The 56,460-nt window shown below is 59.8% G+C and carries 53 protein-coding genes and 1 pseudogene (2 of these 54 cut by a window edge); 29 read left to right on the forward strand and 25 right to left on the reverse strand.

All coding sequences use genetic code 11. From position 1 onward, the window contains the following. Window positions 1-549, forward strand: the 3' portion of a protein-coding gene (locus MGMAQ_RS11460; RefSeq protein WP_046021643.1) for an alpha/beta fold hydrolase. 225 nt of this gene lie to the left of the window's left edge; 549 of the gene's 774 nt are visible here — the last part of the coding sequence; its start codon lies off the left edge, out of view; its stop codon occupies window positions 547-549. A gap of 4 nt (window positions 550-553) precedes the next feature. Then, window positions 554-2,596, forward strand: coding sequence for a YgiQ family radical SAM protein (locus tag MGMAQ_RS11465; RefSeq protein WP_046021644.1), 2,043 nt, complete (start codon window positions 554-556; stop codon window positions 2,594-2,596). Between the two features lie 4 nt (window positions 2,597-2,600). On the opposite strand, the gene MGMAQ_RS11470 is transcribed toward MGMAQ_RS11465, so the two are convergent. Genes MGMAQ_RS11470 through MGMAQ_RS11480 form a run of 3 tightly spaced genes read right to left on the reverse strand, consistent with a single transcriptional unit; the run spans window position 2,601 to window position 4,664 of the window. After that, window positions 2,601-3,386, reverse strand: coding sequence for a metal ABC transporter permease (locus MGMAQ_RS11470; RefSeq protein WP_198409116.1), 786 nt, complete (start codon window positions 3,384-3,386; stop codon window positions 2,601-2,603). Continuing rightward, window positions 3,379-4,161 carry a zinc ABC transporter ATP-binding protein ZnuC gene (znuC, locus tag MGMAQ_RS11475; protein ID WP_046021646.1) on the reverse strand — a complete coding sequence of 261 codons (783 nt, stop codon included), beginning with the start codon at window positions 4,159-4,161 and terminating at the stop codon, window positions 3,379-3,381. The genes MGMAQ_RS11470 and znuC overlap by 8 nt, the downstream gene beginning before the upstream one ends. Beyond that, a complete protein-coding gene (locus MGMAQ_RS11480) occupies window positions 4,137-4,664 on the reverse strand; it encodes a transcriptional repressor (RefSeq protein ID WP_252508624.1) in 528 nt (175 codons plus the stop codon). Before MGMAQ_RS11480 ends, znuC begins: the two co-directional genes overlap by 25 nt. Before the next feature lie 238 nt (window positions 4,665-4,902). Here MGMAQ_RS11480 and hisI point away from each other — a divergent pair, with 238 nt between their 5' ends. From hisI to MGMAQ_RS21085, 3 genes are all read left to right on the forward strand, one after another. Continuing rightward, complete coding sequence (gene hisI / locus MGMAQ_RS11485) at window positions 4,903-5,298, forward strand: phosphoribosyl-AMP cyclohydrolase (protein ID WP_046021647.1); 396 nt, start codon at window positions 4,903-4,905, stop codon at window positions 5,296-5,298. 4 nt (window positions 5,299-5,302) lie between these two features. Beyond that, window positions 5,303-6,367, forward strand: a complete 1,065-nt coding sequence (locus MGMAQ_RS11490; protein ID WP_173427174.1) for a GTP-binding protein — start codon at window positions 5,303-5,305, stop codon at window positions 6,365-6,367. A gap of 328 nt (window positions 6,368-6,695) precedes the next feature. Beyond that, window positions 6,696-6,866 carry a hypothetical protein gene (locus tag MGMAQ_RS21085; protein ID WP_158498843.1) on the forward strand — a complete coding sequence of 57 codons (171 nt, stop codon included), beginning with the start codon at window positions 6,696-6,698 and terminating at the stop codon, window positions 6,864-6,866. 328 nt (window positions 6,867-7,194) lie between these two features. Here MGMAQ_RS21085 and MGMAQ_RS11495 read toward each other — a convergent pair whose 3' ends face one another. Next, the gene (locus tag MGMAQ_RS11495; protein ID WP_158498844.1) at window positions 7,195-7,710 is read right to left on the reverse strand and encodes a cell wall hydrolase; all 516 of its coding nucleotides are present in this window, start codon (window positions 7,708-7,710) and stop codon (window positions 7,195-7,197) included. A 422-nt stretch (window positions 7,711-8,132) separates the two neighbouring features. On the opposite strand from MGMAQ_RS11495, the gene MGMAQ_RS11500 reads away from it, so the two are divergent. Both MGMAQ_RS11500 and MGMAQ_RS11505 read left to right on the forward strand, forming a co-directional pair. After that, entirely contained in the window at window positions 8,133-8,621 is a 489-nt protein-coding gene (locus MGMAQ_RS11500) for a DUF302 domain-containing protein (RefSeq protein ID WP_052716344.1), read from the forward strand. Window positions 8,622-9,611: 990 nt separating this feature from the next. Then, the gene (locus tag MGMAQ_RS11505) at window positions 9,612-9,854 is read left to right on the forward strand and encodes a GIY-YIG nuclease family protein (RefSeq protein ID WP_252508625.1); all 243 of its coding nucleotides are present in this window, start codon (window positions 9,612-9,614) and stop codon (window positions 9,852-9,854) included. A 158-nt stretch (window positions 9,855-10,012) separates the two neighbouring features. Here the strand turns inward: MGMAQ_RS11505 and MGMAQ_RS11510 are convergent, their stop codons facing one another. Continuing rightward, window positions 10,013-10,198: a hypothetical protein gene (locus MGMAQ_RS11510; protein WP_046021650.1), complete on the reverse strand. Its 186-nt coding sequence runs from the start codon at window positions 10,196-10,198 to the stop codon at window positions 10,013-10,015. 157 nt (window positions 10,199-10,355) lie between these two features. On the opposite strand from MGMAQ_RS11510, the gene proS reads away from it, so the two are divergent. From proS to MGMAQ_RS20425, 5 genes are all read left to right on the forward strand, one after another. Continuing rightward, the gene (gene proS, locus MGMAQ_RS11515) at window positions 10,356-11,675 is read left to right on the forward strand and encodes a proline--tRNA ligase (protein WP_046021651.1); all 1,320 of its coding nucleotides are present in this window, start codon (window positions 10,356-10,358) and stop codon (window positions 11,673-11,675) included. Between the two features lies 1 nt (window position 11,676). Continuing rightward, complete coding sequence (locus MGMAQ_RS11520; RefSeq protein ID WP_046021652.1) at window positions 11,677-12,954, forward strand: lipoprotein-releasing ABC transporter permease subunit; 1,278 nt, start codon at window positions 11,677-11,679, stop codon at window positions 12,952-12,954. Further along, window positions 12,947-13,633, forward strand: coding sequence for an ABC transporter ATP-binding protein (locus MGMAQ_RS11525; protein ID WP_046021653.1), 687 nt, complete (start codon window positions 12,947-12,949; stop codon window positions 13,631-13,633). Before MGMAQ_RS11520 ends, MGMAQ_RS11525 begins: the two co-directional genes overlap by 8 nt. Before the next feature lie 32 nt (window positions 13,634-13,665). Then, window positions 13,666-13,842 (forward strand): hypothetical protein, encoded by a 177-nt coding sequence (locus MGMAQ_RS21090; RefSeq protein ID WP_158498845.1) that lies wholly within the window; start codon window positions 13,666-13,668, stop codon window positions 13,840-13,842. Between the two features lie 79 nt (window positions 13,843-13,921). Next, a protein-coding gene (locus MGMAQ_RS20425) for an IS5 family transposase (protein ID WP_148560766.1) occupies window positions 13,922-14,682 on the forward strand; the annotation gives its coding sequence in 2 pieces (ribosomal slippage) (window positions 13,922-14,242 and window positions 14,245-14,682; 759 coding nt in all). 430 nt (window positions 14,683-15,112) lie between these two features. On the opposite strand, the pseudogene MGMAQ_RS11545 reads toward MGMAQ_RS20425, so the two are convergent. The 3 genes and pseudogenes from MGMAQ_RS11545 to MGMAQ_RS11555 all read right to left on the reverse strand — a co-directional run bounded on the left by MGMAQ_RS11545 (window position 15,113) and on the right by MGMAQ_RS11555 (window position 18,229). Beyond that, window positions 15,113-16,451 (reverse strand): annotated as a pseudogene (locus MGMAQ_RS11545) (IS1380 family transposase). Window positions 16,452-16,521: 70 nt separating this feature from the next. Next, a complete protein-coding gene (locus tag MGMAQ_RS20735) occupies window positions 16,522-17,061 on the reverse strand; it encodes a hypothetical protein (RefSeq protein ID WP_148560935.1) in 540 nt (179 codons plus the stop codon). Beyond that, complete coding sequence (locus MGMAQ_RS11555; RefSeq protein WP_046021655.1) at window positions 17,054-18,229, reverse strand: hypothetical protein; 1,176 nt, start codon at window positions 18,227-18,229, stop codon at window positions 17,054-17,056. The genes MGMAQ_RS20735 and MGMAQ_RS11555 overlap by 8 nt, the downstream gene beginning before the upstream one ends. Before the next feature lie 342 nt (window positions 18,230-18,571). On the opposite strand from MGMAQ_RS11555, the gene MGMAQ_RS11560 reads away from it, so the two are divergent. Further along, window positions 18,572-21,724, forward strand: a complete 3,153-nt coding sequence (locus MGMAQ_RS11560) for an error-prone DNA polymerase (RefSeq protein WP_046021656.1) — start codon at window positions 18,572-18,574, stop codon at window positions 21,722-21,724. A 45-nt stretch (window positions 21,725-21,769) separates the two neighbouring features. On the opposite strand, the gene ppc is transcribed toward MGMAQ_RS11560, so the two are convergent. From ppc to MGMAQ_RS11575, 3 genes are all read right to left on the reverse strand, one after another. Next, window positions 21,770-24,580: a phosphoenolpyruvate carboxylase gene (gene ppc / locus MGMAQ_RS11565; protein ID WP_046021657.1), complete on the reverse strand. Its 2,811-nt coding sequence runs from the start codon at window positions 24,578-24,580 to the stop codon at window positions 21,770-21,772. 83 nt (window positions 24,581-24,663) lie between these two features. Continuing rightward, window positions 24,664-26,217: a hypothetical protein gene (locus tag MGMAQ_RS11570; protein WP_052716346.1), complete on the reverse strand. Its 1,554-nt coding sequence runs from the start codon at window positions 26,215-26,217 to the stop codon at window positions 24,664-24,666. 115 nt (window positions 26,218-26,332) lie between these two features. Beyond that, the gene (locus MGMAQ_RS11575; RefSeq protein ID WP_046021658.1) at window positions 26,333-27,940 is read right to left on the reverse strand and encodes a PhoX family phosphatase; all 1,608 of its coding nucleotides are present in this window, start codon (window positions 27,938-27,940) and stop codon (window positions 26,333-26,335) included. 301 nt (window positions 27,941-28,241) lie between these two features. Between MGMAQ_RS11575 and MGMAQ_RS21095 the strand changes: the two genes are divergently transcribed. The 4 genes from MGMAQ_RS21095 (at window position 28,242) to MGMAQ_RS11590 (ending at window position 31,718) form a co-directional block, all read left to right on the forward strand. After that, complete coding sequence (locus MGMAQ_RS21095) at window positions 28,242-28,415, forward strand: hypothetical protein (RefSeq protein ID WP_158498846.1); 174 nt, start codon at window positions 28,242-28,244, stop codon at window positions 28,413-28,415. A 101-nt stretch (window positions 28,416-28,516) separates the two neighbouring features. Next, on the forward strand, window positions 28,517-30,319 hold the full coding sequence (recQ, locus tag MGMAQ_RS11580; RefSeq protein WP_046021659.1) for a DNA helicase RecQ: 1,803 nt from the start codon (window positions 28,517-28,519) through the stop codon (window positions 30,317-30,319). Next, window positions 30,316-30,834, forward strand: coding sequence for a GNAT family N-acetyltransferase (locus tag MGMAQ_RS11585; protein ID WP_046021660.1), 519 nt, complete (start codon window positions 30,316-30,318; stop codon window positions 30,832-30,834). The genes recQ and MGMAQ_RS11585 overlap by 4 nt, the downstream gene beginning before the upstream one ends. A gap of 8 nt (window positions 30,835-30,842) precedes the next feature. Next, window positions 30,843-31,718, forward strand: a complete 876-nt coding sequence (locus MGMAQ_RS11590; RefSeq protein ID WP_046021661.1) for a hypothetical protein — start codon at window positions 30,843-30,845, stop codon at window positions 31,716-31,718. 33 nt (window positions 31,719-31,751) lie between these two features. Here MGMAQ_RS11590 and MGMAQ_RS11595 read toward each other — a convergent pair whose 3' ends face one another. From MGMAQ_RS11595 to MGMAQ_RS11605, 3 genes are all read right to left on the reverse strand, one after another. Further along, a complete protein-coding gene (locus MGMAQ_RS11595) occupies window positions 31,752-32,414 on the reverse strand; it encodes an antitoxin Xre/MbcA/ParS toxin-binding domain-containing protein (RefSeq protein WP_046021662.1) in 663 nt (220 codons plus the stop codon). A 123-nt stretch (window positions 32,415-32,537) separates the two neighbouring features. Then, window positions 32,538-33,089 (reverse strand): phasin family protein, encoded by a 552-nt coding sequence (locus MGMAQ_RS11600; protein ID WP_046021663.1) that lies wholly within the window; start codon window positions 33,087-33,089, stop codon window positions 32,538-32,540. A gap of 231 nt (window positions 33,090-33,320) precedes the next feature. Continuing rightward, entirely contained in the window at window positions 33,321-33,920 is a 600-nt protein-coding gene (locus tag MGMAQ_RS11605) for a hypothetical protein (RefSeq protein WP_052716347.1), read from the reverse strand. Window positions 33,921-34,179: 259 nt separating this feature from the next. Between MGMAQ_RS11605 and MGMAQ_RS11610 the strand changes: the two genes are divergently transcribed. Both MGMAQ_RS11610 and MGMAQ_RS11615 read left to right on the forward strand, forming a co-directional pair. Further along, complete coding sequence (locus tag MGMAQ_RS11610) at window positions 34,180-35,379, forward strand: D-alanyl-D-alanine carboxypeptidase family protein (protein ID WP_082085406.1); 1,200 nt, start codon at window positions 34,180-34,182, stop codon at window positions 35,377-35,379. Between the two features lie 57 nt (window positions 35,380-35,436). Then, window positions 35,437-36,078 (forward strand): c-type cytochrome, encoded by a 642-nt coding sequence (locus tag MGMAQ_RS11615; RefSeq protein WP_046021664.1) that lies wholly within the window; start codon window positions 35,437-35,439, stop codon window positions 36,076-36,078. 27 nt (window positions 36,079-36,105) lie between these two features. Here MGMAQ_RS11615 and MGMAQ_RS19645 read toward each other — a convergent pair whose 3' ends face one another. After that, window positions 36,106-36,669, reverse strand: a complete 564-nt coding sequence (locus tag MGMAQ_RS19645; RefSeq protein WP_052716349.1) for a TadE/TadG family type IV pilus assembly protein — start codon at window positions 36,667-36,669, stop codon at window positions 36,106-36,108. After that, window positions 36,666-37,217, reverse strand: a complete 552-nt coding sequence (locus MGMAQ_RS11625) for a TadE/TadG family type IV pilus assembly protein (protein ID WP_052716350.1) — start codon at window positions 37,215-37,217, stop codon at window positions 36,666-36,668. The genes MGMAQ_RS19645 and MGMAQ_RS11625 overlap by 4 nt, the downstream gene beginning before the upstream one ends. A gap of 211 nt (window positions 37,218-37,428) precedes the next feature. On the opposite strand from MGMAQ_RS11625, the gene MGMAQ_RS11630 reads away from it, so the two are divergent. Continuing rightward, the gene (locus MGMAQ_RS11630; RefSeq protein ID WP_046021666.1) at window positions 37,429-38,274 is read left to right on the forward strand and encodes a fumarylacetoacetate hydrolase family protein; all 846 of its coding nucleotides are present in this window, start codon (window positions 37,429-37,431) and stop codon (window positions 38,272-38,274) included. A gap of 348 nt (window positions 38,275-38,622) precedes the next feature. On the opposite strand, the gene MGMAQ_RS11635 is transcribed toward MGMAQ_RS11630, so the two are convergent. Continuing rightward, window positions 38,623-39,345 (reverse strand): hydroxypyruvate isomerase family protein, encoded by a 723-nt coding sequence (locus MGMAQ_RS11635; RefSeq protein WP_046021667.1) that lies wholly within the window; start codon window positions 39,343-39,345, stop codon window positions 38,623-38,625. Window positions 39,346-39,437: 92 nt separating this feature from the next. Between MGMAQ_RS11635 and MGMAQ_RS11640 the strand changes: the two genes are divergently transcribed. After that, a complete protein-coding gene (locus MGMAQ_RS11640) occupies window positions 39,438-40,280 on the forward strand; it encodes a phosphodiesterase (protein ID WP_046021668.1) in 843 nt (280 codons plus the stop codon). A gap of 436 nt (window positions 40,281-40,716) precedes the next feature. Here MGMAQ_RS11640 and MGMAQ_RS20740 read toward each other — a convergent pair whose 3' ends face one another. The 3 genes from MGMAQ_RS20740 to MGMAQ_RS11655 are packed head-to-tail and all read right to left on the reverse strand — an operon-like array spanning window position 40,717 to window position 44,227. Continuing rightward, on the reverse strand, window positions 40,717-41,112 hold the full coding sequence (locus MGMAQ_RS20740) for a hypothetical protein (protein ID WP_148560936.1): 396 nt from the start codon (window positions 41,110-41,112) through the stop codon (window positions 40,717-40,719). Then, window positions 41,073-42,275: an MFS transporter gene (locus MGMAQ_RS11650; protein WP_046021670.1), complete on the reverse strand. Its 1,203-nt coding sequence runs from the start codon at window positions 42,273-42,275 to the stop codon at window positions 41,073-41,075. The genes MGMAQ_RS20740 and MGMAQ_RS11650 overlap by 40 nt, the downstream gene beginning before the upstream one ends. After that, window positions 42,272-44,227: a 6-hydroxymethylpterin diphosphokinase MptE-like protein gene (locus MGMAQ_RS11655; RefSeq protein WP_158498847.1), complete on the reverse strand. Its 1,956-nt coding sequence runs from the start codon at window positions 44,225-44,227 to the stop codon at window positions 42,272-42,274. Before MGMAQ_RS11655 ends, MGMAQ_RS11650 begins: the two co-directional genes overlap by 4 nt. Before the next feature lie 135 nt (window positions 44,228-44,362). Between MGMAQ_RS11655 and MGMAQ_RS11660 the strand changes: the two genes are divergently transcribed. Further along, window positions 44,363-45,502: a glycosyltransferase gene (locus MGMAQ_RS11660; protein ID WP_046021672.1), complete on the forward strand. Its 1,140-nt coding sequence runs from the start codon at window positions 44,363-44,365 to the stop codon at window positions 45,500-45,502. A gap of 4 nt (window positions 45,503-45,506) precedes the next feature. Here the strand turns inward: MGMAQ_RS11660 and MGMAQ_RS11665 are convergent, their stop codons facing one another. Then, a complete protein-coding gene (locus MGMAQ_RS11665) occupies window positions 45,507-46,727 on the reverse strand; it encodes an NADP-dependent isocitrate dehydrogenase (protein WP_046023263.1) in 1,221 nt (406 codons plus the stop codon). A 236-nt stretch (window positions 46,728-46,963) separates the two neighbouring features. Between MGMAQ_RS11665 and MGMAQ_RS11670 the strand changes: the two genes are divergently transcribed. Together MGMAQ_RS11670 and MGMAQ_RS11675 are read left to right on the forward strand one after the other, a co-directional pair. Beyond that, window positions 46,964-47,527 (forward strand): hypothetical protein, encoded by a 564-nt coding sequence (locus MGMAQ_RS11670; RefSeq protein ID WP_046021673.1) that lies wholly within the window; start codon window positions 46,964-46,966, stop codon window positions 47,525-47,527. 77 nt (window positions 47,528-47,604) lie between these two features. Further along, the gene (locus MGMAQ_RS11675) at window positions 47,605-48,372 is read left to right on the forward strand and encodes a TIGR01458 family HAD-type hydrolase (protein WP_046021674.1); all 768 of its coding nucleotides are present in this window, start codon (window positions 47,605-47,607) and stop codon (window positions 48,370-48,372) included. Here MGMAQ_RS11675 and MGMAQ_RS11680 read toward each other — a convergent pair. Continuing rightward, entirely contained in the window at window positions 48,369-48,962 is a 594-nt protein-coding gene (locus MGMAQ_RS11680) for a TIGR00730 family Rossman fold protein (protein ID WP_046023264.1), read from the reverse strand. The genes MGMAQ_RS11675 and MGMAQ_RS11680 overlap by 4 nt on opposite strands. 132 nt (window positions 48,963-49,094) lie before the next feature. Between MGMAQ_RS11680 and MGMAQ_RS19650 the strand changes: the two genes are divergently transcribed. Then, window positions 49,095-49,538, forward strand: a complete 444-nt coding sequence (locus MGMAQ_RS19650; protein WP_158498848.1) for a cytochrome c — start codon at window positions 49,095-49,097, stop codon at window positions 49,536-49,538. Between the two features lie 99 nt (window positions 49,539-49,637). On the opposite strand, the gene MGMAQ_RS20745 is transcribed toward MGMAQ_RS19650, so the two are convergent. Next, the gene (locus MGMAQ_RS20745) at window positions 49,638-49,928 is read right to left on the reverse strand and encodes a hypothetical protein (RefSeq protein ID WP_148560937.1); all 291 of its coding nucleotides are present in this window, start codon (window positions 49,926-49,928) and stop codon (window positions 49,638-49,640) included. Here MGMAQ_RS20745 and MGMAQ_RS11690 point away from each other — a divergent pair. Further along, window positions 49,927-50,445: a GNAT family N-acetyltransferase gene (locus MGMAQ_RS11690; RefSeq protein ID WP_052716352.1), complete on the forward strand. Its 519-nt coding sequence runs from the start codon at window positions 49,927-49,929 to the stop codon at window positions 50,443-50,445. The genes MGMAQ_RS20745 and MGMAQ_RS11690 overlap by 2 nt on opposite strands. On the opposite strand, the gene MGMAQ_RS21100 is transcribed toward MGMAQ_RS11690, so the two are convergent. Then, on the reverse strand, window positions 50,435-51,100 hold the full coding sequence (locus MGMAQ_RS21100; protein ID WP_046021675.1) for a cytochrome b/b6 domain-containing protein: 666 nt from the start codon (window positions 51,098-51,100) through the stop codon (window positions 50,435-50,437). The two genes, MGMAQ_RS11690 and MGMAQ_RS21100, sit on opposite strands and share 11 nt — an antisense overlap. Before the next feature lie 139 nt (window positions 51,101-51,239). Between MGMAQ_RS21100 and MGMAQ_RS11700 the strand changes: the two genes are divergently transcribed. From MGMAQ_RS11700 to pssA, 3 genes are read left to right on the forward strand one after another with little or no spacing between them, the layout of a single operon-like run. Continuing rightward, the gene (locus MGMAQ_RS11700) at window positions 51,240-52,301 is read left to right on the forward strand and encodes a LysM peptidoglycan-binding domain-containing protein (RefSeq protein ID WP_052716353.1); all 1,062 of its coding nucleotides are present in this window, start codon (window positions 51,240-51,242) and stop codon (window positions 52,299-52,301) included. A gap of 32 nt (window positions 52,302-52,333) precedes the next feature. Next, window positions 52,334-53,035: a phosphatidylserine decarboxylase gene (locus MGMAQ_RS11705; protein WP_046021676.1), complete on the forward strand. Its 702-nt coding sequence runs from the start codon at window positions 52,334-52,336 to the stop codon at window positions 53,033-53,035. Further along, window positions 53,035-53,847, forward strand: coding sequence for a CDP-diacylglycerol--serine O-phosphatidyltransferase (pssA, locus tag MGMAQ_RS11710; protein ID WP_046021677.1), 813 nt, complete (start codon window positions 53,035-53,037; stop codon window positions 53,845-53,847). Before MGMAQ_RS11705 ends, pssA begins: the two co-directional genes overlap by 1 nt. Here the strand turns inward: pssA and MGMAQ_RS11715 are convergent. Further along, window positions 53,793-56,460 carry the 3' portion of an efflux RND transporter permease subunit gene (locus MGMAQ_RS11715; protein ID WP_046021678.1) on the reverse strand. Its footprint extends 512 nt past the window's final position, so only the last 2,668 of its 3,180 coding nucleotides appear in the window; the start codon falls outside the window, past its right edge; its stop codon occupies window positions 53,793-53,795. The genes pssA and MGMAQ_RS11715 overlap by 55 nt on opposite strands.

The following is a 56,460-nucleotide window of genomic DNA, read 5'->3' on the forward strand; positions in this document are numbered from 1 at the left end:
CATCTGCTCTCTTGTGATCTGGTGGGCCATTCCATGGGCGGCAAGGTGGCCATGATGCTGGCCTTGCACCATGGAGAACTGCTCGACCGATTGGTCGTGGTGGATATCGCTCCGGCCTCTTCCGGCGGTGACTTCCATCCCATTGTCGAGGCCCTCGCGGGAGTACCCCTGGCCGAATGTGACAATCGCGACGATGTGGACGATTTCCTGGCCGATGAGATCCCCGAGGCGTCTTTGCGAGGTTTTCTGCTGCAAAATCTCACGCGCACCGGCGACGGGTTGGCTTGGCGGGTCAATCTGGCCGCCCTGCATCTGGATATGGAGCGAATCATCAGCTTCCCGGATCTGCACCCGCACCGTGTTTTCAACGGCCGGACCCTGTTCCTGGCTGGGCAACAGTCGGACTATGTCACCCCGGCCCACGCGGGCGTAATTCGTCGGCTCTTTGCCCATGCGGTGATCGATCGTGTTCCCAACGCCGGGCATTGGGTGCATGCGGATCAGCCGAAAGCCTTCCTGGACAAGCTCCGGCATTTCCTCGATACCTAGGAATATGGCCAAGCAACCCGCCCTTTTCACCCATCGCCCCTACTGGGCGAAGCGGTTCGGTGTGGCGCCCTTCCTGCCCATGAGCCGGGCCGAGATGGAGGCGCTGGGCTGGGATTCCTGCGACGTGATCATCGTCACCGGCGATGCCTATATCGACCATCCCAGCTTCGGCATGGCGATCATCGGACGACTACTGGAATCCCATGGCTTCCGGGTCGGCATCATTGCCCAGCCCGACTGGACCTCCGCCGAGGCCTTCCGTGCCCTGGGTGAACCCAACCTGTATTTCGGCGTCACCGGCGGCAACATGGATTCCATGGTCAATCGGTACACCGCCGACCGGCGTTTGCGTCACAACGACAGCTACACCCCAGACGATGAGGGCGGCAAGCGGCCCGACCGGGCGGTGACCGTCTACGCCCAACGCTGCCGGGAGGCTTTCCGTGGGGTGCCGGTCATCGTCGGCGGCATCGAGGCTTCGCTAAGGCGCATCGCCCATTTCGATTACTGGTCCGATAAGGTCCGCCGCTCGGTGCTGTTGGACAGCAAGGCCGACCTGCTGATCTATGGCAACGCCGAACGGGCCATCGTCGATCTGACCCACCGCATTGCCCGGGGAGAGAAACCGGCGGAAATCACCGATTTGCGCGGTACCGCCGTGGCCCGGTCCACCGTTCCAGAGGGATGGGAAGAAGAAGATTGGAGCGCCATTGGGGAAACACCGGTCAAGACCAAGGGCGAGCAGGTGGTGGTTCGACTGCCTTCCTATGATCAGGTTCTCGCCGACCCGGCTCTCTATGCCCAGGCTTCGCGTACCCTGCACCTGGAAAGCAATCCAGGCAATGCTCGGCCCCTGATCCAACGACATGGCAATCGCGAAGTCTGGCTCAATCCGCCGCCGATCCCGCTGGAGACCGCCGAGTTGGACCGGGTCTATGAAATGCCCTATGCCCGCGGCCCCCACCCATCCTACGGGAACAAGCGCATTCCCGCCTGGGAGATGATCCGCTTTTCGGTCAACATCATGCGCGGCTGTTTCGGGGGCTGCTCCTTTTGCTCCATCACCGAGCACGAGGGCCGCATCATTCAGAACCGATCCGAAGACTCGATCCTACGCGAAGTCGAGGCCATCCGGGACAAGACTGACGGCTTCACCGGCATCATCTCGGACCTGGGCGGTCCAACGGCCAACATGTGGCGCCTGGCCTGCAAGGACAAACAGACCGAGTCCGTTTGCAGACGGCTGTCCTGCGTGTTTCCCGGGATCTGCAAAAATCTCAATACCGACCATGAACCGCTGATCCGATTGTATCGCAAGGCGCGCGCGATTGCGGGAGTAAAGCGGGTGTTCGTCGCCTCGGGGCTGCGCTACGACCTGGCGGTGCGCAGCCCGGCCTATGTGAAGGAACTGGTCAGCCACCATGTGGGAGGCTATCTGAAAATCGCTCCGGAACATACTGAAGACGGGCCATTGTCAAAGATGATGAAGCCGGGACTGGAAAGCTATGACCGCTTTAAGGCCCTGTTCGACAAATACTCAAAGGCAGCCGGCAAAGAGCAATACCTGATCCCCTATTTCATCGCCGCCCACCCGGGCACCAGCGACAAGGACATGCTCCATTTGGCCCTGTGGCTGAAGCGCAACGGCTACCGCGCCGATCAGGTCCAGGCCTTCCTGCCCTCGCCCATGTCTCTGGCCTCGGCCATGTATCACAGCGAGCGCAATCCCCTGAAACCGCTGCATCTTGAAAATGCGGAGATCGTCAGCACCGCCAAGGGCCTGAAGCAACGGCGCCTGCACAAGGCCTTTTTGCGCTATCACGATGCGGAGAACTGGCCTCTGCTGCGCGACGCCTTGAAGAAAATGGGCCGCGCCGATCTGATTGGGCCGAGCAAGACCCACCTGATTCCGGCCTGGCAGCCCAAGGGCACGGGCCAGGGCGGCGGCGAGGGGGCGCGCACCGGGCGCAAGCACAAGGAACAAATCTTCAAGACCCAGCACAGCCGTCCAGAAAAAGGTCGGAAACGCCGTGGCAAGCCGCGCTGACGGATCAGTGGTATCGCGGCACCATGGAAGACGCGGTGAACAGAACCAGCGCCGCCACGACAATGGACGGCCCCGCCGCCGTATCCCAGGTGAAGGCCCCCCAAAGACCCAAGGCCACGGCCAAAGTCCCCGCGCCCATGGCCAGCAGCGCCATGGATTCCGGCGTGCGGGCCAAATTGCGGGCCGTCGCCGCCGGTATGATGAGGAGCGAGGTGACCAAAAGCAGCCCGACCACTTTCAAAGCCAGGGCCACGGTGACCGCGATCAGCAACACAAAAGTCAGACGCAGGGGCAAAATGGCTACGCCTTCCACCGCCGCCAGATCCGCATGGACAGTCATGGAAAGCAAAGGGCGCCAGATCCCGGCCAATATCGCCAGCACCAGCACTCCGCCGCCCCAGATCACGGCCAGGTCCGTGAGGCCGACCGCCAATATATCGCCGAACAGATAGGCCATCAGGTCAACCCGCATGCCCTGCATCAGCCCGATGGCCACCAAGCCCACCGAAAGAGCGCCGTGAGACAGAATGCCGAGCAGGGTGTCCGAGGCCAGGGATTTCCGCCCCTGCATCCAGACCAATAGCAACGCCAGGGCAATACAAACCACCGCCACACCAAGTCCCGGATCCAGGCCGATGAGCAACCCCAACACCACGCCGAGCAGAGCCGAATGGGCCAAGGCATCGCCGAAATAGGCCATGCGCCGCCAAACGACGAAACTCCCCAACGGCCCAGTGACCAGGGCAACACCCACTCCGGCCAGCAAAGCATGGAACAACAGGTCATCCATGACCGTCATCCTTCGGGCCCTCTTCCAACGGCACCACGTTGCCATGCATGTCGTGGGCATGATCATGGCGGTGGTGATAGAGCGCCAAAGAAGAGGCGACACCTTCGCCAAACAGGCTGACGAAGGCCGGATCACGGCTAACCGCTTCCGGGTGGCCGGAGCAACAGACATGGGTGTTGAGACAGACCACCTCATCGGTGGAAGCCATGACCAAATGTAGGTCGTGGGAAACCATCAAGACACCACAGCCATGGCGCTTTCGGATCTCGGCAATCAATGCATAAAGTTCGGCCTGGCCATTGATATCCACCCCTTGCACCGGTTCATCGAGTACCAGCAGATCCGGCTGGCGAACCATGGCCCGGGCCAGCAGCACCCGCTGCATTTCGCCGCCGGAGACTGATTGGATTGGGGCATCAAGAAGCCGGGTAATACCCACCTCTTCGGCGGCCCCTTTGATCCGCTCCCGGCCCTGGCTTCCCCCCGGCGTCGCAAGACGAAGAAACCCACGCACGGTCAGCGGCAGGGTCTCGTCCACCTCCAATTTTTGAGGCATGTAGCCGATTTTCAGTCCGGAACGGCGGACAATCGAGCCGCTGTCCGGGCGCATCAGGCCGAGCAAACAGCGCACCAGCGTGGTCTTGCCGGCGCCATTGGGCCCGACCAGGGTTACCACCTGCCCCGGATTCACAGCCACTGACACCCGTTCAAGAACCAGACGGCCCGAAAAAGATACCGAGATTCCGTCGGCTAGGACGAGTGCTTCTTGTCGCACGTCTTGCCTTGGTGAAAGCGGACACAACGACCGACGATTTCGATGGTGCCTTCCTGGATCTCGAACCCGACCCGTTCAGCGGCCTTTCCAAGAGCCTCATCGAGCAAGGTTTCGCCGATCTCTTCGGCGACGCCACAATCCTGGCAAAGCAGGAAACGAGTCACATGAGGCTTTTCCGGTCGATTGCAGGCGATGAAGGAATTCAGGCTTTCCAGCTTATGGATCAGCCCCTGCTCCAATAGAAAATCCAAGGCACGATAGACAGTCGGCGGGGCGGCATTGCCTTTTTCCTGCTTGAGTTCCTCCAGCAGTTCATAGGCGCCCTTGGGCCGCCCGCGATCTTCCCACAGGCGCTCCAGCACCCAGCGGCGAAGCGGAGTCAGCCGGACCCCTCGGTGAGCACAAAGCTCTTCGGCACGTTCGGCCGCGTTGTCGCGGGACCATGGATCGTCACTTCTCAAGGCTGATAAATCCTTGCCGGGGGCAATGGTTGCGGTGCTCACGGACTAAACTCCCAATCGGGCCATATCCCGCATCGTGGCGGTTGGCGCTCTTATGAGGTGGCAATTGATTATTGAACGTATTTTATAACGTACCGTGATATTGGCTGTTTTTTAGACTTATGACAAGGATAAAGTAGCGTTGATGCGGCGTCGCACACTTCACTGCTGAATACGGACCGAGACTTGACATCCTTCCCGCCAGGGTCGATGTACGGACCGGACCGTAAAGGAGGCCATAATGTGCGATGACATGATCACTCTTGAAAACTTGAAATACAACGCCGACGGACTGATTCCGGCCATCGCCCAACAGCACGATACGGGCGAAGTGCTGATGATGGCCTGGATGAACAAGGACTCCATCGAAGAGACTTTGCGTACCGGACAGGTTTGTTATTGGTCGCGCTCACGCAGCCAGTATTGGCGCAAGGGCGAAAGCTCCGGTCAGGTTCAAAAACTCAAGGATCTGCGCTGGGATTGCGATGGCGACACCCTATTGTTGCAGGTGGACCAATTGGGAGTCGCCTGCCACACCGGGCGCCGCAATTGTTTCTTCCTGGCCTGGCGGGACGGCGAAACCAAGTCCATCGCCGAGCCTGAAATCTCTCCTGAGGATCTGTACGGCAAGGGCTGAGTTCATGCCCTCCCCCCTGGATTCCGTGCCCATTACCGTGATCACCGGCTTTTTGGGCAGCGGCAAGACCACGCTGCTCAACCGGCTATTGGATCATCCGGGTCTTGGCGACCTGGCGGTGCTGATCAATGAATTCGGCGATGTGGCCATCGATCATCTGCTCGTTCGCGAAGTCAGCGAGAACGTGGTGCTGCTCAACTCCGGCTGCCTATGTTGTACCGTGCGCGGAGATTTGGTCGATAGCCTGCGCGATCTATTCCTGCAAAGGGTGCGCGGCGAGATTCCGGAGTTCAAGCGGTTGGTCATCGAAACCACCGGGCTGGCTGATCCGGCCCCCGTGATTCACACCTTGATGACCGACCCTTTGATCGGGACCCGATATCGACTGGACGGAATCGTCACGACCGTCGATGCCCGCCACGGCGGCGGACAATTGGACAAGCATAAGGAATCGGTCAAACAGGCCGCTGTCGCCGACCGACTGGTGATCACCAAGGCCGACACGGTGGACACCGCCAGCATCGAACACCTCAAGACCCGCCTGCGCGCGCTGAACCCGGCGGCGCCGATCTTGGTGGCCGAACACGGAAAAGCCGACCCCGGGGGGCTATTTGACTGCGGCCTGTACAATACCCGCGACAAACATCCAAATGTCACCAACTGGCTGGCCGAGGAGGCCTATTCCTTGGCCCAGGTCGAGACCGGTCACGGCGATCCCGGTCATGTTCATGGGCATGATCCCAACCGCCACGACGACCAGATTCAGTCTTTTTGCCTGCGCATAGAGCAACCGGTGGATTGGGAACGTTTCACTTTGTTCATGGAAATCCTGCTGTCCAGCCAGGGCGAGCGATTCCTGCGCATCAAGGGGCTGCTCAATGTCATCGGTGAAGATCACCCGGTGGCCGTGCATGGGGTGCAGCATATGTTTCATCCGCCGGTGGCCCTGCCCGCCTGGCCAGAGGGAGACGACCGGCATGGACGCATCGTATTCATTACCCGGGATGTCAGCCCCGACGCCGTCTTGCGGACCTGGGAAGCGATCAGTGCGAACACCACCACGCCTTAACTCACACAAATTAAAAGGACTTTATGGGATATTTCCAAATCCATGACCGTGATCCCTAGCCGTGGCGTCGGAATTCTGTTATGGTTAAGCACGTCTGGACGAATTCAATTCTCTCTCTCGACAGACACTCCTTAATTCCCGGTCCCAAAGGCCGGGAATTTTTTGCGGCCATGGCCTCAACGAAAACCCCTTAAGCCATCGTAAATCAACGCTGTTCACCTGTTTGTGATGACAAAATCGTGAACAGCGGTCGATTTCTCTTGCGCATTGCAGCAATGTATATTAGTTTTTTCTCATATGATAAATCACTAATGAAGTGAGGCACAACATGTCCGTTTTCGTTTCAATCATCACACTCTTGCTGGCGGCCCTCGTTTTGATCGGCGCCGCCATTCCGGTGATCATGGCCGTGGTGGCTTTGCGCGATATATCCCGCAAGGCCTACCAGTCGACCATGGACTATCAGGCTGAGATTGACGGCGCCAAGGCTGCCGCCTAGCGCGTGTCGGGTCCAATCGGACCCGCTAGACACGCGCGACCTTATTGGAATCGATCACGTCGCGTTTGGATGGAGACGATCCAACGCGAAAAACGTGACCGGCATCAATCCGACAGAAAAACACCCCGCTGTGATTGGCGTCACAGCGGGGTTCTTTTGTTCAGGGCAGGATCACCGTGTCCCTCAAGAGCAATTTGGGCCCGGCCTCGCGGCCGGGCCTCTTTTTTTCTCCCTCGCGAGGACCCTTGCTCACTCTCCCAAGCCTGGGCCCTTTGTAATAAAATAGGGGCGCTTCATTCCCCCGACTGAAGCGCCCCCAAGCTCACGATCAGCTATTGCCGATCCGGCTCTTGGTTGGATCCCGATAGAAAATATGGCGACCGATCTTGCGAACCCGCTTCAACTTGCTGATCCATTCGGGTTGCACATAGTTGGCGTGATAGAACAGCGCCCCTTGGGACGGGTCGCGGTCATTGGCGTGCAAGGCGTAGCGGGCAACCATCTTGGCCAGCTTCCAAGCCCCTTCCTCGGTCGGCTCATCGCTTTTACCGTCGCACCACCAAGAAAACTGACATTGGTGACGCTTACCGAGGCCCTGGGTCACCACGCCGCAAATCGTGTTCGGAAACTCTTCGCTGCGCATGCGGTTGAGGGTCACCCCGGCCACGGCCAGTTGACCATCCAGCGATTCGGAGCGCGCCTCCCAATAAACGTTCAGAGCCAGACAATGAAGCTCGGTTTCAAGACCGGAGGGAATGGCCGCGCTGGCGGTTTCCGACGGGGTGATCCCCTCGGTCGCCAGAACCGTGCCGAGAACCAAAAGGCCCGCGGCGAAACGACTCAAAACCCTGCTGACGGATGTCCGTCCCATCAATCCCCTACCTTCATCTGAAATTGTCAGATCCACTACATTAGTCACTGCTTATATAAGAGGTGACTAATGTATGTCAAGTCCGACGTCACAAGCGTTCCGCATCGGCCCCTGATCGCCGTCGGCACGCGCGCGCCCTGTGGGCCCGTCTTGACGCAAGACTTAGAGCCATTTGTGCAGTGCATCAACGGCTATCTCTGCGGATCAGCCATGCAATTGACGAATGGCCTCATTCGCCAACCAACCGGCAGGAGAAATCTCTGAAACCACTGGAAAAAAAGCTCTTTTCAAGATAGGATTGAATGATCAATCAGGGGGAAAAACAAACAAGGCCACCCCCGACTCATGCGCCGACTCCTTGAACCGGATCCGCGCTCATGCAATGGGAGGAAACTATGCAACGGATTTTTACAGTCCTGGTCCTGGCCGTGGTGGCTGCGGGCATGACGATCTCCGCCGCTCAAGCCGGTGGTGGGCGCCATCTGCAGATGTACCAAACTCAGGGGATGTTCGCCGATGTCAAACAAGACATCTTGAACGCGGTGGCCAACAAAGGCTTCGTGGTCGATTACGTGGCTCGCCTGGGTGACATGCTCAAGCGCACCGGCCCGGCGGTAGGGTCCAGTAAACCCATCTACGAAGAGGCGGAAATGCTACAGTTTTGCTCCGCCAAATATTCCCGCGCCGCGATGGAAATCGATCCCAGCAACATCGTCTTCTGTCCCTACGTGATCGTCGTCTACACCTTGCCCGAGGACCCGAAAACCGTGCACGTGGGCTATCGCCGCCCCATGGCCGGCGGCAGCCTGGCATCGCGCAAGGCTCTCATGGAAATCGAATCGCTGCTGGACGGCGTGGTCCGCGAGGCCCTGGATATGAATTGACGCTTTTTTCTGTCCCTGGTGACGGTCATCACAGCCGACCGCATGGACTTGGGACATAAAGAAGCCATCTCAAGAGCAACTCAGCCCGGCGATTTCGCCGGGCTTTTTCTTGGTCGACCTGTTGACCTCTGAGCGGCCCAGGATTACCGAACGCCCCGCGGCAACGGTGCTTGGGCCTCGTCGGCCCGCTCTTGATTGATCTAACAGGCTGTTGAAAATGTCCGAAGTCGAGCGCGTGGCGACATATGCTTCGACAAGCTCAGCATGAGGGCCTTTGACCTTTCAACATGTTAGCCTCACCCTGAGCTTCCTCATCCCGAGCTTGTCGAGGGACGAAGGGCGAGGCGGGCCGTCGGACAACACTTTTTCAGCAGCCTGCTAAAGTTTCGCGAACGGCGTTCGCCAGGCATTCTTTAAGAGGCGGATTTAAAAGTATCCTTTAGATATCAAGGGCGTAGATTTTTGATCTGGCCAGGAAAGGCCGACGACACGGGGCGGCGCCCCGTTAGGAGGTCTTGACGCCGCCAGAGCGGAAATATACGCCCTCGAGATCAAAGGAATACTTTTGAATCCGACTCAAAGGCTCATTTGGGGCACTCCCCGCGCTCGATGGTGGCGAACAGATCCGCCGTGGCGGCTTCCTCCTCGACCGCCTCGGAATTGATGCCCGTTACTTTTCCGATTCACCCTCTCAATCCGATAATCCAGCGCAACAGCCGGTGGGTCTTGGGGCGGGGCCGCTGGCGGTGGAACCAGGGATTCTGCCGGGCGGCACAGGTGATGATATGTCCGGTGGCGATCATGGTTCGTCTCCTGGGGCGATGATCGCCCGATGATCTCCTTGCATCAGCGGTGCCAGTTTCCAGGCATCTGATTTCTAATCGCAAAATTGGTTTTGGAGGAACCAGCGGGTAGATTCTGCCGCCACGACCCGGCAAGATTACCCGGTACACACCATCGAAGGAGATCCCCCTGCCCTGTTTCGTCTATGTGCTGGGAAGCGACGGTCCGGGCGGCCCGCGCACCTATGTGGGCTGGACCACCGATCTGGACTTGCGTCTGGCCCGCCACAACGACGGCTCCGGCGCCAAATCCACCCGAGGCCGCGTCTGGGTAATGCTCTACGGCGAATCCTTTGCCAATCGCACCGAGGCCATGAGCCGCGAATGGCACCTCAAGAAAGATCGCAACTTGCGGAAATCACTGCTGGAAAACGGCAGGGGCCTCTATTGAACGCGAAAGGCTGCTGAAAACGTCCGATTTCGAGCCTGTGGCGACACATGCTTCGACAAGCTCAGCATGAGGGCCTTTGAATTTTCAACCTATTAGCCCCACCCTGAGCTTGTCGAAGGGCGAGGCGGGCCGTAGGACAACACTTTTTCAGCAGCCAGTTATGCCGCCGCCGAATCCGACTCCGGTAGTTCCGCCCCGTAACAATGGCCGCGCCAGCCTTCCGCATGCACCCAATCCATAAAGGCCTCGCGGGCCTCGCCCTCCAATTGCCGCCAACGGGCGCAGCGGGCCGCGGTCCAGGCCCCAGGGGACCATTTATCGGGGCTGCTGTTCGGGTTGTTCATGGGCCATCCTCCTGCAGGTCGAGTCGCGAGTTGGAATGGTAGCGGGATTCTATTAAGGCTCCGTTGCAATGGGACATCGCCCTACCATTGCCACAGTCCCCTGGCTTCCCTATAAGTCCCGAAGCTTGATGGTCGATTGCGGGGAAAGAGAAACACCATGCGCCTATCCACCTACTTCGTGCCCACCTTGAAAGAAAACCCGGCCGAGGCGCAGATCGTCTCGCACCGATTGATGCTACGCGCCGGACTGGTCCGCCAGTCTTCCGCCGGGATCTACACCTGGCTGCCCATGGGCTTGCGGGTATTGCGCAAGATCGAGGATGTGGTGCGTCGGGAACAGGCTGCCGCCGGGGCGCAGGAATTGCTGATGCCGACCATTCAGCCCGCCGAGCTATGGCAGAAGTCCGAGCGCTATGACGACTACGGCCCGGAGATGCTGCGCATCAAGGACCGCCACGAACGGGAAATGCTCTACGGTCCGACCAATGAGGAACTGATCACCGATCTGTTCGCCAACAACGTGCGCTCCTACAAGGAACTGCCCAAGAACCTGTACCATATCCAGTGGAAGTTCCGCGACGAGATCCGGCCCCGCTTTGGCGTCATGCGCGGGCGCGAGTTCCTGATGAAAGACGGCTATTCCTTCGACCTGACCTACGAAGGCGCCCGCCACGCCTACAACAAGATGTTCATTTCCTATCTGCGCACCTTCGCGCGCATGGGCCTGACTGCCATTCCCATGCAGGCCGACACCGGCCCCATCGGCGGCGATCTGTCGCACGAGTTCCTGATCCTGGCCGACACCGGCGAGAGCGAGGTCTTCGTGCACAAGGACCTGATGGAGCTGGACTGGAGCGCCGGGGACCTGGACTATGACGATCCGGCGGCCATGCAGGCGGCGGTGGACAGCTACACCGGCAAGTATGCCGCCACCGACGAGAAACACGATCGGGCCAAGGAAGCGGAACTGGGCGACGCGCTGATCAACGCCCGGGGCATCGAGGTCGGCCATATCTTCTTCTTCGGCACAAAGTACTCTGAAAAGCTGGGCGCCCGGGTCACCGGGCCGGACGGCAAGGAGATCACCTTGGAAATGGGCTCCTACGGCATCGGCGTGTCGCGTCTGGTGGGGGGTATCATCGAAGCTTCCCATGACGACAACGGCATCATCTGGCCAGAGGAAGTCGCCCCGTTCCGGGTCGGGCTGATCAACATGAAGGTCGGGGACGTCGAGTGTGACGCGGCCTGCGAGGCCCTCTATGAGGAGCTCCAGGCGCGCGGCGTGGACGTGCTCTACGACGACCGCTCGGAGCGTGCGGGCGTAAAATTCGCCGACATGGATTTGATGGGCCTGCCCTGGCAATTGGTGGTGGGCCCGCGCGGGCTGAAGAATGGCATTGTCGAACTGAAGAGCCGCAAGACCGGCGAACGCGAGGAAGTCGGTCTGGACGTCCTCGTCGACAAGCTGGCGGGCTGATATGCGGCTCCCCTCCCTGCCCTCGGCCCTGCGGATCTTCAAGCCCTTCGAATGGATGCTCGCCCTGCGCTACCTGCGCGCCCGGCGGCAGGAGGGATTCATCTCGGTCATCGCCTGGTTCTCGCTGCTCGGCATCGCCCTGGGTGTGGCGACGCTGATCATCGTCATGTCGGTGATGAATGGCTTCCGCGAGGAACTGCTGTCGCGCATTCTCGGCTTAAACGGCCACCTGACCGTGCAAGCGGGACCACAAGGCGTGGCCAATTTCGACGACTTGACCCGTGCTGTGTCCGGCATCAAAGGCGTCACCTTGGTCGCGCCGGTGATCGAGGGACAAGTCATGGCCACTGGGCGGGGTATCGCCAATGGTGCCATGGTGCGCGGCATGCGGCCCGAAGACCTGAAGAAACGGCCGATGATTATCGACAATCTGCGGACCGGGAGTGTGGAGGCCTTTGAAGATGGCGACGCGGTGATCGTCGGGGCACGGCTGGCCGGCAAGATGGGCCTGACCACCGGCGATAAGATTACCTTGATCTCGCCCAAGGGCAATGTCACGGCTTTCGGCACCGTGCCGCGCATGCGCGCTTATCGGATCGCCGGGACTTTCGAAGTGGGCATGTATGAATATGATTCCAGCTTCATCTTCATGCCCCTGGCAGCCGCGCAGAAGTACTTCAAGCTGCCCGATCGGGTCTCGCATCTGGAATTGATGATCGAGGACCCCTACGAGATCAAGCGCCCCCGGGCCGAGGTGGCGGCGGTCACCGTCGGCCAGGGCCGGGTCTATGACTGGCAGCAGACCAATCACAGCTTCTTCAGCGCCTTGCAGGTGGAACGCAACGTGATGTTCCTGATCTTGACGCTGATCATCATCGTCGCCGCCTTCAACATCGTGTCGTCCATGATCATGCTGGTCAAAGACAAGGGCAGCGACATCGCCATCCTGCGCACCATGGGCGCCAGCCGCGCCTCGATCCTGAAGATCTTTTTCATCTCCGGGGCCAGCGTTGGCACCATCGGCACCTTTGTCGGCTACTGGCTCGGCATGCTGTTTTGCTGGAACATCGAAGGCATCCGCCGGGGCATCGAGTCCATCACCGGGTCGGACCTGTTCAACGCCGAGATTTACTTTCTCTCCAAACTGCCGGCCAAGGTGGATACCTGGGAGGTGGTCACCGTGGTGCTGATGGGTCTGGGACTGTCTTTTTTGGCCACCCTCTATCCGGCCTGGCGGGCGGCGCGGCTCGATCCGGTGGAGGCCCTGCGCTATGAATGATGGCCAGCCGATCCTACAGCTTCAACAGGTCCAGCGCACCTTTGAACAAGGCGAACGCACCCTCAAGGTGCTGCGCGGCGCCGATCTGGAGATCCGCGAAGGCGAGATCGTTGCCCTGGTGGGGCCGTCCGGGGCGGGCAAATCCACGCTGCTGCATATTGCCGGGCTGCTGGAAAAGGCCGATGGCGGCCAGGTGCGCATCGACGGTACCGACTGCGCCGGCCTGAACGACCTGGAGCGCACCCGCCTGCGCCGCTCGGACCTGGGCTTTGTCTATCAGTACCACTACCTGCTACCGGAATTCTCCGCCTTGGAAAACGTGGTCATCCCACAACGAATCGCCGGGCTGAACCGCCCCGAGGCCGAAGAGCGGGCCCACCAGCTTCTGAGCATGATGGGCCTGGAAGACCGTTCCACCCATCGCCCGGCCCGTCTGTCGGGCGGCGAGCAGCAACGGGTCGCCATCGCTCGCGCCCTGGCCAACGCCCCGCGCCTGTTGCTCGCCGACGAGCCCACCGGCAACCTGGACCCGCACACGGCAGGCCATGTGTTCGACCTTCTCCTCAAGCTTTGCAAGGGCGCCGGTCTCGCCGCCCTCATCGCCACCCACAACCCGGACCTGGCGGCCCGCATGGACCGGGTGGTGAGCCTCGAGGAAGGCCTGCTGGTGGCGAGATAGATATCCTCGTTGGTCCCGTAATCCCCGGCCCAATGGAGGCGGCGCTGATCCGCATGGGTGCGCTCGGCCACTGGTTTGGCGCGGATGGCCCGGATTTCCTCCGGCTTGGGCGGCGCCATGCCATCCCAGGTATCCTCGGGATCGAATTGGAGCGGTGGCGGGCCCTTGGCCAGGGCCTGTTCGACGTGGATGGGCATGCGCTCAACTAGGCTCAGGACCCATAAAAGGGATTCCCAATAGTCGGTGGACATGATTCCCTTCCCTGGAATTTTAGGGAGGGGAAAGCCGATGCAGAGCCATCATTTCTGGTTGTCCGACAAACAATTCGAACGCCTTCAACCGTTGCTGCCGAACAAAACAAGAGGCGTCCCGCGCGTCGATGACCGGCGGGTGATCAGCGGCATCATCCATGTTCTTCGCCACGGCTTGATGTGGCGTGACGCGCCCGTCGCCTATGGACCGCACAAGACCCTGTACAACCGCTTCGTCCGTTGGAGCGAGGCCGGAGTGTTCGACCGGATCTTCGCCACCCTGGCCGCCGAAAGCACGGCCACCCATACGGTGATGATCGACGCCACCCATCTCAAGGCCCACAGGACGGCGGCGAGCCTGCTCAAAAAGGGGCTGTTCCCCGCCGTATCGGGCGCACCAAGGGCGGCCTGAATTCGAAACTGCATGCCGCCTGCGATGCCGATGGAAAGCCCCTGATCCTGCTGCTGACCGAAGGACAAGTCAGCGACTATCGCGGCGCCGACACCATGCTCCCTGCATTCCCTGATGCCGACGACCTGATCGCCGACAGGGGATACGACAGCGACCGTTTCCGCCAGGCCCTGCTTGATCTCGGCATCGAGCCCTGCATTCCAGGTCGCTCGAACCGCAAAGAGGAAATCCTTTACGATAAAGCCCTCTACAAGCAGCGAAACTTGATCGAGCGCATGTTCGGTCGGCTCAAGGACTGGCGGCGTATCGCCACCCGCTACGACCGTTGCGCCCATACCTTCATGAGCGCAATCTGCATCGCCGCAACCGTCATCTTCTGGTTATGAGTCCTGAGCCTAGTTCCATCCACTGAAAGGATGTGCGAGGCCCAGGGAGTAAAGCTCCACCCCCCCCCTCCGATTAGAGCTAACCCCGTCAAAACCAAGACAAGGGTGAAACGTGTTCTAAAACGCATGACTAAAGCACTCAATTTTTCAACTTGCTAATACCGTGGCTTCATTTTCAAAGAGGGTCTTGTCGTCAACCTAAACGGTTGAAGTTGAAACTTTCCATGCCGGATTGCGTCGCGAATAACCTGTTCATCAGGTTTCGCAAGGTTCTTCGGGTCCGCACCTAACCCGAATTATTCATGAGTCTCCCTGGCATCGCAACGGCCACGGGTCCTCGGCCGGGTTGACGGCCTAATTTTGGTTTTGATTTTTCAGGCGTTTGGGGGTTGATCATCGGGGACTGAGGGGCGGCTCGCTGCCGCGGTTTTCACGGGCCCTGGGAGGCGACTTTCCCGGCCATGGCGATCAGGGGTGTTTTGTATGGATATGCCGTCGGCAAGGCGACGGTTATGCGGGATTTGAGTTCCTCGATGCGTACGGCGATTTTGAGGAAAGACCGTCGCAGCGTCTCGAAGGTGGCGTTTTTCCAGATTGATTTCCGGGGCGCGGCGTTTCGCAGTTTAAGCAACAGCCAATAGGCTCCGGTATGGAGGAACAGTCGGAACTGGTTGGCCTCCCAGCGGTGACACGAGGTGCGGTCGGACTTGGTGTAGAGTTTGTGCTCCTTGATCATGTTCTCCATTTTGCCCCGCGCGCAGTAGACCTTTTCATAGAGGGTTTTGGCCCGGCCTGCCAGATTGGTGACGATGAAACGGATGTCGGAACCTTTTGCGGTGGCCTCGACCCGGGCGATAACGGTTCGTTCCCGCTTCCAGCTCTTGGCCGCGTAGGCCGTTTGAAAGAACCGGCGTATCTTTTCCTTGCCTGATGTTGCCCGGCGCACGGCCACGTCCTCGCCCCAGGGTTGGCCGATTTCCTTGAGCCGCCCATTGGAGGACAGGCCGAAGATATAACCGCAGCCTCGGCTTTCCAGCCAGTCCATGACCTCGGGCGTGCCGTAATGGCCGTCCCCGCGCACGGTGATATGAACCCGGGGCCAGTTGTTCAGGATGCGGGTAACGACATGGCGCAAGACCGTCGCGCGCTCCGCGCCCGAAGGCCGCTTGCCGGGCCGCAACAGGGACAGGATCGGCTTTCCGGTGGCGGCGTCATAGATATGGATCGGCTGGAAGCAGTAATCATCGTAATGGCTGTTGAACAAGGCCAACTGTTGGCCGCCGTGAACCGCATCGCCGGTGTCGTCGATGTCGAGCGTGATGTGTTCGGGAACGCGGGCGAAGTTTCGCAAAACAGATCGATCATCGACAAATCCATGCGGGCCAGTTGCCGCCAGGTCGGCGCGTTCTCCAACCGCGACAGGGTCGGCTGGCTCATCAAGTCCCGGCCCTCTCCGACAGCCGCCCGCAGGCCAGCTTGAAGGCCGGATCGACGCGCAGGGCGTCCAGATCGTCGCAATCCTCATAGCCGCAGGCAATGGCGAACATCCGCGCCCGGATCATATCGTCGAAACCATGGATCACACTCCCCGGATCGCGGGTGTCGGGAAGATGCGAGGCCAAAAGATCGGCCAAACCGAGGTCACGTTCGATCTCGCGCAGAACCAGAACGCCGCCGTCGGATGACAAACGGCCGCCGTCGAAACGGGCGTGGATTTCCTTGCCGCCGACGGGTGACAAACCGGGCAGATATGGGCTAAATTCCTTCATGGCGACCGTAGGTGAAAATGGTGTCGTGGTTTTGGCTTGGACACCATAAACTCTACGATAATTCAACCATTTAAGCTACGTTCGCCACCCTTTTCGGCCACGGATCGTGAATAATTCGGGCTAGATCCCTACCCACCTTATTATTGTATAGATCCATCAATCGCTCATCATCTGGATTCTCGCTACTGATTTCATGAGCATCTGAAATACTCTTCGCCCTATCGGCACCGAGCGGCTTCGCCATCTTGTAGCTCCACAAACCATGCCGGAACGCATCCACTTCATTGTTGTGGAGATTTTGCGTTTTATACTCATTGGCGGTGGCTGCCTTTGCATCATTGGCAAATCCGTGCGCCTCAAACGCAGACTGCGGATCATCGAAAGCTATCCCCCAATGCCCCTGACCACCTGGATTGAATCCCAGACGTCCATAGAGATCCCCCGGATCAACAGGTTGATTGGTTGGATGTTGGAACGGTGTTGATTGAGAAGCAGGTTGGGTTGGATTGGATGATAGTTTATGGGCTTGTATCCTGTGCAGATTCGGGTTCTGGTTGGGGTTGGCGATGTGCCGTCCCTGGGCATCATACCAGTTTCCATGCTCATCCATGGAGACCCCTTGGGCCGGTTCCCGCAGCCCATAGTGCGCCTCGACCAGGCGCACAAGGTCCGGATCGGCCGTCGGGCCCGAGGCGCTTGATCACATCATCGGCGCGCTGGCGGTTGATCCTGGCGTCTTCCGAGCGGGCGCCATCGGCGCCGAAGGGGGCATGGCCCGTGGCATGGCCCGTGGGCGCGCCGACTTCGCTGTTGAGCTTGTAGAACGCGGTGGTTTCGGTCTGGATATCCTCGTTGGTCCAGTAGTCCTCGGCCCAATGGAGGCGGCGCTGATCCGCATGGGTGCGCTCGGCCACCGGCTTGGCGCGGATGGCCCGGATTTCCTCGGGCTTGGGCGGGGCCATGCCGTCCCAGGTATCCTCGGGATCGGATTGGAGTGGTGGCGGGCTCTTGGCCAGGGCCTGTTCGACGTGGATGGGCGTTTCCTCTGGCCTGCGCGGGATGGCGGGTTGCGGTGCCGGTTGCGGCGCCGATCGCACGGGTGTCACGCCCAGCTTGCGGGCCAGGAAGCCGGGTTGGGCCTGGGTTGCCTGGGCCTGCTTTGCTTGGGCCTGCTTTGCCTGGGCCTTTTGGGCCTGCATGCGGGCCTGGTGGGTCTTGCGGGCCTGGGCCTCCTGTTGGCGTTCGGCGACCTGGGCCTGGCGGCGGGCTTGGATCCGCTGGCTGGCGGCTTTTTGCTCGGCGGCTTTCTTATCCTGATGGAACTTCCAGGCGGCATCGGAATCGGCCTGGGCCGCCTTGAGATTGGCCGCCTCCTGGCGCTTGTTGAAGGCCCGGGTCTGGCGGTCGGTGGGATCGGCGCCGAGGGTCGGGGCCGCCAAAGAGGACGGAGCCAGGGGATCGGCAAGGGTCGGCGCTGGTAAGGGCGCGGGGGCTCCTTCGACGGGCTCAGGATGAAGGGTTGGGGCCTCAGGATGAAGGGTCGGGACCTCATCGAACAGCGACCCGCCCCTCAGGGAGGTGTCCGAGCCATAAGATGACAGGCCACCGCCGAAATCGGGTGTCGTGCCGAAGTCCGGGGACTGGTTCGCCAAGGGCGCCGGGGCGCTGGGCTGGCTTTCGCCGAAGGAAAACAGGGAATTGTCCGACGAAGAGGCCCCCTTGGAGCCCTTGGCGCCCTTGGTGGCGGAATCTGGCATGGCGCTATCGAGACTTCCCATGAGGAACTCCTTTCGTGATTGGGTCGAGGATATAAGCGCCTAATGGCACCTTTTTATTCCGATGAATTGTTTTTGTTCCCTTCATACTTTGCTCTAAATAGGAATTTATCAAGAACTTTAATCGGAAAAGAAGGTATTTCCCACCTTAGCCATGATCATGGGCGGTTCAGAGCACTCCGTCAGGACCACAGTCGCTCTACCTCTCCTCTCATCCTCCCCAATCCTGCCCAGAACTGCGTAGGCGTAACACATACTTTCCGCGAACCTTCTCACCTCCCTCCCCTGTCATCCTTCTGGACTCAAAAAGAACATTTAATGTACATTTATCCCAAGGAGACTCCCATGCCCGATGCCCCCGGCTATATCGATCTACAGGTGACCAGCGCCTATTCGTTCCTGCGTGGGGCATCCCATACGGAGGAGCTGGTCAACACGGCGGCCATGCTGGGGCGGCGGGCCATGGGGCTGAGCGACCGCAACTCCCTGGCCGGGGTGGTACGGGCCCATGTGGCAGCCCGTGCGGCGGGCATCCGGCTGATCGTCGGTGTGCGACTGGATCTGATGGATGCGCCGTCGCTGCTGGTCTACCCCCGCGACCGGGCGGCCTACGGGCGGCTCTGCCGGATGCTGACCACCGGGCGCAGGCGGGCCAGAAAAGGCGAATGCCACCTAACCCAGATGGACCTGGGCGATCTGGGGACGAATCAGGTGGTCATCGCCCTGCCGCCACCAGAGAAAACGCAAGAGGAGATACAAGAGACCTTCCCAGACTGGCTATCCAGCCTGAAAAATAAGTTTAGAAATTTTCTGTATCTTGCTGTTTCAAATAGATTTGATGGGGAGGATAACGCCCGCTTGGAGAGGGTCGCGACTTGGGCGGGCACGGCAGACATCCCCCTGGTCGCCACCCATGACCTGCTCATGCACCACCCGGACCGGCGCCCCTTGCTGGATGTGATGACGGGGATCCGGCGCCATGTGACCCTGGATCAGGCGGGTCTTCAGCTCTCCCCCCATGCCGAACGTCACCCCAAGCGGGCCGAGGTCATGGCACGATTGTTCCAGGCCTATCCGGAAGCCTTGGCGAACACGCTGGAGATTGCCGAGACCTGCCCCTTCTCCCTGGACGAATTGCGCTACGAATACCCCGAGGACCCGGTGCCCGCGGGCCGCACGGCACAGGAGGAACTGGAGCACCAAACCATGCTGGGCGCGGAGACCCGCTATCCCTGGGGTGTCCCCCTTAAAGTGATGGATCAGATTAAGCACGAGCTCAGCCTCATCCATCAATTGAGCTTTGCCCCTTACTTCCTTACAGTTCATGACATTGTTCAGTTCGCTCGAGGGCGCGGCATCCTTTGTCAGGGGCGCGGCTCGGCGGCCAATTCGGCGGTCTGCTACTGCCTGGGCATCACGGCGGTGGACCCGGACCGCATCGAAGGGCTGTTCGAGCGCTTCGTCTCCGCCGAGCGTGGCGAGCCTCCTGATATCGATGTGGACTTCGAGCATGAGCGCCGCGAAGAAGTCATCCAATATATCTATGAAAAATACGGTCGCGAGCGGGCCGGGCTGACCGCCGCCGTGATCACCTATCGCGGCAAGAGCGCCTTGCGCGAGGTGGGCCGCGTGCTGGGTTTTTCCGAGGATCTGATCGTCGCCATGCAGGGGGCGGGCTGGCGACGCTCGTTGGAAGATATCGAGGCCGGGCATCTGCGCGAGGCCGGGCTCGATCCGCGCGACCCGGGCATTCGCCGCTGGTTGGCCCTGGCCGCCGAACTGACCGGATTCCCGCGCCACCTGACCCAGCATACGGGCGGCTTCGTGCTGACCCGGGGGCCGCTCTGCGAGGTGGTGCCCATCGAGAACGCCGCCATGGACGACCGCACGGTGATCCAGTGGGACAAGAACGACCTGGATGCCCTGGGCATTCTCAAGATCGATGTGCTGGCCCTGGGCATGCTGACCTGCGTGCGCAAGGCTTTGGACCTGATTGCCCGGCACGAGGGCAAGCGCCTGGGCCTGGCCGACATTCCACCCGAGGACCCGGCGACTTACGAAATGTTAAGCCGGGCGGACTCGGTGGGGGTATTCCAGGTGGAAAGTCGGGCCCAGATGTCCATGCTGCCGCGTCTCAAGCCTAAGGTGTTCTATGACCTGGTGATCGAAGTGGCCATCGTCCGCCCCGGCCCCATCCAGGGGGACATGGTGCATCCCTACCTGCGACGGCGGCAGGGCAAGGAGGTCGTGACCTATCCGTCCAAGGAACTGGAACAGGTACTGGGCAAGACCCTCGGCGTGCCTTTGTTCCAGGAACAGGCCATGCGCATCGCCATCGTCGGCGCCGGGTTCACCCCCGCCGAGGCCGACGGCCTGCGCCGGGCCATGGCCACCTTCCGCCGCTTCGGCCAGATCCATAGCTATGAACAGCGCTTCCTCGAAGGCATGGCGGCCAAGGGCTACGAGCCGGAGTTCGCCGCCCGCTGCTTCAAACAGATCGAGGGCTTCGCCGACTACGGCTTTCCGGAAAGCCATGCCGCCAGCTTCGCCTTACTGGTCTATGTGTCGGCCTGGCTGAAATGCCATCATCCGGCGGCTTTCGCCTGTGCCCTGCTTAACAGCCAGCCCATGGGCTTCTATGCCCCGGCGCAGATCATCCGCGATGCCCGTGATCATGGGGTGACAGTCTATCCGGTGGACATCAATTATTCCGATTGGGACAACAGCCTGGAGTCCGCTCCCGACGGCAGCCCCGCCCTGCGCCTGGGCCTGCGGCAGGTGAAAGGACTGGCCGCCATCGATGGCGAGGCGCTGGCCGCGGCGCGGGGCAACGGCTATGGCGAGTTGGCCGATCTCAACCGGCGGGCCGGGCTAAAGCGCGGGCCACTGACCGCCCTGGCCGAGGCCGATGCCTATGGCTCGTTGGGGCTGCCCCGGCGGCAGGCCCTATGGGCGGTGAAGGGGCTTGATTGCGATCCCCTGCCCCTGTTCGCTTTCGCGGATGACCGTGAAACCCCCGTGATCCTGCCCGAGGAAAGCCTGGGCGAGCAGGTGGTGGCGGACTACAAGAGCCTCTATCTGTCCCTCAAGGCCCACCCTGTGGGCGTATTGCGCGACCAGTTCCCCATCGGGGTGATGCCCTGTGCCGAACTGGAAAGAGTCCCCACGGATCGCCCAGTGACGGTGGCCGGATTGACTATTGGGCGACAACGCCCCGGTGGCGCCAACGGGGTGATCTTCGTCACCCTGGAGGACGAGACCGGGGTGGCCAACCTGATCGTCTGGCCAACCGTGTTCGAGCGCCTGCGCCGCCCGGTCCTGCGGGCCGGACTGATGATTGCCACCGGCATGGTGCAACGGGAAGACCGGGTCATTCATGTGATCGTTCGGGATGTGCAGGATGCCACGCCATTGCTGCTGGGGCTGGACCGACCGGAATCCGTGCCACAATCGGTCGAGCCCCGCAGTCTCGGCCTGCGGTCCCGGGATTTTCATTGATGGCCATGGTCCATGTCCGGCCCCGCGGGGCCGGGATCGCACCGGCTACCCGGTATTCCGCATTCCCGTGGCCAGGGCATTGATGGATCGCAACAACGGCGTCAGCCAGCGCGTGGCTTCCTTGTCATGGTCTGCTGGAATGGACCGGTACCGGCGGAGCAACGCCACCTGGATATGGTTGATGGGATCCAAATAAGGGTCTCGCCAAGCCAAGGATAGCTTGAGCCGCGGATTTTCCCCCAGCAAGTCCCCCACACCCGACACCGCCTTGATCTTGTCGATGGTCACATCATGCTCTTCGCGGATGCGCGAGAAGAACAACTCAGTCACGGCGGCATCGGCACAAAGGCCCGCATAGGCTTGCGCGATCGAGAATTCCGATTTGCCCAGGGCCATCTGACAGTTCCCCAACAGCGCCTTGAAATAGGGCCATTCCCGGTACATCTCCGCCAACAGCGCCCGCTTGCTTGGCTCGTCGCCGCACCAGGAGTTCAAAGCGCTGCCAATTCCGTACCAAGCCGGCAGGGTCTGGCGCGCCTGGGCCCAGGCGAATACCCAGGGAATGGCGCGTACCGAGTACTTGGAGCGGTCGGTCTTCTTGCGATGGGACGGGCGCGAACCGATGTTGAGCAACCCGATTTCCGACACCGGCGTGCCTTCATAGAAATAATCCATGAACCCAGGCGTATGGTCGGTCAGGGTGCGATAGGCATCCTCGCCGCGTCGGGCAAGGCTTTCCATGGTCTCCACATACGCCGCCGGATCGGGCGTGCAGGTTACGGTCAGGCAGCGGCTGGCCTTGATCAGCCCGGAGATCCCGACGGTCAGCTCATAGAGCGCCGTATAAGGATCGGCATACTTGGCCGAGAGCACTTCACCTTGTTCCGTGAACTTGATGGACCCGTTCACGGTCCCTGGAGGCTGGGCCAGGATGGCGTCATGGGTGGGGCCACCGCCGCGCCCGATGGTGCCGCCGCGCCCGTGAAAGATACGGCATTCCACGCCGTGTTTGGCCGTCATGGAGGCAATGCGTTTCTGCGCCTTGTAGAGCCCCCAGCTGGAGGCCAGAATGCCACCGTCCTTGCAGGAATCCGAATAGCCGAGCATCACTTCCTGACAATTGCCCGAGACATCCAACAAAGTCCGATAGGCCGGTTGATCCAACAGGCTACCCAGGACCTGTTCGATGCGTTCCAGGTCGTCGATGGTCTCGAACAGCGGCGCCACGATAATATCGCAATGCCAGTCTCCATCGGTGCGTCGACCGCAAAGTCCGGCAAATCCGGCCAAAAACAACACCTCCAGCACATGGCTGGCCTGATGGGTCATGGAAATGACATAGGCGCCGAAGGTCCGGGGACCGATTTCGTCGCGCACCGCCTTCATGGTGGCCATCACGTCGAGCACCTCGCGGGTATCCTCGGACAGATCATCCACATAAAGGATCGGCGTCCCGCCATGGGCCAGCAGATCACCCAACGCTTTCATCCGTCCGGCTTCATCCAGGGACCGGTAGTCGGGCAGATTGGGTGCGGTATCAAACAGCTCAGCCACAGCTTCGGTATGACGCCCGGATTCCTGGCGGATATCCAGCCGGGTCAGAGAGAATCCGAAGGTCTTGACCTGGATCAGCAGATCCTTGATCTCGGCATCGGCCAGATTGCGGTCACCATGGCCGATCAGGGATTGGCGGATGACCTCCAGGTCGTCGATGAAGGCCAGCTCATCCTTGTAGCCGACCCCGAGGCCGGGGTCCGGATGACCGAGCAACAACTCATCCAACCGGGCCAGTCTTTGGTCCAAACGATGGCGCATGAGCATCAGTTTGCGGCGGTAGGGTTCGTCCTGATAGAGCCAGGGCCGATCATGGAACGTGGCATCGACCAGAGCGTCGTCCGCGGCAAGACTCTCGGCGAAAGCTTTGGAAGGCGTGATCAGGCTGTCCGAATGGGTCAGCAAATCGACCAGATCGCCCACCCGTTGACAGTATTCCGCCGTTACTTCGCGAGCCTGCAACCGTACGGCCGCCTGGGTGACGTCATGGGTCACGTTGGGATTGCCGTCCCGGTCGCCGCCAATCCAGGAACCGAACTGCAAAAAGGCCGGGATTTCCACATTCTGGGAGCCGCCCTCGTCGCCATAGACCGTATCGATGGCCATCTCCAGGTTCCGATAGACCTTGGGCACCATATCCAACAGCGTTTCGCGGAAATAGAACAATCCGGCGCGTACTTCGTCAATCACCCGGGGCTTGTGGGTGCGAACCTCGTCGGTCTTCCACAGGATCTGAATCTGATTGCGGATGGCGCGCATGATGACTTCGCGCTGATGCCCGGCCAGCAGCGGATTGTCCAGCGCGCGAGCCAGGTCCCGCAACCGCCCTTGCGCCTCCAGCAAAGTCCGCCGCTTGGCTTCGGTGGGATGGGAGGTGAACACCGGCTGATAGTTCAGTTGATTGAGCAGGTCTTGCAACTGATCCAGACGAACTCCTTCGTCGCGCAGTCCGCGCAGGGTTTGGTCAAAGGAGCCATACCAAAGGCGTTCGTTGCCGTCTGTCTGTTCCAAGCGGGACAGGTGGGACCATTCCTCCTCGGCAATATTGGCCAGCAGGAAATAGGTACTGAAGGCGCGTAGAACATGGGACAGGGTGTCGGGTTCCAACCCCTCGATCAGAGTCATCAACTCTCCGCGGGATGGTCCTTCCGTTCCCTGGCGCAGGGAGATGAATCCCTTGCGGAGGGCTTCCACGGTTTCCAGGATGATCGGTTCTTCCTGATCACGTAGAACGTCGCCAAGCAGGTTGCCGAACAGCCGCACCCGCTCTCTGAGGGTCTTATCATCGATTTTCGTGTTCATGCCCCAGGGAGTTAGACTGTATCAGCGGAGCCGTCCACACCCCTGCGGGTAGGGTCCGGACAGGGATCGATGACGTTTAGGGGTCACATCCCTTCCCGCCAATCCAGCCGGATGTCCCATTGATGGCGGAACTCGGGCCGCAACGGCTGAGTGGTTGCCGGATCAATATCCCGATAAACATTGGTCGCCGGAGCCAGATTGGGATCCCGTCCATGGATGAAGTCCTGATCCCACACGATGGTCCGATAGGCCTTGTTGAGCAATCGGGCCCGTTCCGGCGACGGGGTGATCAAGCTGGCCACATCGGCGTCACGCACCGCATTCTCCTTGACCTTTCCGTTTGCATCAAACCATCGGGCGGCAATTTCACCATTCTCGCGGAACTCACTGCCGCCACCGACCCGCTTGAAGTAGGTGAGGATTTCGCCCTCGGTCTCGCCCCGGCTCGGTCGATCCTTCAGACCCGCCAGATCCATATAGCCCCAGCCTTTGGCCCCGGCTACCTTGCGGGGAAAGGCAAAGGTCTGATCAATGGAGGTGCCGATGGTGGAATGGCAGCCCATGCAGAATCCGTGTTCCTCGTAGGTTTGCGGACGCAAGGCCCCGTCCTTGTCTTCGATGAAGCCCAGGACCTGCCAACCCATGGCGCTTTTCTCGTAGCCGGCGGAGGTCAACACCGGGCTCCAGCGCGGTAGCTGTTCGTCGAGCTTCTCCTGGACCTCGTTGCCGTAGATCGAAGCCAGTTTGGGCATCGACAGGAACCGCATCTTGCGCATATAGCGCAGTTCCTTCATGCGCGGTGGAATGACCACGCGGTTGCCTTCCAAACCCACATAGCGCACCGAATGCAGGAACTCGGTACCTTGGGGATAGAGCATGCGGGCAACGGGTTCCTTCTTGGCTGCCCCGACATAGTGGGACCGGGCCACGACCCGGTCGGTCATGCCCAGAACCCCATCACCATTCAGGTCCACGCCGACATGGGCCTCGTCGATGGGCGGCACGGAAACGCTGTTCCATTCCTGAAACGAGGCTTCCAATAGGCCCAGATTGGCGAAAGTGACATGGCGGGAGAATTTGCCGTCTTCGTCTAACCGAAAGGCTTTCGGCAGCCGGATCATGACATCGTCCGTGGCTCCGTTGCTGGGCCAAAAGGTCGATGGCAGCGGAATATAGTTAAAGGCCACCCAGCCGCTGCCATCGCGGGCCAAGCCGGTTTCATCAAAGGCTGCGCGGCCTTGGGCCAGGCCCTTCAGATCGGGAATCCAGCCTTTCCAGCCCAAGGCCCGAAGATTTCCCGCAAGGGCCGCGTAATTGTCCTGGCCCACATAGGTCATGATCTCGCCATCGGATTGCGCCGCGATGCCCGCGCTTCGGTCCTCGAACAGATTGGTCCAGTGATTATGGACCCCGACCTCGGAGAACGCGTACTCCCCTTGCAAGTTGCCATCGTCCATCTGGTTGGGACGCTTGTCGTGATAGGTCTGATGACAAACGTAGCAGGGGTTATGCCGCCCTTCGGTTTTGGTGTAGCACATGGGCGGAATCACCGCTTCGGCGTTGTGGACCTGAGCCCGGACCGGCCAGCCAAGGGCGGTTACCCATGCCACGATCCCGATCATCAACAGCCTTCCCATTGATCCGCTCTCCCTTTGCTCCGGAAATTGAAAGGGCGAAGAGGGACCCACATCAATGGGCCACCCTTCCCTTTTGGGTTTGGCCCGGCCACACGGACCGGGCAAGCAACCGTCCTTACGGGCTCTTCGGCGTGTAGATCCACAGCATGTTGTTCTCGTGGCTGCCGGTGTCCTCACCGATCAGCACGCGACCGTCGTTCAGAACCAGCAGATTATCCGGGTTGGAGATGCTGTCGGTCGGGCAGGCGTTCGGCTTGTTGGCCTTGTTATAGCCATGACCGGCCACCACCGGCACCATGCGGTGCACATTGAATCCCTTATCCAGGTTCATCTGGTAGACAACGCCACACTTGTTGGCATTGAGCTGCACATCGCCTTTGTCGTCGGACATGGTCTTACCGATGGCGGACATGGCCATATACATGTAGGGCACGGTGCCATTGGCGGCGCCAGCCTGGTTGATCATGACGCCTTCCATCTTGCGGAACTCGGCAGTGGCCCCCTTGGCCGCGGCAGCCTTGCGGGTTTCCAGGAACACGGCGCGATTGTCATCGGCCTTGCCCATGGCCCAGGCGTTGATTTCGGCGTCCGACAGGTAGCTGCTACTGCCTTGCTTGTAATGGATCGGGGTGATGCCGTCGTACTGACGAACCCAGCTTTCGATGGTGGCGTCGTCCCCATGACCCAGTTCGATCCAAGAAATATCGAACCCGGCCTTGGCCGGGTCCTTGGTACCCGCGTCCTGGGTAACCTTGGCGGCATAGAGAGTACCGGAAGAAAGATCACCGGCCTGGTCGGCGACAAACTTGAAGAACACCACGCCGGTGCCGTCGTCGCTCAGGTAGGCGGTTTTCCGGTCGGGCATGACCACAGCGTTCTCGTGGCTGTAACGGCCCATGGCAAAGCGCTTTTGCGGCACGACCTCACCCTTGGGGTCCTTTAACTCGACGATATAGCCGTAGTCGTAAGGGTTCGGGAAGTGGCCCAGGTAGTCGGCCAGCTTCAGCTGATCCTTGTGTCGCTTGTAGCCCGGATTGTTCCAATCGGCGGTGTTGTCGAAGTACAGTTCCTCGGAGGTCAGCGGGGTACCCCAGGGAGACAGGGACCCGAAGCAGTTGACCCATGTGCCGTTCACCGAGGAGAAGTCGACCATCATGTTGCCGTCCTTCTTGACCATCCACTTGCCGTCGGCCCCCTTGGCAATATGCATGCGGCTCGTGCCGCCCGGGCGGTCTTCCCAGTTGGTGAACAGGTAGCCCTCGGAGGAATCGGCTGTGGTCGGCACGAAAGCATTGAAATCCGGATCGTTGGATTCCTTGACCACGGTCTTGCCGTCAACAGCCAAGATAGCGCCCAAACCGGCGGGAAAGTGTTCCCTGAGTCCGCCTTCACTGCCGATGATTTGATAGGAGCCTAAGGAACTTAGGATCTTGCCCTTGGCGTCACCGGAAGGAACGCCATGTTCCTTGATCATCTTGGGCAGGGCGTTGAAGTCGGTGCCCGTGATGGCGCCAACAGCGGCCATGTTGTACGGCGCCGGGTTGCCGTCGCCCGGATGTTGAACGTTGAAAAAGAAATCACCGGCCTCGGTGATGTACATGCCGGTGATTTCGGCTTCCAATGGAACGGTGGCGACACGCACGATGTCACCGGCCTGAGCGGCGGCGGTCAAGGCCGTCGTGGCAAGCAGAGCGGCGCCGAGCCCCAAGGCGATGCGATTCATGAAAAGCTCTCCTGATCTGAGAAAATGAAAACAACGGACAACACCAAAACCCCGGTGTTCAGACGTCCAGGGGCGAACTCTAAGTGGCTTGTGCTGCATCTATGTTGCAGGTGTTTGGAATTATTGTGAATGATGACTTTTGGAAGGGTCGAATGGGCCCGTTCGCCTGAACGATCTTGCCATGGCGTTCCGGTGCCCCCCCATACTCCGAGAAAAATAATGCTTTTGTCCGGCAGCGGGACTCCCTACCTGCAAGGAGACCGGTGGTTGACCGGCCCCTTAACCGTTCACGAGGTGAAACATGTCGAAAATCCATTGTGCCTATGCTTCGGAAAAGATCCGCCGACAGTTCGGCGAGGCCTTGGCCAACGCCCGTGCCGAGGCGCCCCACGACCAAAAGGGCCGCATCGACGAAAAAGCGGTGTCGAAGAAAATGGCTCGGTGGTGGCAGGATCACGGCTACGCCTATCCCTGACCTAAATTCCAGCAGCCCCGGAGATTTTGCTTCGGGGCTGCTTTCCCCTCCTCCTGACTTCCGCTAGGCTCGCCCCGAATCTTTTGGGAGAGCCTTTTTTGATGCGCGACGCCCACGCCACCCTTCGCCAGGTTTTCGGTTTCGACGGTTTTTTGCCCCATCAGGAACCGGTGATCCAAGCGGTGCTTGACGGCCGCAATGTGCTGGCGGTGCTGCCCACCGGCGCGGGCAAGTCGCTGACCTATCAGCTTCCCGCCGTCTGCCGGGGCGGGTTGACGGTGGTGATTTCGCCGCTGAAGGCCTTGATGCGCGATCAGGTGGCGCAGATGCAGGCCATCGGTGTTCGCGCGGCGGGCATCCATTCGGGCAATAGCCAGGAGGTCAACCGCGAGGCAGAGGCGGCGCTCTATCGCGGTGATCTCACGCTGCTTTACCTATCGCCGGAAAAAGCCACCAAGGATTTCATGGCCCGCCGTCTGGCCGAGGCGCGTCCGGGCCTGCTGGTGATCGACGAGGCCCATTGTATCTCCGAATGGGGGCACGATTTCCGACCGGAATATATGATGCTGGGCGATCTGCGGACTCAGTTGGGCAACATCCAATGCATCGCCCTGACCGCCACCGCCGATGCCGCCACCCGGGCCAGCATCGCCGAACGGCTGTTCGACGGCAACGCGGAGCAAATCGTCGCCAGTTTCGATCGGCCCAACCTGAAACTGGCCATGACGCCAAAGAACGACCCGACGCGGCAGATCACCCGTTTCGTCCAGGGCTTTCCCAGCCAGTCGGGGATCGTTTATTGCGGTCGCCGGGCGCGCACTGAGGAACTGGCCGAGGGCCTGCGCAAGGCCGGAATCGATGCCGAGGCCTATCACGCCGGGCTGGACGACGGCACCCGCAACGCCGCCCAGGACCGCTTCCAGACCGAGGACGGGGTGGTGATCGTCGCCACCAACGCCTTCGGCATGGGCATCGACAAGCCGGACGTGCGCTTCGTCGCCCATGCGGACCTGCCGTCGAGCATCGAGGCCTGGTACCAGGAAATCGGTCGCGCCGGGCGCGACGGCCTGCCCGCGGAGACCCTGACCCTTTATGGCTTGCAGGACATTTCCTTTCGCCGCCAGCAGATCAACGCGGGCGAGGCCCATGGCGACCATAAGCGGGTGGAAAACCAGAAACTGGACGCCATCGTCGGGCTTTGCGAGGCGCCCACCTGCCGCCGCCAGACCCTGCTGGCCTATTTCAACGAAACCTCGGCACCTTGCGGCCATTGCGACCTCTGCCTGGGCGATGCCCCGTTGGAAGAGGCCTCGGTGGAGGCGCAAAAAGTCCTATCGGCCATTTGGCGCAGCGGTCAACGCTATGGCGCCAAACACATCATCGACATCCTGCGCGGCACGGTCACAGACCGCATCATGGAACGCGGTCACGACCAACTGAGAACTTTCGGGGTCGGCGCCGATCTGTCGGTGCAGGCCTGGACCACGCTCATCTTGCAAATGGCGGCGGCTCATCTGATCGCCCCGGATATCGCCAACTACGGCGTGCTGCGCATTCTCGAACGCGGTGATGACGTCATGCGCGGACGCGAACCTTTCCACCGCCGCAAGCCGACCCTGGTGGCCGGAAAAGGCAAAAAGCCCAAGGCCCCGCCGCCGGAACTGGCCGATCTGGATCAGGACCTTTACGAAAACCTGCGCAAACTACGCACCGCCCTGGCCAAGGAAGGCGATGTACCGGCTTATGTGGTTTTCCCTGACCGTACCTTGCAGGAAATGGCCGCCCGCCAGCCCCTGACCCTCGGCCAGATGGGCGAATTGCATGGCATCGGCGAGAAGAAACTGGAGCGCTACGGATCGGCGTTTTTGGACGTCATCAGCGAGTGGGTGGAGAGCACCGTATGACAGGTTTTGACACGCCGCGGCTCCGAGTCGAAAGCTGGTCGACCCTGGTGTCCGAAGCGGCCTCGAGAGCCCTGTTCGTCGAGGAGCTCACCCCCCTCCTGACAAGCAAAGTGCTACGCCACCTGCCTCCATCGGCTCAGCTGGCGCAGACCCGCGACGCCGTGAATCAATGGATCGCCGACCGGGACGATGAGGTCCAAATGTCCACGGTCCGGCAGCGCGGTTCCCAAAAGCTGCTTGGCTTGCTGTTCCTCGCTCCCATGACGGAAGACGACGAAAGCAACACTCTTCGCATCGGATATCTGTTCGCCGAAAACGCCTGGGGCAATGGCTATGCGTCGGAACTGGTTGCCGGGTTGGTGGCCTGGCTCAAACCCCAAGGCCGTCCAACGAAGCTCATCGGCGGTGTGGCCCAGGAAAACAAGGCCTCGACCCGGGTGCTGGAGAAAGCCGGGTTCGAAAAGACGGGCGTGCATGCGGGAAGCGGGGAATTTATTTTTGTGGCATGGATATGAGGGAAGATATGTCGCTGATCAAAAAACTGGGTTTTCTTGCATTGTTGGTGCTTGTTCCTGATGGCATTGCCCAAGGCACGGAACAGCCGGACGAGCCGAAATTCGGAGCCTTTAAAGGGGGCCTTGCGCCGGGGCGCCTACCAATCAAAGAATTTCCGCTTCTTGAGGCGACCATCAAGCAGCTTCAAGCAAGCCTCAAAGAAGGCGATGAGGCATTTGTTCGACGCCATGTTCATGAGGACTTCAGCTTTATTCTTGACCCGGATCCAGGTGGAATCGGTGGCTCAGGGATGGACTTCTTCAATATGGTGTTTCAGGTTCTTACACCGACAGCCGAAGAAGCCAAAGAGCTGACCCCCGAGCGACACGCGGAAGTTCTTCGGGAACTGGAGTCAAGCCGAGATGGCCTTTCAGCCTCCATCAACATGGCTCATGTTCGCGTCAATGTAGACGGCGATGGAATGGGTTTGGCTTGTGACGGTGACAATCTTTTGACCTTGGAGGAATTTGAACAAGAGGGCGAGATTTTAAAAGGTTCCACCTGGTTGAGTGAATTCGAGAATGTCCGGGTACGCGCCACTCCCGGTATCGCGGCACCGGTTGTTGGCAACCTAGCAGGATTCAACGATTTAGCAGTGCAAGGTGACACGATTGAGGCCGACCCCGATCCCACTTCGCCCTATCGCTGGATCAAGGTGTTGTACTCTCCCCGCCTGCAAGAAAGCTATGTGGACGAGGATTGGGGAGATGGGCAAGACATCACCGGCTACATCGCACTACGCTATTTGGGAAGCCGCACAAATTATCCACTCTGTTTCGGTTGGGACGAGACCGAAAAAATCTGGAAACTGCGCTCGTATACGATCAAGGGAGAAGGTCATTGATCTGTTGGGGGTCGCGGTGACCGCGGCCTCTCCTTATGCACTCGGCCGGTCCGCATTTGTCATACGGGCCTGCACGGCGGCGATGAGGTAGTCTTCCACGTCATGCAGACGCCCTTCGGTGAGCAGGGCTGCCGGGCGGCCACCCAGATTGCCGTTGTCCTCGTCGAGCCAGGCGCGGCGTTGATCGGGAGACTGGGTAAAACCGACCAGGGCCCGATGAATGCTGACCACGGATTTCAGTTTATCCATCACCGAGGCCTTCATGGTGGCGGGCAAATCCTGGCGCCATTGAGCCAGTTCGGTGGCACCGAGGCCGGTGATGCGGATTTGGTCTTCCTCGGACAGGCCCAGGTCGTCCACGGCCTGATGGAAATAGATCACGAACTGTTGCAGACCGACGCGCTGCCATAGGGCCTTGCGCTCTTCTTCCACCAAGCATTCATAAAGCGGGGAGTTGGCGCGCAGCAGGCCGCCGTCGGGCGTATTGGCGAGGATTTGCGGTGCCATGACTTCGAGATCCGCATCGAGCAAAATTGCCCATCGATCCCAGGTTTCCGCCAGACCCTGCTTGCGGGAACGCAGCCCTTTGAGCTCTTCCCGCGCCCGCGCCAGCAGGTTGGGAGAGGTGACGATCTGGTGGAGCAGGACTTTGTGAAAATGCAAAGCCTGCGCTTCGGGGAACATGAAATCGGCCATGGCGCCAAATGTGGGGGGCGAGACCGGAATTGCAACCAAAAAATAAAAAACGCCCGGTGAGAGTTCCACTTGGGAACTTCACCGGGCGCAGTCTGGAACCTAAACGTGGAAGGATGAGGTCGTTCAGGCGCCGAAAGGCTTGGACAGGCTGGCAACGGTCACGTTGGCGCGCTCGGCCAGAGGCAGCATGGCCTCTTCGGTGAGCTTGACGGACTTTTCGGTCAGCTTGCGGGATTCGGTAACGAAGCTCTCGTAGCCGCCGCGCACCAGGCTGACCTGAAGATCGGACAGGGCCTTGATGTCTTTGCAGGCGAACAGAGCCTTGGTGTTCACCAGGCTGTCCTCCATGGAGGTCTGGGCGAGCTTCAGGGCTTCCTGAGTCAGGTCCTGGTAGCCCTTGACGAAGATGTTGGCGGACTGAATGAAGGCTTCCATGTTGGCCCGGCCGACGGTCATCATGTCCTCGTAACCCTTGGCGGCATCGCCCTGGAACTTGGTGGCGTTGTCGACGGTTTCCTTGGTCATGGCCACGGCCTTTTCGACCGACTTGGTGGCAACGTCGGCACCGGCCTGGACAACGGCTTCAACGGTTTCCTTGCTGGCGGCGACAGCTTCTTCGACTTGATTGGCAGGGGTCGGGGTGGCAACAGGGGCTTTCTTGGCAGCGGCGGGCATGGGTCTCTCCATCTCGATTTAGGGTCGGTCGCACAGGCGACGGAACAGTGAATTAAGCTATGTTGCAACGCAACATTCACCACCATATTTAGGGTTGGAGAAACCCGATGTCAATGATTTTTTGTGCGGTGCACAATTAAATTCATCAATCCATTAATACATTAATGTTAAACACTTTTTTCCATATACACCGCCACATCCCCCCCCGGGATCATCGCAATTGGAGGTGATTTACTGGCCGCCGCCCAGGGTCCATAGTCCGTTGCGCCCGATGCGGATATTGAATCGGGATTCAATATCCACGCCTTGCATACGCTCGGTGGCTTCGGACACCGCCGGATGGGGCTCGCTCACTTTGACATCGGTGAAATCCCAGCCGAATAAAAGATCATCGAAGGTCATGGAATCAAAGCGTTTCGAAGGCCAGAGATAGGCATTGAAGCGATAGGTACCGTTGCGACAGGCGCCCACGATCCAATAGAAGCGCTCGGAACTCATTTCCAGGCCTTCGGGGGCGGATGAGGGATCCCAGGCGGCCCGCAATCGGGTTATATCCTCTGGGCGGAGATTGACCAAGGCACTTTGCCCCTTCCAGGGGGCGATCAGGTCCAAGCCTTTTTCCACACTGATCCGGGCCACTTCCGCCGGACCGAAAACATGGATGGACAATTTACCCCCGCCATCGGGTTGCACAGCCAAATCATAGGTGCGGACCTGGTTGGCATAATCGCCGTTATAGACAAATCGATAGACTTCCGGGCCACCGGCCGCACAGGCCTCGCGCAGATCGTCGCCATTCAAGTATCCGAACCAATTGAATTTGCGAGACAAGGGGTTATCCAGGTTAGCCGCACCGCATCCGGCGACGAAGAGTCCAAATAATAACGATGCGGTTAGCCTCACAAAAAGTCCCATGGCTCGATCTTTCCAGTTCGGTTAACGGTTTCTTCAATGGGTCGGCGCCTACAATGACATAGGCTCGACCGGGAAAACAGCCTGGGGTTCCAACCGGCTTTTCATTGGACTCCCTTCTGTGCCTTCCATAGACTTCAACAGGTCGGGCCGTCTATTCACCGGTTGCGCAATCAGCATGATGGGACGGCATTTGATGATGGGAGCAAGCAAGCGCGTGATAGGCCGCTGGATCTCGATGACGGGACTGATGGTCCTGGTGGCGGCACTGTTCGTGTCCTCCCCGGCAGCCGCCAAGTACGCCTCTTTCGTCATGGAAGCCGATAGCGGCCGGGTGCTGCACTCGACCAATGCCGACACCCGCAACTATCCGGCATCGCTGACCAAGCTGATGACGCTCTATATCCTGTTCGAGCGCCTGGAACAGAATAAACTGAACCTATCGAGCCGCTTCACCGTGACTCATCGGGCATCACGCCAACCGGCATCGAAGCTCTGGCTGAAGCCCAAGGACACCTTGACGGTGGATCAGGTGATCCGCGCCCTGGTGGTCAAATCGGCCAACGATGTGGCTTCCACCGTCGCTGACAATATCTCGGGCAGCGAAAAAGCTTTTGCCCGGTTGATGACCAGCACCGCCCATCGCATCGGCATGCGGCGCACCAATTTCCGCAACTCATCGGGGCTGCCCCACCGGGCGCAGATGAGCACCGCTCGCGACATGGCCACCCTGGCCCGTCGGATCATGGTCGACTTTCCGCAGTTCTATCACTATTTCCGGCTGAAGCGCTTCACCTACCTGGGCAAGACCTATCGAACCCACAATAACCTGTTGAAATCCTATGACGGCATGGATGGCATGAAGACCGGCTATATCCGCGCCTCGGGCTTTAATCTGGTGACTTCGGCGGTGCGCGGCAACAAGCGGTTGATCGGTGTTGTTTTTGGCGGACGGACATCGAAGGCCCGCGACAAGCATATGGCCAGTCTGCTGGACAAAAGCTTTGACCGCCTTGGCATCGGCAAGCGCCAAGTGGCCAAGGCACAACCCAAGTCTCGGGCAAAATCCCGCACCAAACGGGCGCCATCCATCAAGACCCGTAGCCAGTGGGGCATTCAGGTCGGTGCCTATGCCAAGCACGAACCGGCCCGCAAGGTCGCCGCCAAGGCGGTCAAGAAGGCTCCGTCCCTGCTTTCCAAGGGTCGCATCACCGTCGTTCCGCTGCGTAAAAGAAGTGGCAAAGTGCTCTATCGCGCCCGCATTGTCGGCTTAGACAAGCGCACCGCCTATGCGGCCTGTCGAACCTTGAAGAGGGGCAAGATGGATTGCATGGAATTGAAGGTCAAAACAGGCGTTCAGGTGGCCGAGGCGCCTTAACCCGCCTCCCTTGCGGACACAATTCGCCATTCACCGCCATTTGAGGGAAAAGGATCGATGCGACGGGGTATAGGTACGACCTTCCTTTTGATCGTCTTTCTCGTCGGCCTGTCACCGGCCCCAGCCAAATCAGAAAATGACGATCTGGAAGCGGCGGTCGATCTTTCACCGGATGTGGAAAACGGCCAGGCGCTCTATGACCTTTGCGCCCCCTGCCATGGCGCGGATGCCCAGGGCTCCAAAAGCGGTCTGATTCCCCAATTGGCGGGACAGCATCGGCGTGTCCTCATTCATCAACTGGAAGAATTCCGAACCCGCATCCGCCCCTCCGAGGACATGGAAGGCATCACCAACCGGGGGGCCATCGGCGGCCCTCAGGACGTGGCGGATCTGGTGGGCTATATCGAGACCTTGCCCCTATCCAAAAAACCGCGTCTTGGCCCGGGATTCGACCTTGCTTGGGGGCGCGCGCTGTACCAGATGCACTGCGAGACCTGCCACGGTGAGACCGGAGACGGCAATGCGGACCAGGGCATCCCCCGCATCCACGGCCAGCACTATCCCTACCTGATCAAGCAGCTGTTGGCCTTCCGCGATCGGGTCCGAACCACGCCAACGCTCAAGATGGTCATCCGCATCAAGGCCTTGAGTGAAGAAGAACTATCGACCATTGCCGACTACATCGCGCGCCTGGAGTAGCGTTTTTCCATCTTGAGATATCGAGCCTCACGGCGAATAGGCCACGATGCTGGTGAAGCGCGGACGGAATACCGCCGAGTTGTATAGCTGTACGTTCCCCACCACTCCCTCTACCAAATGACCGCCCATGAACATGGGGGCATAGTCGTAAAAGACTTCCGCCGCGATAAAGCTTTCGCCCTCCGCGACGAAGAACCCGGCAGGCAGGGTGGCCGTGCCCCCGGCCACGCCGAACTGGCTGCCGCCGGTACCGCCGCCATAGGTTCTTTGCCAGGCCACCACCGCGCCACTGCCCGACCCGACCACCGACGAAACGATCATCTGCCCTTCCGCGTTGACGTCGAAGGGTTCCATGACGAAATCCCCGGCGACGAACAGATTGTCCACCTCCGCCCCGGTCAGCACCTCGGCCTGAGAAACCAGATCGGCCACGGTCATGGTGGCGCGTTCGATTTTCTGATTGAGCAGAATATAGCGGGTGATCTCGACCCCCGACAGAATCAGCCCCAGCAGCACCGGAACGGCAAAAGCCACTTCCAACGCCAGCACACCCCGTACATCACGGGCAAAGCGTTTCAACAGGCCATTCATGCCCCGCCTCCGCCGCTGGTGTCCCAGGGTTCGTTGCGCACCACGATGCTCGAGCCCAGCTCAATGTTGCCCGCGTCGCCGATAAAGGTGGTGGCCAGGGGTGTCCAGACCTGCCAGGGATAGGTGATCCGGTAAACCACGATGTCGCCCGAGCCTCCGGCACCGGAAGAGCCCACGTCATCATCCCAGGAACCGTTGCCATTCTCGTCGTTGTAGGTTTCACCCGCGTCGTAGGTGCCATTGCCGTTGCCATCGACAAAGCCTTCGGCCCGCCCGATATCCGAGAACCCCGGATAAACCATCACCTCCACTTCGGCCTGAGCCATATCCACCAGATTCAAGGTCCGCTGATCAATGATCGCCATGATACGGTCGAGCCGGGTTCCCGTGGTCGGGTCCTGCCCGGTGATGCCGTATCGTGCCGCCTCGCGCAGACCGCTTTCCATCAAAGTGCTGGCCAGCATGATGACCCCGAATTCAATGGCACCGACGGCCATGGTGAACAAAATGGGCGCCGCCAAAGCAAATTCCACGGCGGAAGACCCCATGCGGCATCTTCGAAATCGACCAAGGATAGAGGTCATATCTGACACGCCTTACTTACCGAAAATAATATAGGTCCTCACATGTAATATTAATTGATAGAGAAGGGTTTCTATAATTAAATATATCGAGATAAATTTACTTAAAATGCCGCCGATCTTGTCGTTGTCGTCCTTTTAGCTTATGTAATAAAGGAACTGACAAAGGAATCGAGCCATGCGTCTGGTGCGATATGGCCCCCCGGGGGCCGAAAGGCCGGGAATGCTGGATGAGGCGGGCAAACTGCGCGACCTCACCGCTCATGTAAGCGACATCGCCGGAGAGGTGCTCTGCCCCAAGGGTCTGGAACGCTTGGCCACGGTCAAACCCAAAACCTTGCCGGAAGTCAAAGGCGCGCGGCGTCTGGGACCGCCGGTGGGGGCCGTCGGAAAGATTCTCGGCATCGGCCTGAATTATGCCGACCATGCGGCGGAAGCCGGACTGCCGGTGCCGGACTCACCCGTGGTGTTTTACAAATCACCCACCGCGCTGAACGGCCCAAATGATCCCCTGATCCGTCCGACCGGATCGGAAAAGATGGACTGGGAAGTGGAACTGGCCGTCATCATTGGCTCCGAGGCGTCCTATGTCTCCGAAGCCAAGGCCTTGTCCCATGTGGCGGGCTATGCGGCGGGCAACGATGTGTCCGAGCGCGCCTTCCAGATGGCCGCCGGTGGCCAATGGAGCAAGGGCAAGGGCTGCGATACCTTCGCCCCGCTGGGTCCCTGGCTGCTCACCGCTGACCAAGTTGACGATCCTCAGAACCTGGACCTTTGGCTGGATGTCAACGGCGGGCGCATGCAAACCGGCAATACCGGAACCATGATCTTCAGCGTCGCGGAGATAATCGCCGATCTCAGCCGTCACATGACCTTGCTGCCGGGGGATGTGATCTATACCGGCACCCCGCCGGGCGTGGGCATGGGCCGCACTCCCCGGGTATTCCTACAGCCGGGCGATGAAGTTCGGCTGGGCGTCACGGGCCTGGGAGAACAATGTTCGAAGGTAATTGAAAGACCTTAGGAGCTACCGGCCCGCCTCGTCCTTCGATAAGCTCAGAATGAGGCTAACATGGTGAAAATTCAAAGGGCTTCATGCTGAGCCTGTCGAAGCATGTGTCGTTACACGCGCGAAATCAGACTTTTTCAGCAGGCTGCGAAAGGTTTTGGATCACGTCGTGCTTGATCGGATTCGATCAAACATGAAAAACGTGATCGATTCCAATAAGATCGCGCGTGTCTAGCGGGTTCGATTGGACCCGATACGCACTAGATCACGTCGGGTTTGATCGGATTCGGTCAAGCCCGAAAAACGTGATCGATTCCAATAGGGTCGCGCGTGTCTTGCGGGTCCGATTGGACCCGACACGCACTAGGCCGCGCGACCGACCCAGCCGTCGTAATCCAATTGATCCAACAGCGTGAACAGACGGTCGAAAGCCGGGATTTCGTTGGCAGCGCCCTGCACGGCCATGCCCGCCACATGGATATGGCGGATGCGCTTCAGGTGCCTGCGCAGGACATCTTCCGGCTGCTCGGCCATGCGCAAGGCATGATACAGGTCATATTGCAAATATAGGCAGTGCGACTGCACGCTTTCCAACGCCTCCAGGGCATAGGAGGTCGAGGACAACAGGTATCCGGGCACGTCGCGATTGTTGATGGGTTCCAGCATGATTTCGACCCCGGTGCCCTGCACTTGGCTGGCCGTCCAGCTCAGATTATCCAGATAGGTCCACCAATAGCGCTCGCGGGATTCGCCTTCGGGCACCCGGCCGGCCAGCAGATGAATCCGATTGCAGCCAATTTCGGCGGCATAGTCCAACGCCATATGGATGCCGTCGCGGAATTCCGCCCGGCGATCGGGCAGCGCGGCCAGCCCTCGTTCACCATGCTTCCAAACCCCGGCGGGGGAATTGATCAAAACCTGGGTCAAGCCATTGGCTTCCAGGCGTTCCCGCAGGTCGGAGATATTCCAGGCATAGGGGAACAAACTCTCCACGGCCCAAAAACCGGCCTCGGCGGCGGCATCGAAGCGATCCAAAAAGGGTCGATCGGAAAACATCCTGGAAATGTTGGCCGCGAATCGAGGCATGGGATATCTCCATAAACAGGGTTTGTTCAGCCTTGTGTATCCGCTATGAAACACCAAATTTAACTTCCTGGCTGTGATGGCGGTCTCACCTCATGTTGATTGTACAGATTTCCGATCTACACTTGCGTACCGACGGCGTGCCGATCAAGGACCTGGTCAACGCCGAAGCGGCCCTGGCCGCCTGCGTGGATCATATCCAGCACCTGACCCCGACACCGGACATCGTCCTGGTCACCGGCGATCTGGTACAAAAAGACGCACCGGAGCTGAACTACCGTGAAGTGCATGCCATCCTCGACGCCCTGCCCTGCCCCTGGGTGGCCATTCCGGGCAATCACGACGAACGGGCCCCCATGCGCGAAATCCTCGCCCCGGGCGGCCATGTGCCCGCCGAGGGTAAATTTCTGCATCAGGTCATCGAGAATCATCCCCTGCGCCTCATCGGCCTGGACACCAAGCTCGATACCGACAATCAGGGCCAGCTCTGCGCCGAGCGGCTGGATTGGTTGCAGGCCCGCCTGGAAGAACAGCCCGACCGACCGACGCTGATCTTCATGCATCACCCGCCTTTTGCCACCGGGGTGGAATTCCTCGACGGCCATTTTCACAAGTTCGAAGGCGCCACCGCGTTGAAAACCCTACTCGAGGACTATGGCAACATCGCCGGCGTGATCTGTGGTCATGTGCATCGGCAGGTGCAGACCTGCTTTGCCGGGACCCTGGCCACCGTGGCCCCGGGCGTGCAGTTCCAGATGAGCCTCGATTTCTCTCCTGGCGCGCCGTCGAGCCTGGTCCTCGAACCCTCTTCCGTGGCCCTTTATCACTGGTCGGAGGACACGGGCCTGGTGGCTCACCTCAGCCCCATCGGCGACTTTGGGCCGAGATATCCCATTGATACCCGGGCGCGGGGGATTATGCTGACGTTGGGGATGTGAGCAGAGCGCTGCACACGGGAATCCCAAGGGGATTCCCAAGCGAAATTCCCAAGACATCCTCCATGTAACCCGCACAATACCGGATAGATATCAATGCCTTTTGCATTTAATATGACCCATGCTGATGGCCTCCGGTGAGTCGAACCGCCAGGAAAGGTGCCGAAAGCGATGCAGCGCATCGGTGAGGGAGCTTGACGCCGCGGGCGGCCACCGGAGGCCACTGGAGACCACCCTGCGGGCCGATCCTTTTGCCTAGATCACGTCGTGTTTGATCGGATTCGATCAAACACGAAAAACGTGATCGATTCCAATATGGTCGCGCGTGTCTAGCGGGTCCGATTGGACCCGACACGCGCTAAGGGGGGCGTCGCGACCCTTGACCGTAGCCCCGCTACGCCCTGCGCGCCACTCCTGCCCCTGCGGCAAAATGATTCGGTCAGAATGGGTCATATGAAACGCGAAAGACTTTAGATCCATGGGACATGGCGTAAGGGGACAAAGCCTTGCCAATGAACAAAGGCGCGCCTAAGTATATGAAAGCAAATATGGGATTGAGAGCATGGGACGATACGAAGGCATCATCATCAACAAAGATGTTCGCAATGCCGTTCAGAACGATGAAAAGCATCCGCTGGACGACAAGTGGGCCGATCGTCATTACGTCGAGTTGAATGCCCTCTCCGAGGAAGAAGCCTGGAGACGTTTTCGGAAAAAATTTCCGGCGGACCAGGGCTTCGTCATTGAGGCCGTCGAAGAGATTTTGTCCTAACAGCCCCGCCTGCAATGGAGGGGTCAGGATACCGAAGTGCGCAGCCTTTTCCGGGTCATCCACAGCCAGACCACCGCAGCGAAGGCAATTAGAATGGGCAGAGAGGCCGCTGCGTTAACAGCCTCCCAACCGATCAAATTCTGCAAGGCTCCCGACGAAAAGCTGGCCAGGGCAACCATGGTGAACACGGTGAAATCATTGGCTGATTGAACCTTGGCTCGTTCTTCGGGTTCATAGGTGCCCGTCAGCAAGGTGGTGCCACCGATGAACATGAAGTTCCAGCCAATCCCCAGCGCCACCAAGGCCACCCAGAAATTCAGCAGCTCGATGCCCATCAGATTCATCCCCATGCAGACGCCGTTGAGCAACGTACCGGTTAGAATGATCTTCAACACGCCGAATTTGCGGATCAGCGCGCCCGTGAAAAAGCTCGGGGCGAACATGCCCAACACATGCCACTGAATGACAAAAGCCGCGTCCTCGAAGGCAAAACCGCAGGCCACCATGGCCAAGGGCGTGGCGGTCATCACCAGGCTCATCACCCCATAGCCCAAGGTCGAGGACAGCACGGCGACGATAAATTCTGGCTGCTTGGCGATCTCTTTCAACGGGCGCCCGCCCCCAGCCTTCTTATCCACATGAGGCGTTGGCACCCGGACGAACTGCAGCACCAAAATGGTCACCACCGCCAAGCAGGCGAAGGCCAGATAGCTTCCGGCAAACAGGACCGGCGCGAGGAGTTCCAAAGACTCCTTGGCCAATTGGGGCCCGGCCACCGCCGCCACCACGCCCCCGGCCATCACATAGGAAATGGCCCGGGGCCGGAACTTGGCATCCACGGACTCGGCGGCCGCGAAACGGTAATAGGCCCAAAAGGAATTATGGATTCCGATCAGCAGACTTCCGGCCGTGAACAGCCAAAAATCGCCCATGTAAATGGCCGCGGCGGAACACAATGCCCCGCAAATACCAATTCCCTGGCCGATGGAAAAGCCGACCCTGCGCCCCACACGGGCCATGAACAAATTGGCGGGAATGGTCGCCAGCATGGTGCCAACGAACTGAAAGGCAAAGGGCATGGTGGCCAGATCCGGCGTCGGCGCCAGCATCTTGCCGGCCAAAGCCGACACGGTGACAACCAGCGACGCCCCGGTCATGGCAAGGGCCTGGGCAGCGGCGAGAAAATACACCATGGCGTGGCCGCTGGGTTCGGCTTGGGCGGTCATTCTCCGGCAACCTTGAGCAGGTCGTCGTAAAGATCGAGACAGGAGTCGGCCATCTGATGCCCGGCTTCGGAAAACTGGTCCAGAAAAACACCAAGAGCGGCTCGGCGAGCGGCGGCGTCATCGATACGGCTGCCGACAAAAGACCCGGCCCGCAGGGCATTGAACAATGATTTTCCCGCCAATTCCTGGAACCCCACCAAATCCTCTCGTTCTATCAGGGCCTTCAAAGGACGGGATACTTCGGTAAAGGTCGTCGCCTCCTCTTTCATCCGAGTGGCCAGTTCATGGATCAGGGGGGGGAAAGCCGAGGCCCCCTTGCGCAAACGGTTTAGGGTTGCCGCATCAACCAGCTGCCCAGCAGGGCAAATTCGCAATCTATTGGCCAGTGAGGCAAGCACCGCCGCCTTGGGCTTCTCGGGTTCAGGTATCTTGATCGACCCGGCGGCCCGAGGCTGGCAGCCGGGAATGAGGGCGCCGCGACTGCAATTGTAGGCGCGCGCACCGCCATGGCCACCGATGGCAATCTGGAAACTGAGCCTCGACATGTCGAGGATCAACGAGGTTTCCATGGTGCCGCCGAAATTGCCCGGCACCTGCCGGTCGAAGCCATCTTCGATGAAATCGAGACTCTCGCCGGGTATATAATTGTCATAATCGTCTTCCAGATAGATGGCATCCTTGGAATGGTGGGCGCCGGTGGGATGGCGGCCGCAATCGACGCCGAACAAATAGAGTTCCTGGAACCCCAGTGTCAGGGCCACGTCGCAAGCGGCATTGGTGACCAACGGTCCCCCCGCCGCCAGCGGCTCGATTCCGTTGTTCAGCAATCGACTGCAACTCAGATTGGGGCGGAAGAAAAACCACGTCTCGGCGAAGGCTGCCACTGCTTGCGGAGCCACACTGCTCGATGCGATGAATCGGATACCATCCAAGCCATATTCCCGGTTCCATTTGACCAGGTTTTTAACCAGTGGCGTGGTGTTCTCCGTTTCCAAGTGAAAGTCGGGGCGGATGCCGTTCTTCAACAAAATACCCAGGGATGTGCCGCAGGAAAAAACCACCGCCCGCGACGCCAGGGCCTTTAAAGCCTCCATATCCTGATCCAAGGACGGCCCAGACCCGACCAGAAGAACAGGCATGGATTGCCCAACACCGGGTCGGGGCGTGATGAGTTTCACCTCGCGATCCAGGAAATTGAGCGCGGTGTGCTTCATCATCAACAGTTCGTCTTCGAAGAAACCGATGCTGACCTGGGCGACCTTCATGCGATCGTCAAAGATCTCCCGGGCCTTTTGAATCTGCCAAGAGGAATAATGATGATAAATGTATGACCCTTCTAGAAAGGTCCGCCCTTCGGCACCGACCAACCCCAGCATGCGCGCCGCGCCCTGTTCGGGGTCCGGGGTGCATATCAGGTGCAGATGCCGCCCGGCGGATTCGGCTTTCTCCCACAAAGCCGCCCAATCGATCCGATACATGGAATGCAGCACGAACAGCGGCATGGGTTCGAAGATCACCAGGTTGGTACAAGACGTGCGTTCGATTAAGACATCCACATGCAGCCCCAGGCCGAGCCCGAAGACAAAACCATAGCCCACGTCCACCAGCGGCAACGGGGCCATGCGGGCAGGGGCCACGGTCTCATTGACGAACCCGGTATAGGCGCGCATGGGTTCACGGAACACCCGGCTGAGGTTCAACTCCTTTGCCGTCCCCACCCGCAACCGCTCGGGATCGTCCAAATAGGCCGACCATTGCCTTTCCGTATCCGCCGTCGCCCCACCGGCATAGAACAAGGCGTCGCCCAGCCGAATGTTATCGGGCTCTTCCAGGCCGGGGACCAAGGCAGCGGCCATGGGGTCCAGACCTTTCAGCAAGGCCCAGAGATCGGCGAAACGCTGTTCGAAAACCTGCACATTGCGCTCGAACAAGGGGGTGCGAGGAATAGGCATGGGGAGCATGGCTCGACAAAATGGAATCAACGGTCCGGCCAGCATAGGCCGCTACGGGACGGATCGCTAGCCGCAAGGCTTCTCACCCGGGCGCGGGGCCGCTATGCTGTCCGATGATCAAGGAGAGGATGATCCGTGCGCTTTACCGATGCCATTGTCGTGGAATGGGGCACCCGCGCCGGAACCATTGATTTTCTCAAGGACGGCTTGTTCTGGGGCCTGGAACGCAACGGATTCGCCGCCCACCGGGTCTCCATTGAGGGCAATGATGCCCCGGCTCTGATCCGGGCCGTGGACGACATCTGGAAAGCCGTGGAAGCAGGCGGCGGGGCTCCTTTTGTCATCGACACCCAGGCTCGATCCCCCTTCAAGACCCGGCCCCGCTTCTCTTTTATTCTCGATCACCCCCTGGACCACCCCAACCTGCGGGAAGTGGGCACCGGTACAGTATTGGGCCTATGTGACGCCTCGCATCTGGCGCTGACCGGCTATACGGATGGCCAGACGGTGTTCTTTCCCCATGCGGGCCTTGCCGCCGATCCGGATCCCCTGCCCTTCGAAGACCGGCCCATCGATCTGCTGTTCGCCGGAGGCCTTGGCATGGCGCCCCATGGCGCTTCCTGGGCCGCCCGTCTGGCCGCTCTGACGCCGCAATTCAGATGGATCGTCGAGGCGGCCTGTGCCGATGTGGTCGCCCATATTACCGATCCCTACTTGGCCCTGGTTACCGCCTGCGCGGCACGGGGAGTCGAGGCCGCAGAATTGGATTGGGAGCGGCTATGTGATCTGGTGACACTGATCGGCATCCTTTCCCAAGGCACATGGCGCTCGATGCTGCTTGAGGAACTGAAGCATCTGAACCTGGTAATCGCCGGACCGGTGGCGCCGGACTTTTTCATCGGCGATGGCGGCAGCGTCCGTTTCCTCGGCACGCAAAGCTACAACGAAATCCAAACCCTGATGCGGCAGACCAAAGTGGTGCTCAACATCACGCCAAAGTTCAAGGCCGGGTCCCACGAACGGATCTGGTCGGCCATGGCCGCCGGGGCGGTGGTCTGCACAAACCCCAGCCACTATATGGCCCGGGATTTCATCCAGGGCGAAAGCCTGTTGTTCCAAAGCTCGCCAGAAGAAACCCGGGAGACGCTCGCCCAGGCCCTTGCCAGACCGGCAAGACTTCAGGCCATGGCCGCCACCGCCGCGCCAATCTATGCCGCAAACCATACCTTCGAGGCACGGGTGCGGGATCATCTGGTGCCGCTGTTTGGCGGCTGAGAGTTCACGGCTGATTCATCGCCACGCGCAGTCCCTCATCCAGCTTGTCCAGGAACTGCTGGGTGGTCATCCAATGCTGCTCCGGGCCGATGAGCAGGGCGAGGTCCTTGGTCATGAATCCGGATTCCACCGCATCAATACAAACTCTTTCGAGGGTTTCTGCAAATGTGACGACTTCGGGCGTGTCGTCGAATGTGCCCCGGTAATAGAGCGCCCGGGTCCAGGCAAAGATCGAGGCAATCGGATTGGTAGAGGTTTCCTTGCCCTCCTGGTGCTGGCGGTAATGTCGGACCACCGTGCCATGAGCCGCCTCGGCCTCGATCACCTGGCCGTCCGGGGTCATCAAAACCGACGTCATCAGGCCTAACGAGCCAAAACCTTGCGCCACGGTATCGGACTGTACGTCGCCATCATAGTTTTTGCACGCCCAGACAAATCCGCCTTCCCACTTCATGGCACAGGCCACCATGTCATCAATCAGGCGATGCTCGTACCAAATCCCGGCCGCCTTGAATTGATCAGCGAATTCGGTCTCGAAGATCTCCTGGAACAGATCCTTGAACCGCCCGTCATAGGCTTTCATGATGGTGTTCTTGGTGGACAGGTACACTGGCCAGCCGATATTCAGGCCGTAATTCATGCAGGCCCGGGCGAAGCCTCGGATGGACTCGTCCAGGTTATACATGGACACCGCCACACCGGCGCCAGGATAGTCGTAGACCACATGCTCGATGGGGTCTCCACCGTCGGCGGGCACGAACTTCATGGTCAGAGTGCCCGGCCCCGGTACGGTCATATCCGTGGCTTTATATTGGTCGCCAAAGGCATGACGGCCGATGACAATGGGTTTGGTCCAACCGGGCACCAAACGGGGCACATTCTTGCAGATGATCGGCTGACGGAACACGGTGCCGCCAAGAATGTTGCGGATGGTGCCGTTGGGAGACTTCCACATGCTTTTCAGACCGAATTCCTCGACCCTTTGTTCATCCGGCGTGATGGTGGCGCATTTGACGCCAACTCGATGTTCTTGAATGGCCTCGGCGCAATCGACAGTGATCTGGTCGTCGGTCTCGTCACGTTTTTGAATGCTGAGGTCATAGTACTTAAGGTCCACATCCAGGTACGGAAGAATAAGCTTTTCCTTGATGAAGGCCCAGATGATGCGGGTCATCTCATCGCCATCGACCTCGACAATGGGGTTTTTGACTGTAATTTTTGACATGGAGTCCTCCTGTTGCTGTTTGAAGATACGCACCCGCGCCCCCCTCGTGGGCCTTCGGGTCTGCGTATCCGTAGGGGAGCGCCCCTCGAGCAACGGCGAAATCTTTCGCACGGACAAGGGCACCATAAGGACTCCCGCGCAGCGAGGCAAGTCTGTCGGTTTCAGTCAAAAAGGCTGGCACCTTCTTCCATTTTAATGTATTTACATTTCTTTTCCCTTATTAAGGTTTTTATCGGATGAACGGATTTGTTGTGATCGCTGTTCTTGCCATGAGCCTGGCGACGACCATCGCTCAGGCCCGCGACCTGGAGCCATCGGAAAGCCGCCTTGTCTTTCCAAGGTCGTTTCATATGGAATTCGATCAGGTGGTCTATAGCAGGATCAATTCCGTGGGACCGGCGCAACACGAATCCTGGGCCTTCAAGAATGCCGAACTGGTATTGGAAACCCTGCCGGACAGTTGGCACACACCCGAGGATGAAACCACCCACGGGGAATTCCTCAAGACCGTTTCTCAATGGGAAAACCTGAAACAGGGGGGCATCAAGGTTCCGGCCACGAACATCCGCAAGGCCACCGCAAGAAACCGGACCTTTCTCTATGCCTTCGCCTGGGACCCTTCAAAAACCTTTCGTTGCTTCATTTCAACGGCTCACCTTGGAATAGGAAAATTGGCCAGGGCACCGAAAAGTCCGATCGGAATTCTGTTCTTCTATAGCTGCGCCCACAAGGACCATGACCGCTTCGACAAATTCGATAACCGTATGCTCACCTACATGCGAACCATTCGGATGAAATAACCAGGAACGCCTGTCCGACCTCCCGTGACCCTGCGTCGAAAAAAGCGTATGATGGGACCTGCGACATGGGAGGATGAATGGCCGTCAAGGGACTGTTGTTGGATCTCGAAGGCGTTCTTTATCAGAGCGGTGCCCCGGTTCTGGGGGCAGCGGAAGCCCTTAGGGTGCTCGCCGGGAGAGGCTACGATATTCGGGGTCTGACCAATACCACCACCAGATCCCGCAAAAAGATCAGCCAATCCCTGGCCCAGATGGGTATCGACCTGCCCGCTGACCATATCCTCAGCCCGGCAACCACCGCCCGCCTGCTGTTGGCCGAGATGGGCGTCGGTCGCATTCATTTGGCGGCGCCCATAGACCTCGCCGAAGATTTCGCGCACCTGGAATTGGTTGACCAGGATCCGGGGGCCGTGGTCCTCGGCGATCTCCACCGGGACTTCACATGGGATCGCTTGGATCAACTGTTCCGCATGATCTGGGGAGGGGCCCCCCTCATCGCTCTGCACCACAACCGGATTTGTCGGCGGGACGACAGCATCGCTTTGGATCTGGGGCCCTTTGTCGCTGCTCTTGAACACGCTGCCCGCACGGAAGCCATTGTTGTCGGCAAGCCTTCCCGGAATTTCTTTGATCTGGCCCTTGCCGACTTGGACCTGAAAGCGGCCGAGGTTCTGATGATCGGCGACGACATCGAAGCCGACATCGGCGGCGCCCAGGGAGCCGGCATCGCCGCCTATCAGGTGCGCACCGGCAAATACACCGAGCGCGACGATGAGCACCCGATCATCATCCCCGACGGGCGGATCGACTCCATTGCCGATTTACCAGAGAAACTGGAAAACTAAATCCGCTCTAGATGGCTTGTAAGAATCACCTCGTCGGGTTGCGGCGCCGCAGCGATGGCATCGAATACCCCGTCGGCAGTATCTGCGCTGACCCACAGATCACTCACCTTATGATGGGCGAAACCGCCGTCCACCACTTGGCGCATCAAAGCCTGCAAAGGATCCCAATAGCCGCCGGTATTGAGCAGCACGATGGGCTTATCATGCTGACGGAGCTGCTTCCAGGTGGTGATCTCCAGGGTTTCCTCCAAGGTGCCGATGCCACCGGGCATGGCGACAAAGGCATCGGCCATCTGGAACATCATGGCTTTTCGTTCGTGCATGCTCTCCACCACGTATTGCGCGGTGACCGGCAAAGTCCCCACTTCCAATTTGACCAGGAAGTCCGGAATAATCCCTACCACCTCACCCCCATGATCCAAGGCGGTTTTGGCGACGATTCCCATCAATCCGATACCACCGCCGCCATAGATCAGGCGAATGCCGCGTTTGGCCAATAGCTCGCCAAGGCGACGGGCCTGCACCCCATGAGCCGGGTCCACGCCCTCTCGGGAGCCGCAGAACACACAAACGGATTTGACGTTTTCCATGTTTTTCACCAATTTTTTCACTGTTCCGTGACTGGACACGGTGGACAGGCGAATTACAGTACCTAAATACGATTCATGCCCCGATGCACCGGGGCGCATCTGTTTGTCATATATATCGAGGATGGAAAACCCATGTCCGTTAAATTCTTGCGACTGCCCCTGGCCGCCCTGGCCGTGATGATGTTGACCGCCACCGCGGCCAGCGCCGACACCATGAAACAAATCGAAAATCGCCAGGCTTTCTTCAAGGCCGTGAAAGTCCATATGGGCGCCTTGGTGGGCGTGGCCAAGGGGGCGCCGTACAGCGGAGAAACCAAGCTCCATGCCCAAGGCATGCTGGCCCTTGCCATGCAGGCTCCGCGCATGTTCCCCGAAGGCTCCGACATGGGCGAGACCGGGGCCCTGCCCGGCATCTGGGAAAAGCCCGAGGACTTCAAGAAAGCCCTGGCCGCCTTCCTGGCCGGCGCCGAGATGGCCGTCAAGGCCGATGGTGGCTCCATGGCCGCCGCGGTCGGCGCCTTGGGAAAATCCTGCAAGGGCTGCCACGACACATTCCGGGAAAAGCATAAGCACTAGATCACGTCGTGTTTGATCGGATTCGATCAAACATGAAAAACGTGATCGATTCCAATAAGGTCGCGCGTGTCTAGCGGGTCCAATTGGACCCGACACGCGCTAGGTGTTTAGTCCCGGCATCTTGAAACACCCGGCAAGGGCGGCTTTGGTCGCCCTTGCCATAGGTTGCTGTCGATTCGGCTTGACAGAAATCCAGTTTTTACCCGAAAGTGCCGCCCATGAATGAACAGAGCTACCCTTTTGGCGATTTAACCGCCCTTCGACGACAACGCGCGACCTGATTGAGATCGACGCGCGTTCGGGCCTGTTCACTTTTTTCATCTGATAAGGTGATTCATCCCGGCCTTCGGACGCTAAAAAATAGCGCACCCACGCCAGGAACCAGACCATGATTTATTTGACCAACGAGCGGCCCGGCCATGCGGCCCCCATTGAAACCCTGCTTGATCAAGCCTTCGGCACGGACCGGAAAGCCAAACAGTCCTATGCCTATCGGCGGGATGTGGCGCCGCTTGCCAATTTGAGTTTGGTGGCGTTGGACCGGGGCCGGTTGGGGGGAACCATTCGCTATTGGCCGGTAAGCATTGGCCGTGAAGAAGTCCCAGCCCTTTTGTTGGGGCCCGTGGCGGTGGATTCGTCGCTACGTAAATTTGGAATCGGCGCCCGGTTGATCGAACAATCCTTGGCCAAGGCTGCCGCGCAAGGTCACGGCCTGGTCTTGCTGGTGGGCGATCCGGGATACTATGAGCGGTTCGGTTTTCACCGCACTTCGGCGATCACCATGCCGGGAGAGCACCCCCATCGGCTGCAAGTCAGGGAACTGATTCCCGGCGCTTTGAAAGGTGTTCAGGGCCCCGTCTGGCCGGAAGCCCCTTCCCGTCGCCGGGCCATGGCCGCTACAGGGTAACCAAAGCCCAAACGCCCCCCGCTGACAGTCCGAGAAGGATCAGCGCCAGCCACCAAGGCGCATAGGGCCGGTCACGCCAACCGTCGCGAGGCTTGCGGCGGCCCGTGATCATGGCCTTGACCAAGTTCTCCCCCTTCAATCGATAACCGATGATGGCGAGCAGATGCAGTCCGATCAAAACCAGCACCACCGTCGAGGAAAGATGGTGGTAGCCGGTCAAGGTGTCGCTCAGGTCCTTGCTCACCTTGGCCACCAGAGGCCCCTCGTTGAAGATATCGTCATTGGCGAATAGGCCAGTGACCGCCTGGACCAACAGCGCCGCCAACATGGCCAATACGGAAAAAGCGCCAAGGGGATTGTGACCGGGTGTCGGCGACTGCTTGGTCTTTAAGAAAGTAATCAAGGTTCTGGGGCCCGGCACGAAATCGGTGAAGCGGGATCGACGGCTGCCCAGGAAGCCCCACAGGATACGAAACAGGATCAATGCCAGGACAATCTGACCAATCAGCATATGATTGGCCATCAACGTCACATCGTCGCTCTTGCCGGTATAGACCGAAAAAGCCACAAGCCCCACCAAACCCCAATGAAATAGCCGCGTGGGCAGGTCCCAGACCCGAATTCCCGGTGCCGCGCTCAATCTGTCTTTCGCCATGCGTCTAGCCCTTGTATGGATACTCCAGGCTATGTGCGCGGATTCGCCTCTCGGGTCAACCGTTGGCACCTGTTGCGGCGGCGTGCGGACAGGTTTACCCTGGAACTTCATCAAAACTGCATAAACGGCGGAACGGCTTTTGGGCGACGAATCTGGAAAACTGGCACGGCCTCTTCTTCTGGCCGGGATCGGGGTGGTTCTGCTGGCCGTGGCCATCGGACTCAATGTCCTGTTGCTCAATCGCGAAGAGGCCGCCAAGACCACGCCGGAATCCGCTGGGCCGGTGATTCCTCCCCCTGCCGAATTGGCCGAGCCCGTGCCCCCGCCTTCCCCCGTCCAAAAAGCCGCTGACCAGCCCGGCCAGGACGCACCGGAATTCGATGTGGTGCGCATCAACCCCAAGGGCGATGCGGTGATGGCCGGCCGGGCCCAGCCGGGAGCCACGGTGGTGATCCGGGACCGGGACACCCTATTGGGCGAAGTGATTGCCGACGGGCGGGGAGAATGGGTGTTCCTGCCTGATCAGCCCCTGCCGCCGGGCAGTCGCGAACTCATTCTTGAATCCACCGCCCCCAATGGCACCAAGACCAGCTCCCGCAATGCCGTGGTCATGGTCGTCCCGGAGCCGGGCCACGATATCGCCGGACGGGAAGGCGAAAGCGGTCCGCTGGTGGTCCAGGTCCCGCGTGATGGTCAGGGCCCGTCGAAAGTCTTGCAGGCGCCCAGCAAGGGCGTCGAGGGACCGCGCGGACTGGCCATTGATTCCCTGGACTACAACGACCGGGGACAGCTCCATATCGGCGGCCGCGCCAAGCCGCGGGAAATTGTCCATCTTTACCTGGACAAGACCTTCCTCGGCCGCGCCATCAGCGATGGCAAAGGGCGCTGGACCCTGACTCCCGACCACATGATCGAGCCGGGAGTTTATAGCCTGCGCGCCGATGCGGTGGACGATGCAGGTAAAGTCCTGGCCCGCATTGCCACGCCGTTTTCCCATGCCGAACCGCTGGCCGCCGAACCGGGAGAGGCCTTTATCGTTGTTCAGCCCGGCCACAGCCTGTGGCGTCTGGCCCATAAGACCTATGGCAGTGGGTTCGACTTTACGGTTATCTTCGATGCCAACAAGGAACAGATCCGCAATCCGGACCTGATCTACCCCGGTCAGGTTTTTGCTTTGCCCGTTCCGCCACCTACTCGATAACGCCGATCCAATAACAAGGTACGCCTCTTTCCATGCTCAACGTGATTCTCGTTCCCATCCATCCCGCCGGATGGCCCTTTATCGGCATCTTCGCCGTTGCCACCGTGATTCTTGGCAGTATTGCCGAACCCCTGGGCTGGATCGGCTTGATCCTGACCGCTTGGTGCGCCTACTTCTTTCGCAACCCGGACCGGGTAACGCCACAGCGCGAAGGACTGGTGATCAGCCCCGCCGATGGGGTGGTGCAGAAGATCGACCGCGCGACGCCACCACCGGAATTGGAAATGGGCGACGCCGAACGGCCTCGGATTTGCGTGTTCATGAATGTGTTCAACGTGCATGTGAACCGAGCCCCCTTGGGCGGCAAGGTGATCAAACTGGCCTATCGCCCCGGCAAGTTCTTCAATGCCTCGCTGGACAAGGCCTCGGAATTCAATGAGCGCCAGTCGGTGCGGCTGGCCATCGCCGAGACCGGACACAGCACCCCGCGCGAGATCGCCTTCGTACAGATTGCCGGACTCGTGGCCCGCCGTATCAAATGCTTTGTCACCGAGGGTCAGGAGATCAAGACTGGAGAGCGCTTCGGACTGATCCGCTTCGGCAGCCGGGTCGACGTCTACCTGCCCGAAGGGATCGCGCCGCTGGTTGTGGAAGGCCAGACCACGCTGGCCGGTGAGACCGTCATCGCCGATCTGCATGGCACCGAAGGCAAACGCACGGGAGAGGTTCGCTAATGTTTCGTCCCAAACGGCGTCGCTTCAAGGGCTTGAACGTCAATACCCTGATCCCCAACATGATGACCCTGCTGGCGACTTGTGCCGGGTTGACCGCCATCCGCTGGGGCCTACAGGAAAAATGGGAGATTGCCCTGTTGGCCGTGTTGGCGGCGGCCATCCTCGACGCCCTCGACGGCCGCATTGCCCGCCTACTCAAAGGCACCAGTAAGTTTGGCGCCGAGTTGGATTCCCTGTCCGATTTCGTCGCTTTCGGGGTGACCCCGGCACTGCTGCTTTATCTGTGGGTATTGCAAGATGCCGGGCGCTTCGGCTGGATGATTACCTTGCTGTTTGCCCTGGCTTGCGGCCTGCGTCTGGCGCGCTTCAATGTCGCGGATCAGGAAGAGGATCCGCCTGCCTGGGCCTCGCACTTTTTCAGCGGCGTCCCCGCCCCGGCGGCGGCAGGACTGGTCCTGCTGCCCATGATGCTGGCGGTGCAGACCGATAGCGATTTCATGCGTCACCCCGTGCCCGTGACCATTATCATGCTGCTGGTGGCCGGACTCATGGTCAGCCCTCTTCCGACCTATTCGTTCAAAAAACTCAAGATCCCGCATCATGGGGTCATGCCCTTGATGCTGGTCTTCGGGGTCACCATGGCGGCGCTGATCACTGCCCCCTGGGTGACCCTGACCATCGTGCTGAGCCTCTATATGCTCTCCATGCCTTTCAGTGTTCGCACCTACCTTGCCATGAAGCGCGAGGCCGAGGCCCATCACCCGCCGGAAGATACCGGCGAGGACGACGCGCCCACCGGCGTGGGGGCCTGACGCCGCCGTTTATCCCGCCAGGCCTTCACATTGGCACGGACCATCAGGGCCGACGGAGTGACCACCAGGGTCAACAAGGTCGAAAATCCGAGCCCGAAGACAATGGCGGTAGCCAGTTGCGTCCACCACTGGGTGGCCGGAGCCCCGACGGTCACTTCGCGGGTCAGGAAGTCGATATTCAACCGAAACACCATGGGCATCAGTCCCAAGATGGTGGTGACGGTGGTCAAAAGCACCGGTCGCAGACGCTGAGCCCCGGTCCGCAAAATGGCGTCCCGTGCATTTCCGCTGACCTCCATCAGCCGGTCATGGGTATCGATCAGCACGATGTTGTTGTTGACCACGATCCCGGCCAAGGCGATGACCCCAATGCCGCTCATGACAATGCCAAAAGGCTGCCCCGTGACCAGCAGGCCGATAAATACACCGATGGTCGACATGATCACCGCACTCAGGATCAAGAAGGCGGAATAGAAGCTGTTAAACTGGGTCACCAAAATGATGGCCATGATGAACAGCGCCACCAGGAAGGCCCGGCCCAGAAACTCCTCGGCCTTGCGCTGTTCCTCGTCCTCGCCCTTGAAGACGATGTCGGCGCGAGGATCCACCGGAGCGGTCTTGAGCCATTCCCGGAGTTCCTTGACCTTCTCATCGGGCAGCACATCGGGCAGCACATCGGCCTTGACCGTCATCACCCTGTCGCCATCAATCCGGTTGACCGCGCCAACCTTGGGCTCTGGTTTGCGTTCGACGAAATTGCCCAGGGGCACCCCTCCAGCGTCGGTCATGATGCGCAGGTTGTCCAGTTCCTTGAGGGTACGGTATTTCTCCGGATAGCGGGCGCGGATGTCGATCTCGTCATCGCTATCGTCGGGACGGTAGTCCCCCAATTTGATACCGGTGGTCGCCAATTGCACTGCACTGCCGACCATCTGCACATTGATCCCGTACTTGGCGGCCTGGGCCCGATCGACACTCAACTCCCAATCGATGCCGGGCAACGGACGGCTGTCTTCGATCCCGGTGACGCCCTCGACGGTTTCCAGGTGCGCGCGCAGCAGATCAATGGTCGGGTCCAACACCTCGGCATCCGATGACGTGACCTGCATCTGGATGGGCTTGCCTACCGGCGGGCCTTCTTCCTGCTTGCGGGCGTCGATGATCACCCCGGCAAGGTCGGCGGTACGCTGTTTGATTTCCTCCAAGATCACGTCGGCCTTGCGGCGTTCGTCCCAGTCGGCAAATTCCAACAAGACGGTGCCAATGATATCCTCGGCCTCCTCGCTCTGACCGGATTGGCCGGTGCGGGCGTAAAAGGTCTCGATCTCGGTCATATCGAGAATGCGTGACTCCACCTGCCCCATGATCTCCTTTTGCTCCCAGATGGACAGGTTGCCACGCGCCCGGACTTGAACGATGGCCACCTCGGGCTCCACTTCCGGGAAGAATTCCACGCCCTTGCCGAAATTGGCATAGACCACCTGCACCCCGACCAGCAGCCCCAAGGCCAGCATCAACACCTTGGCCGGATGATTGAGCGCCAGGCCCAACAGGCGAAGGTAGGCCCCGGTAAAGCCGGGTATGGCATGGATATCACCGCTGTCCCCGGCGGCTAGATGCTTCATGGTTTCCGGATCGGCACTGCCCGGCTTTCCGATTTGCGAGCCCAGGGTGGGCACAAAGATCAACGCCATGAACAGCGACGCGGCCAGGGTGGCCAGCAGGGTAATGGGCAGGAACTTCATAAATTCCCCGACCACCCCGGGCCAGAAAACCAGCGGTAGAAAAGCGGCCAGGGTGGTCGCCGTGGAAGCGGTGATGGGCCAGGACATGCGCTTGGCCGCCAGAGCATAGGCCTGTCTGCGGTGAGTGCCATCGGACATCTTGCGGTCGGCGTATTCCGTCACCACGATGGCGCCGTCCACCAACATGCCAACGGCCAGAATGAGGCTGAACAGCACCACGATATTGATGGTCATGCCGAGGCTCCAAAGAACCAGAATTCCGGTCAAAAACGAGCCGGGAATGGCCACGCCCACCAAAGCCGCGGTACGCGGCCCGAGAGCCGCAATGACGACCACCATCACCAACACCACGGCAGCAATAACGTTGTTTTGCAGATCCTTGAGCATGTCGCGGATCTGTTCGGATTTATCCTGACTGAAAGAGATCTTGACCGCCTGTTGCAGCGGTGCCGGCCAGAGCTTTTGAGCCTCGGCCACGGCGGCGCGCACCGCCTCAATGGTCTCGATGATGTTCTGGCCGGTACGTTTCTTCACTTCCAAGGTCACGGCCAAGGCGCCATTGACCCGAGCAAACCCCGTGGGATCGACGAAAGTCCGGCGCACCTCCGCCACGTCCCGCACGGTGACGACGGAGTCTCCGCTAACGCCCAAAGGCATGTTGAGGATATCCGAGACATTCTCGAACAGGCCGGGCACCTTGATGGAAAAACGACCCTTGCCCGTATCCTGGGCACCGGCGGCGACCAACAAATTGCTTGCGGCAATGGCCGATACCGTCCCTCCCGTCGACAGGCCGTAGCCTTCGATTTTCACCGGATCAACGATCACTTCCACCAGTTCATCCCGGTCCCCGGCGATTTCCGCCTCC

Origin of the sequence: Magnetospira sp. QH-2, assembly GCF_000968135.1 — a bacterium.
Classification (GTDB): Bacteria; Pseudomonadota; Alphaproteobacteria; order Rhodospirillales; family Magnetospiraceae; genus Magnetospira.

Bases quoted from the DNA above. Each gene is read 5' to 3' on its own strand.
- MGMAQ_RS11610 (WP_082085406.1), top strand. From the start codon at position 34,180: ATGATGGGACGGCATTTGATGATGGGAGCAAGCAAGCGCGTGATAGGC.
- MGMAQ_RS21085 (WP_158498843.1), top strand. From the start codon at position 6,696: ATGTCCGTTTTCGTTTCAATCATCACACTCTTGCTGGCGGCCCTCGTT.
- MGMAQ_RS11590 (WP_046021661.1), top strand. From the start codon at position 30,843: ATGTCGCTGATCAAAAAACTGGGTTTTCTTGCATTGTTGGTGCTTGTT.
- ppc (WP_046021657.1), bottom strand. From the start codon at position 24,580: ATGAACACGAAAATCGATGATAAGACCCTCAGAGAGCGGGTGCGGCTG.
- MGMAQ_RS11560 (WP_046021656.1), top strand. From the start codon at position 18,572: ATGCCCGATGCCCCCGGCTATATCGATCTACAGGTGACCAGCGCCTAT.
- MGMAQ_RS11650 (WP_046021670.1), bottom strand. From the start codon at position 42,275: ATGACCGCCCAAGCCGAACCCAGCGGCCACGCCATGGTGTATTTTCTC.
- MGMAQ_RS11635 (WP_046021667.1), bottom strand. From the start codon at position 39,345: ATGCCTCGATTCGCGGCCAACATTTCCAGGATGTTTTCCGATCGACCC.
- MGMAQ_RS20745 (WP_148560937.1), bottom strand. From the start codon at position 49,928: ATGGTCTGGTTCCTGGCGTGGGTGCGCTATTTTTTAGCGTCCGAAGGC.
- pssA (WP_046021677.1), top strand. From the start codon at position 53,035: ATGTTTCGTCCCAAACGGCGTCGCTTCAAGGGCTTGAACGTCAATACC.
- MGMAQ_RS11585 (WP_046021660.1), top strand. From the start codon at position 30,316: ATGACAGGTTTTGACACGCCGCGGCTCCGAGTCGAAAGCTGGTCGACC.
- MGMAQ_RS11615 (WP_046021664.1), top strand. From the start codon at position 35,437: ATGCGACGGGGTATAGGTACGACCTTCCTTTTGATCGTCTTTCTCGTC.
- MGMAQ_RS11490 (WP_173427174.1), top strand. From the start codon at position 5,303: ATGCCCTCCCCCCTGGATTCCGTGCCCATTACCGTGATCACCGGCTTT.
- MGMAQ_RS11555 (WP_046021655.1), bottom strand. From the start codon at position 18,229: ATGGGAAGTCTCGATAGCGCCATGCCAGATTCCGCCACCAAGGGCGCC.
- MGMAQ_RS11520 (WP_046021652.1), top strand. From the start codon at position 11,677: ATGCGGCTCCCCTCCCTGCCCTCGGCCCTGCGGATCTTCAAGCCCTTC.
- MGMAQ_RS19650 (WP_158498848.1), top strand. From the start codon at position 49,095: ATGTCCGTTAAATTCTTGCGACTGCCCCTGGCCGCCCTGGCCGTGATG.
- MGMAQ_RS11655 (WP_158498847.1), bottom strand. From the start codon at position 44,227: ATGCCTATTCCTCGCACCCCCTTGTTCGAGCGCAATGTGCAGGTTTTC.
- MGMAQ_RS21095 (WP_158498846.1), top strand. From the start codon at position 28,242: ATGTCGAAAATCCATTGTGCCTATGCTTCGGAAAAGATCCGCCGACAG.
- MGMAQ_RS11465 (WP_046021644.1), top strand. From the start codon at position 554: ATGGCCAAGCAACCCGCCCTTTTCACCCATCGCCCCTACTGGGCGAAG.
- hisI (WP_046021647.1), top strand. From the start codon at position 4,903: ATGTGCGATGACATGATCACTCTTGAAAACTTGAAATACAACGCCGAC.
- MGMAQ_RS11640 (WP_046021668.1), top strand. From the start codon at position 39,438: ATGTTGATTGTACAGATTTCCGATCTACACTTGCGTACCGACGGCGTG.
- MGMAQ_RS11625 (WP_052716350.1), bottom strand. From the start codon at position 37,217: ATGGGGTCTTCCGCCGTGGAATTTGCTTTGGCGGCGCCCATTTTGTTC.
- MGMAQ_RS11510 (WP_046021650.1), bottom strand. From the start codon at position 10,198: ATGAACAACCCGAACAGCAGCCCCGATAAATGGTCCCCTGGGGCCTGG.
- MGMAQ_RS11500 (WP_052716344.1), top strand. From the start codon at position 8,133: ATGCAACGGATTTTTACAGTCCTGGTCCTGGCCGTGGTGGCTGCGGGC.
- MGMAQ_RS11690 (WP_052716352.1), top strand. From the start codon at position 49,927: ATGATTTATTTGACCAACGAGCGGCCCGGCCATGCGGCCCCCATTGAA.
- MGMAQ_RS19645 (WP_052716349.1), bottom strand. From the start codon at position 36,669: ATGAATGGCCTGTTGAAACGCTTTGCCCGTGATGTACGGGGTGTGCTG.
- MGMAQ_RS11600 (WP_046021663.1), bottom strand. From the start codon at position 33,089: ATGCCCGCCGCTGCCAAGAAAGCCCCTGTTGCCACCCCGACCCCTGCC.
- MGMAQ_RS11575 (WP_046021658.1), bottom strand. From the start codon at position 27,940: ATGAATCGCATCGCCTTGGGGCTCGGCGCCGCTCTGCTTGCCACGACG.
- MGMAQ_RS11570 (WP_052716346.1), bottom strand. From the start codon at position 26,217: ATGGGAAGGCTGTTGATGATCGGGATCGTGGCATGGGTAACCGCCCTT.
- MGMAQ_RS11705 (WP_046021676.1), top strand. From the start codon at position 52,334: ATGCTCAACGTGATTCTCGTTCCCATCCATCCCGCCGGATGGCCCTTT.
- MGMAQ_RS11525 (WP_046021653.1), top strand. From the start codon at position 12,947: ATGAATGATGGCCAGCCGATCCTACAGCTTCAACAGGTCCAGCGCACC.
- recQ (WP_046021659.1), top strand. From the start codon at position 28,517: ATGCGCGACGCCCACGCCACCCTTCGCCAGGTTTTCGGTTTCGACGGT.
- MGMAQ_RS11670 (WP_046021673.1), top strand. From the start codon at position 46,964: ATGAACGGATTTGTTGTGATCGCTGTTCTTGCCATGAGCCTGGCGACG.
- MGMAQ_RS11680 (WP_046023264.1), bottom strand. From the start codon at position 48,962: ATGGAAAACGTCAAATCCGTTTGTGTGTTCTGCGGCTCCCGAGAGGGC.
- MGMAQ_RS11665 (WP_046023263.1), bottom strand. From the start codon at position 46,727: ATGTCAAAAATTACAGTCAAAAACCCCATTGTCGAGGTCGATGGCGAT.
- MGMAQ_RS11470 (WP_198409116.1), bottom strand. From the start codon at position 3,386: ATGGATGACCTGTTGTTCCATGCTTTGCTGGCCGGAGTGGGTGTTGCC.
- MGMAQ_RS20735 (WP_148560935.1), bottom strand. From the start codon at position 17,061: ATGGATGAGCATGGAAACTGGTATGATGCCCAGGGACGGCACATCGCC.
- MGMAQ_RS21100 (WP_046021675.1), bottom strand. From the start codon at position 51,100: ATGGCGAAAGACAGATTGAGCGCGGCACCGGGAATTCGGGTCTGGGAC.
- proS (WP_046021651.1), top strand. From the start codon at position 10,356: ATGCGCCTATCCACCTACTTCGTGCCCACCTTGAAAGAAAACCCGGCC.
- MGMAQ_RS11675 (WP_046021674.1), top strand. From the start codon at position 47,605: ATGGCCGTCAAGGGACTGTTGTTGGATCTCGAAGGCGTTCTTTATCAG.
- MGMAQ_RS11630 (WP_046021666.1), top strand. From the start codon at position 37,429: ATGCGTCTGGTGCGATATGGCCCCCCGGGGGCCGAAAGGCCGGGAATG.
- MGMAQ_RS21090 (WP_158498845.1), top strand. From the start codon at position 13,666: ATGGAGGCGGCGCTGATCCGCATGGGTGCGCTCGGCCACTGGTTTGGC.
- MGMAQ_RS11595 (WP_046021662.1), bottom strand. From the start codon at position 32,414: ATGGCCGATTTCATGTTCCCCGAAGCGCAGGCTTTGCATTTTCACAAA.